This window comes from Streptomyces sp. NPDC001617 (assembly GCF_053596855.1).
Window position 1 is genome coordinate 55,439 of the sequence record NZ_JBSFHA010000001.1, and the last position, 54,899, is coordinate 110,337.

54 protein-coding genes (2 of these 54 running past the window's edge) are annotated in these 54,899 nt (G+C 73.1%); 30 read left to right on the forward strand and 24 right to left on the reverse strand.

Features of this window, described 5'->3' with window-relative positions; translation table 11 throughout:
• The 8 genes in view from ACWC09_RS00290 to hypE are tightly spaced (at most 1 nt apart) and all read left to right on the forward strand, a layout consistent with a single transcriptional unit that may run on beyond the window.
• Positions 1 to 347 carry the final stretch of a 4Fe-4S dicluster domain-containing protein gene (locus ACWC09_RS00290; protein WP_450846950.1) on the forward strand. 790 nt of this gene lie to the left of the window's left edge, so 347 of the gene's 1,137 nt are visible here — the last part of the coding sequence; its start codon lies off the left edge, out of view; it ends in the stop codon at positions 345 to 347.
• Positions 347 to 811, forward strand: coding sequence for a Crp/Fnr family transcriptional regulator (locus ACWC09_RS00295; RefSeq protein ID WP_450846952.1), 465 nt, complete (start codon positions 347 to 349; stop codon positions 809 to 811). Before ACWC09_RS00290 ends, ACWC09_RS00295 begins: the two co-directional genes overlap by 1 nt.
• The gene (locus tag ACWC09_RS00300; protein ID WP_450846953.1) at positions 808 to 1,614 is read left to right on the forward strand and encodes an FAD/NAD(P)-binding protein; all 807 of its coding nucleotides are present in this window, start codon (positions 808 to 810) and stop codon (positions 1,612 to 1,614) included. Before ACWC09_RS00295 ends, ACWC09_RS00300 begins: the two co-directional genes overlap by 4 nt.
• 1 nt (position 1,615) lies before the next feature.
• On the forward strand, positions 1,616 to 2,368 hold the full coding sequence (locus tag ACWC09_RS00305) for an NADH-quinone oxidoreductase subunit B family protein (RefSeq protein ID WP_450846955.1): 753 nt from the start codon (positions 1,616 to 1,618) through the stop codon (positions 2,366 to 2,368).
• Positions 2,365 to 3,726 (forward strand): Ni/Fe hydrogenase subunit alpha, encoded by a 1,362-nt coding sequence (locus ACWC09_RS00310; RefSeq protein WP_450846956.1) that lies wholly within the window; start codon positions 2,365 to 2,367, stop codon positions 3,724 to 3,726. The genes ACWC09_RS00305 and ACWC09_RS00310 overlap by 4 nt, the downstream gene beginning before the upstream one ends.
• Complete coding sequence (locus ACWC09_RS00315) at positions 3,719 to 4,339, forward strand: CBS domain-containing protein (RefSeq protein ID WP_450846958.1); 621 nt, start codon at positions 3,719 to 3,721, stop codon at positions 4,337 to 4,339. The genes ACWC09_RS00310 and ACWC09_RS00315 overlap by 8 nt, the downstream gene beginning before the upstream one ends.
• Entirely contained in the window at positions 4,336 to 5,445 is a 1,110-nt protein-coding gene (hypD, locus tag ACWC09_RS00320; RefSeq protein WP_450846960.1) for a hydrogenase formation protein HypD, read from the forward strand. Before ACWC09_RS00315 ends, hypD begins: the two co-directional genes overlap by 4 nt.
• Positions 5,442 to 6,476 carry a hydrogenase expression/formation protein HypE gene (gene hypE / locus ACWC09_RS00325; RefSeq protein WP_450846961.1) on the forward strand — a complete coding sequence of 345 codons (1,035 nt, stop codon included), beginning with the start codon at positions 5,442 to 5,444 and terminating at the stop codon, positions 6,474 to 6,476. Before hypD ends, hypE begins: the two co-directional genes overlap by 4 nt.
• A 64-nt stretch (positions 6,477 to 6,540) precedes the next feature.
• Here the strand turns inward: hypE and ACWC09_RS00330 are convergent, their stop codons facing one another.
• Positions 6,541 to 7,125 carry an Rv1733c family protein gene (locus tag ACWC09_RS00330; RefSeq protein ID WP_450846963.1) on the reverse strand — a complete coding sequence of 195 codons (585 nt, stop codon included), beginning with the start codon at positions 7,123 to 7,125 and terminating at the stop codon, positions 6,541 to 6,543.
• 11 nt (positions 7,126 to 7,136) lie between these two features.
• Positions 7,137 to 8,126 carry an Acg family FMN-binding oxidoreductase gene (locus ACWC09_RS00335; protein WP_450846965.1) on the reverse strand — a complete coding sequence of 330 codons (990 nt, stop codon included), beginning with the start codon at positions 8,124 to 8,126 and terminating at the stop codon, positions 7,137 to 7,139.
• Positions 8,127 to 8,409: 283 nt separating this feature from the next.
• On the opposite strand from ACWC09_RS00335, the gene ACWC09_RS00340 reads away from it, so the two are divergent.
• Positions 8,410 to 9,387 carry a GerMN domain-containing protein gene (locus ACWC09_RS00340; protein WP_450846967.1) on the forward strand — a complete coding sequence of 326 codons (978 nt, stop codon included), beginning with the start codon at positions 8,410 to 8,412 and terminating at the stop codon, positions 9,385 to 9,387.
• A 65-nt stretch (positions 9,388 to 9,452) separates the two neighbouring features.
• Here ACWC09_RS00340 and ACWC09_RS00345 read toward each other — a convergent pair whose 3' ends face one another.
• The 3 genes from ACWC09_RS00345 to ACWC09_RS00355 form a co-directional block, all read right to left on the reverse strand.
• Entirely contained in the window at positions 9,453 to 9,644 is a 192-nt protein-coding gene (locus ACWC09_RS00345) for a hypothetical protein (protein ID WP_450846969.1), read from the reverse strand.
• A gap of 61 nt (positions 9,645 to 9,705) precedes the next feature.
• Complete coding sequence (locus tag ACWC09_RS00350; RefSeq protein ID WP_450846971.1) at positions 9,706 to 10,437, reverse strand: CBS domain-containing protein; 732 nt, start codon at positions 10,435 to 10,437, stop codon at positions 9,706 to 9,708.
• A 12-nt stretch (positions 10,438 to 10,449) separates the two neighbouring features.
• Positions 10,450 to 13,143 (reverse strand): bifunctional acetate--CoA ligase family protein/GNAT family N-acetyltransferase, encoded by a 2,694-nt coding sequence (locus ACWC09_RS00355; RefSeq protein WP_450846973.1) that lies wholly within the window; start codon positions 13,141 to 13,143, stop codon positions 10,450 to 10,452.
• 651 nt (positions 13,144 to 13,794) lie between these two features.
• On the opposite strand from ACWC09_RS00355, the gene ACWC09_RS00360 reads away from it, so the two are divergent.
• Together ACWC09_RS00360 and ACWC09_RS00365 are read left to right on the forward strand one after the other, a co-directional pair.
• Positions 13,795 to 14,259, forward strand: coding sequence for a cyclic nucleotide-binding domain-containing protein (locus tag ACWC09_RS00360; RefSeq protein ID WP_450846975.1), 465 nt, complete (start codon positions 13,795 to 13,797; stop codon positions 14,257 to 14,259).
• Positions 14,260 to 14,303: 44 nt separating this feature from the next.
• A complete protein-coding gene (locus ACWC09_RS00365; protein WP_450847436.1) occupies positions 14,304 to 14,963 on the forward strand; it encodes a CBS domain-containing protein in 660 nt (219 codons plus the stop codon).
• 11 nt (positions 14,964 to 14,974) lie between these two features.
• On the opposite strand, the gene ACWC09_RS00370 is transcribed toward ACWC09_RS00365, so the two are convergent.
• Positions 14,975 to 15,562 (reverse strand): Rv1733c family protein, encoded by a 588-nt coding sequence (locus tag ACWC09_RS00370; protein ID WP_450846977.1) that lies wholly within the window; start codon positions 15,560 to 15,562, stop codon positions 14,975 to 14,977.
• Positions 15,563 to 15,786: 224 nt separating this feature from the next.
• Here ACWC09_RS00370 and ACWC09_RS00375 point away from each other — a divergent pair, with 224 nt between their 5' ends.
• The 6 genes from ACWC09_RS00375 (at position 15,787) to ACWC09_RS00400 (ending at position 21,913) form a co-directional block, all read left to right on the forward strand.
• Positions 15,787 to 16,488, forward strand: coding sequence for a response regulator (locus ACWC09_RS00375; RefSeq protein ID WP_450846979.1), 702 nt, complete (start codon positions 15,787 to 15,789; stop codon positions 16,486 to 16,488).
• 130 nt (positions 16,489 to 16,618) lie between these two features.
• Positions 16,619 to 17,614, forward strand: coding sequence for an Acg family FMN-binding oxidoreductase (locus ACWC09_RS00380; protein ID WP_450846981.1), 996 nt, complete (start codon positions 16,619 to 16,621; stop codon positions 17,612 to 17,614).
• A 744-nt stretch (positions 17,615 to 18,358) separates the two neighbouring features.
• Entirely contained in the window at positions 18,359 to 18,955 is a 597-nt protein-coding gene (locus ACWC09_RS00385; RefSeq protein ID WP_450846983.1) for a universal stress protein, read from the forward strand.
• A 196-nt stretch (positions 18,956 to 19,151) separates the two neighbouring features.
• Positions 19,152 to 20,318 carry an ABC transporter ATP-binding protein gene (locus ACWC09_RS00390; RefSeq protein WP_450846985.1) on the forward strand — a complete coding sequence of 389 codons (1,167 nt, stop codon included), beginning with the start codon at positions 19,152 to 19,154 and terminating at the stop codon, positions 20,316 to 20,318.
• 125 nt (positions 20,319 to 20,443) lie between these two features.
• A complete protein-coding gene (locus tag ACWC09_RS00395; protein ID WP_450846987.1) occupies positions 20,444 to 20,701 on the forward strand; it encodes a DUF1876 domain-containing protein in 258 nt (85 codons plus the stop codon).
• Positions 20,702 to 20,860: 159 nt separating this feature from the next.
• Positions 20,861 to 21,913: a class I fructose-bisphosphate aldolase gene (locus ACWC09_RS00400; RefSeq protein ID WP_450846988.1), complete on the forward strand. Its 1,053-nt coding sequence runs from the start codon at positions 20,861 to 20,863 to the stop codon at positions 21,911 to 21,913.
• Between the two features lie 131 nt (positions 21,914 to 22,044).
• Here ACWC09_RS00400 and ACWC09_RS00405 read toward each other — a convergent pair whose 3' ends face one another.
• A complete protein-coding gene (locus tag ACWC09_RS00405) occupies positions 22,045 to 22,749 on the reverse strand; it encodes a CBS domain-containing protein (protein ID WP_450846990.1) in 705 nt (234 codons plus the stop codon).
• Between the two features lie 35 nt (positions 22,750 to 22,784).
• Positions 22,785 to 23,384, reverse strand: a complete 600-nt coding sequence (locus tag ACWC09_RS00410) for a cysteine hydrolase family protein (RefSeq protein ID WP_450846992.1) — start codon at positions 23,382 to 23,384, stop codon at positions 22,785 to 22,787.
• Positions 23,385 to 23,460: 76 nt separating this feature from the next.
• On the opposite strand from ACWC09_RS00410, the gene ACWC09_RS00415 reads away from it, so the two are divergent.
• From ACWC09_RS00415 to ACWC09_RS00450, 8 genes are all read left to right on the forward strand, one after another.
• Complete coding sequence (locus tag ACWC09_RS00415) at positions 23,461 to 23,682, forward strand: hypothetical protein (protein WP_450846994.1); 222 nt, start codon at positions 23,461 to 23,463, stop codon at positions 23,680 to 23,682.
• Between the two features lie 149 nt (positions 23,683 to 23,831).
• On the forward strand, positions 23,832 to 24,542 hold the full coding sequence (locus ACWC09_RS00420) for a response regulator transcription factor (RefSeq protein ID WP_450846995.1): 711 nt from the start codon (positions 23,832 to 23,834) through the stop codon (positions 24,540 to 24,542).
• Positions 24,539 to 25,918 (forward strand): sensor histidine kinase, encoded by a 1,380-nt coding sequence (locus ACWC09_RS00425; RefSeq protein WP_450846997.1) that lies wholly within the window; start codon positions 24,539 to 24,541, stop codon positions 25,916 to 25,918. Before ACWC09_RS00420 ends, ACWC09_RS00425 begins: the two co-directional genes overlap by 4 nt.
• Positions 25,919 to 25,999: 81 nt before the next feature.
• Positions 26,000 to 26,386 carry a hypothetical protein gene (locus tag ACWC09_RS00430; RefSeq protein ID WP_450846999.1) on the forward strand — a complete coding sequence of 129 codons (387 nt, stop codon included), beginning with the start codon at positions 26,000 to 26,002 and terminating at the stop codon, positions 26,384 to 26,386.
• Positions 26,383 to 27,501 (forward strand): FAD:protein FMN transferase, encoded by a 1,119-nt coding sequence (locus ACWC09_RS00435; protein ID WP_450847001.1) that lies wholly within the window; start codon positions 26,383 to 26,385, stop codon positions 27,499 to 27,501. The genes ACWC09_RS00430 and ACWC09_RS00435 overlap by 4 nt, the downstream gene beginning before the upstream one ends.
• Positions 27,498 to 28,187, forward strand: a complete 690-nt coding sequence (locus tag ACWC09_RS00440) for a ferric reductase-like transmembrane domain-containing protein (protein ID WP_450847003.1) — start codon at positions 27,498 to 27,500, stop codon at positions 28,185 to 28,187. The genes ACWC09_RS00435 and ACWC09_RS00440 overlap by 4 nt, the downstream gene beginning before the upstream one ends.
• The gene (locus ACWC09_RS00445) at positions 28,184 to 29,497 is read left to right on the forward strand and encodes an NADH-ubiquinone oxidoreductase-F iron-sulfur binding region domain-containing protein (RefSeq protein ID WP_450847005.1); all 1,314 of its coding nucleotides are present in this window, start codon (positions 28,184 to 28,186) and stop codon (positions 29,495 to 29,497) included. Before ACWC09_RS00440 ends, ACWC09_RS00445 begins: the two co-directional genes overlap by 4 nt.
• Positions 29,494 to 29,763 carry a ferredoxin gene (locus ACWC09_RS00450; RefSeq protein ID WP_450847006.1) on the forward strand — a complete coding sequence of 90 codons (270 nt, stop codon included), beginning with the start codon at positions 29,494 to 29,496 and terminating at the stop codon, positions 29,761 to 29,763. Before ACWC09_RS00445 ends, ACWC09_RS00450 begins: the two co-directional genes overlap by 4 nt.
• Positions 29,764 to 29,786: 23 nt before the next feature.
• On the opposite strand, the gene ACWC09_RS00455 is transcribed toward ACWC09_RS00450, so the two are convergent.
• Positions 29,787 to 32,513 (reverse strand): cation-translocating P-type ATPase, encoded by a 2,727-nt coding sequence (locus ACWC09_RS00455; RefSeq protein WP_450847008.1) that lies wholly within the window; start codon positions 32,511 to 32,513, stop codon positions 29,787 to 29,789.
• A gap of 2 nt (positions 32,514 to 32,515) precedes the next feature.
• Entirely contained in the window at positions 32,516 to 33,397 is an 882-nt protein-coding gene (locus ACWC09_RS00460; protein WP_450847438.1) for a universal stress protein, read from the reverse strand.
• A gap of 376 nt (positions 33,398 to 33,773) precedes the next feature.
• On the opposite strand from ACWC09_RS00460, the gene ACWC09_RS00465 reads away from it, so the two are divergent.
• Positions 33,774 to 36,110 (forward strand): heavy metal translocating P-type ATPase, encoded by a 2,337-nt coding sequence (locus ACWC09_RS00465; protein ID WP_450847010.1) that lies wholly within the window; start codon positions 33,774 to 33,776, stop codon positions 36,108 to 36,110.
• 103 nt (positions 36,111 to 36,213) lie between these two features.
• On the opposite strand, the gene ACWC09_RS00470 is transcribed toward ACWC09_RS00465, so the two are convergent.
• The 3 genes from ACWC09_RS00470 to ACWC09_RS00480 all read right to left on the reverse strand — a co-directional run bounded on the left by ACWC09_RS00470 (position 36,214) and on the right by ACWC09_RS00480 (position 37,839).
• Positions 36,214 to 37,203 carry an Acg family FMN-binding oxidoreductase gene (locus ACWC09_RS00470; RefSeq protein ID WP_450847012.1) on the reverse strand — a complete coding sequence of 330 codons (990 nt, stop codon included), beginning with the start codon at positions 37,201 to 37,203 and terminating at the stop codon, positions 36,214 to 36,216.
• A 37-nt stretch (positions 37,204 to 37,240) separates the two neighbouring features.
• Complete coding sequence (locus tag ACWC09_RS00475) at positions 37,241 to 37,507, reverse strand: SHOCT domain-containing protein (RefSeq protein WP_450847014.1); 267 nt, start codon at positions 37,505 to 37,507, stop codon at positions 37,241 to 37,243.
• 122 nt (positions 37,508 to 37,629) lie between these two features.
• Positions 37,630 to 37,839 (reverse strand): hypothetical protein, encoded by a 210-nt coding sequence (locus tag ACWC09_RS00480; RefSeq protein WP_450847016.1) that lies wholly within the window; start codon positions 37,837 to 37,839, stop codon positions 37,630 to 37,632.
• A gap of 493 nt (positions 37,840 to 38,332) precedes the next feature.
• On the opposite strand from ACWC09_RS00480, the gene ACWC09_RS00485 reads away from it, so the two are divergent.
• The gene (locus ACWC09_RS00485) at positions 38,333 to 38,566 is read left to right on the forward strand and encodes a hypothetical protein (RefSeq protein ID WP_450847018.1); all 234 of its coding nucleotides are present in this window, start codon (positions 38,333 to 38,335) and stop codon (positions 38,564 to 38,566) included.
• A 122-nt stretch (positions 38,567 to 38,688) separates the two neighbouring features.
• Positions 38,689 to 39,198: a universal stress protein gene (locus tag ACWC09_RS00490; RefSeq protein ID WP_450847020.1), complete on the forward strand. Its 510-nt coding sequence runs from the start codon at positions 38,689 to 38,691 to the stop codon at positions 39,196 to 39,198.
• A 231-nt stretch (positions 39,199 to 39,429) separates the two neighbouring features.
• On the opposite strand, the gene ACWC09_RS00495 is transcribed toward ACWC09_RS00490, so the two are convergent.
• The 6 genes from ACWC09_RS00495 to ACWC09_RS00520 form a co-directional block, all read right to left on the reverse strand.
• Entirely contained in the window at positions 39,430 to 39,636 is a 207-nt protein-coding gene (locus ACWC09_RS00495; RefSeq protein ID WP_450847022.1) for a hypothetical protein, read from the reverse strand.
• 404 nt (positions 39,637 to 40,040) lie between these two features.
• Positions 40,041 to 41,471 carry an MBL fold metallo-hydrolase RNA specificity domain-containing protein gene (locus ACWC09_RS00500; RefSeq protein ID WP_450847023.1) on the reverse strand — a complete coding sequence of 477 codons (1,431 nt, stop codon included), beginning with the start codon at positions 41,469 to 41,471 and terminating at the stop codon, positions 40,041 to 40,043.
• Between the two features lie 132 nt (positions 41,472 to 41,603).
• A complete protein-coding gene (locus ACWC09_RS00505) occupies positions 41,604 to 42,143 on the reverse strand; it encodes a hydrogenase maturation protease (RefSeq protein WP_450847025.1) in 540 nt (179 codons plus the stop codon).
• Between the two features lie 194 nt (positions 42,144 to 42,337).
• Positions 42,338 to 42,760, reverse strand: a complete 423-nt coding sequence (locus ACWC09_RS00510) for an Hsp20/alpha crystallin family protein (RefSeq protein ID WP_450847026.1) — start codon at positions 42,758 to 42,760, stop codon at positions 42,338 to 42,340.
• A 97-nt stretch (positions 42,761 to 42,857) separates the two neighbouring features.
• A complete protein-coding gene (locus ACWC09_RS00515) occupies positions 42,858 to 43,457 on the reverse strand; it encodes an Rv1733c family protein (RefSeq protein WP_450847028.1) in 600 nt (199 codons plus the stop codon).
• A 99-nt stretch (positions 43,458 to 43,556) separates the two neighbouring features.
• Entirely contained in the window at positions 43,557 to 44,291 is a 735-nt protein-coding gene (locus tag ACWC09_RS00520; protein WP_450847030.1) for a CBS domain-containing protein, read from the reverse strand.
• Between the two features lie 248 nt (positions 44,292 to 44,539).
• On the opposite strand from ACWC09_RS00520, the gene ACWC09_RS00525 reads away from it, so the two are divergent.
• A complete protein-coding gene (locus ACWC09_RS00525; protein ID WP_450847032.1) occupies positions 44,540 to 46,492 on the forward strand; it encodes a PAS domain S-box protein in 1,953 nt (650 codons plus the stop codon).
• On the opposite strand, the gene ACWC09_RS00530 is transcribed toward ACWC09_RS00525, so the two are convergent.
• Genes ACWC09_RS00530 through ACWC09_RS00550 form a run of 5 tightly spaced genes read right to left on the reverse strand, consistent with a single transcriptional unit; the run spans position 46,476 to position 53,682 of the window.
• Positions 46,476 to 46,970, reverse strand: a complete 495-nt coding sequence (locus ACWC09_RS00530) for a hypothetical protein (protein WP_450847034.1) — start codon at positions 46,968 to 46,970, stop codon at positions 46,476 to 46,478. The two genes, ACWC09_RS00525 and ACWC09_RS00530, sit on opposite strands and share 17 nt — an antisense overlap.
• Positions 46,967 to 47,695 carry a respiratory nitrate reductase subunit gamma gene (narI, locus tag ACWC09_RS00535; RefSeq protein ID WP_450847036.1) on the reverse strand — a complete coding sequence of 243 codons (729 nt, stop codon included), beginning with the start codon at positions 47,693 to 47,695 and terminating at the stop codon, positions 46,967 to 46,969. Before narI ends, ACWC09_RS00530 begins: the two co-directional genes overlap by 4 nt.
• On the reverse strand, positions 47,692 to 48,465 hold the full coding sequence (gene narJ, locus ACWC09_RS00540; protein ID WP_450847038.1) for a nitrate reductase molybdenum cofactor assembly chaperone: 774 nt from the start codon (positions 48,463 to 48,465) through the stop codon (positions 47,692 to 47,694). Before narJ ends, narI begins: the two co-directional genes overlap by 4 nt.
• The gene (gene narH / locus ACWC09_RS00545) at positions 48,462 to 49,982 is read right to left on the reverse strand and encodes a nitrate reductase subunit beta (RefSeq protein ID WP_450847040.1); all 1,521 of its coding nucleotides are present in this window, start codon (positions 49,980 to 49,982) and stop codon (positions 48,462 to 48,464) included. Before narH ends, narJ begins: the two co-directional genes overlap by 4 nt.
• Before the next feature lies 1 nt (position 49,983).
• Complete coding sequence (locus tag ACWC09_RS00550) at positions 49,984 to 53,682, reverse strand: nitrate reductase subunit alpha (RefSeq protein ID WP_450847042.1); 3,699 nt, start codon at positions 53,680 to 53,682, stop codon at positions 49,984 to 49,986.
• A 161-nt stretch (positions 53,683 to 53,843) separates the two neighbouring features.
• Here ACWC09_RS00550 and ACWC09_RS00555 point away from each other — a divergent pair, with 161 nt between their 5' ends.
• On the forward strand, positions 53,844 to 54,899 hold the 5' portion of the coding sequence (locus ACWC09_RS00555) for a nitrate/nitrite transporter (protein WP_450847044.1). The gene runs 186 nt beyond the window's last position; 1,056 of the gene's 1,242 nt are visible here — the first part of the coding sequence; the start codon lies at positions 53,844 to 53,846; its stop codon lies beyond the right edge, outside the window.

The following is a 54,899-nucleotide window of genomic DNA, read 5'->3' on the forward strand; positions in this document are numbered from 1 at the left end:
CCGAGCGCTGTCTGACCTGCGGGAACTGCACGATGGTGTGCCCGACCTGCTTCTGCACCACCACGGAGGAGGTCACCGATCTGACCGGTGACCACACCGAGCGCTGGCAGCGCTGGGACTCCTGCTTCGACCTGGACTTCTCGTATCTGCACGGCGGCCCGGTGCGCCGCTCGCCGCGCAGCCGGTACCGGCAGTGGCTGACCCACAAGCTCTCCACCTGGTACGACCAGTTCGACACGAGCGGGTGTGTCGGCTGTGGGCGCTGTATCGCCTGGTGTCCGGCCGGTATCGACATCACCGAGGAAGTGGCCGCCCTGGAGGCCGAACGCGGAACGGAGACCAACTGATGCCCCCCTCGATCGCCCTGCGCATGAACCACGCCCTGCCGGTCGAGCACCGCGAACGGCTGCTGCGCCTCGGCCGCGAGGTCGCCTTCCCTCCGGGCGCCCGCCTGTTCGAGGAGGGCGGGCACGCCAACCGGTTCTGGATCATCCGCACCGGCACGGCCGCCCTCGACATGCATGTGCCCGGCCGCCGCCCACCGGTCGTCGAGACGCTCGGCATCGGCGACCTGGTCGGGTGGTCGTGGCTGTACGAGCCGTTCGTGTGGCAGCTCGGCGCGGCGGCCGTGACCCCTTTGCAGGCCTACGAGTTCGACGCGGTCGCCGTGCGTCTGATGTGCCTGGACGACCCCGAGTTCGGACGCGCCGTCGAGCACTGGGTGGGGCGTGTGCTGGCCCACCGGCTGAACGCGGCTCGTGCCCGGCTGGTCGACCTGTACGGCATCTACGAGACGAAGGAGGACCGATGACCGCCGTACCGGTCCCCCACCGTGTGGTCGCCCGACGCCCGGAGACCGCGGACACGGTCACCCTGCGGTTCGAGCCGGTCGGCCCCGCACTCCCCGACTTCCTGCCGGGGCAGTTCGCCATGGTGCACTCCTTCGGGCGCGGTGAGATCCCGGTCTCGGTGAGTTCCGTGCAGGCCACGGGCGGGCTGGCGCACACGGTCCGGTCGGTCGGCGCGGTCTCCGACGGGCTGTGCTCGGCGCGGGTCGGCGATGTCGTCGGCATCCGCGGCCCGTACGGCACGAGTTGGGAGCCGGAGCGGGCTCGCGGGCGGGACGTGGTGATCGTGGCAGGCGGCATCGGCTTCGCTCCGCTGCGGCCGCTGATCCTGGCCGCGCTGGCCGAACCGGCCGCGTACCGGCGCATCAACGTCCTGATCGGGGCACGCACCCCGAGCGATCTGATCGCCCGCGCGGAGGTGGCGAGCTGGGCCACGGCGTACACCGGGGTGACGGTGGACCAGCCCGAGCCGGACTGGCGCGGGGACGTCGGTGTGGTCACCCAGCTGCTGGGACGGGCGCACTTCGCCCCGGAGGCGACGACGGCGTTCGTGTGCGGACCCGAGCCGATGATCCGGGCGACGGCGCGCGAGCTCGCCCATCACGGTGTCCCCCGCGACCGCATCCAGGTCTCGCTGGAGCGGAACATGCGCTGCGCCACGGGGCACTGCGGGCACTGTCAGCTCGGCCGGCTGCTGGTCTGCCAGGCGGGCCCCGTCGTCGACTGGGAATGCGCCGAACCCCTGCTGTCCGTGAGGGAGTTGTGAGATGGCACCCAAACTCGCGGTGTTCAAGCTGGCCTCCTGCGACGGCTGTCAGCTCACCCTGCTGGACTGCGAGGACGAGCTCCTCGCGCTGGCGGGCGAGGTGGAGATCGCGCACTTCCTGGAGGCGACCAGCACGGTCGAGCCCGGACCGTACGACCTGTCGCTCGTCGAGGGCTCGATCACCACGGCCGCGGACGCCGAGCGCATCAGGCGGATCAGGGCCGAGTCCCGCCATCTGGTGACGATCGGCGCATGCGCGACCGCCGGCGGCATCCAGGCGCTGCGCAACTTCGCGGACGTCGACGAGTTCCGGCGCACGGTCTACGCGCACCCCGAGTACATCTCGACGCTCGCCACCTCGACCCCCGTGTCGGCCCATGTGGACGTCGACTTCGAGCTGCGCGGCTGCCCGATCGACCGGCGTCAGCTCATCGAGGTGATCACCGCGTTCCTCGCCGGCCGCAAGCCGGACGTACCGGACCACAGCGTGTGCTTCGAGTGCAAGCGGCGCGGCACGGTCTGCGTCACCGTCGCGCACGGCACGCCCTGCCTCGGCCCGGTCACGCATGCCGGATGCGGGGCGCTGTGTCCGGCGTACCACCGCGGCTGCTTCGGCTGTTTCGGGCCGTCCGGTTCGGTGAACCTGCCCGCGCTGATCCCGCTGCTGCGCCGTGACGGCCTCGACGACGACGCCGTGGAGCGCTTCCTGCACACCTTCAACGCCCCTGCCTTCGAAGAGGAGTTGGGAAAGTGACGCACCGCGGATCCCGTGTCCTGCACGTCGGCTCGCTGTCCCGGGTCGAGGGCGAGGGCGCGCTGCGCCTGCACGTCCACGACGGTACGGTCACCGAGGCGCGGCTGGAGATCTACGAACCCCCGCGCTTCTTCGAGGCGTTCCTGCGCGGCCGCTCTTACACCGAGCCGCCGGACATCACGGCGCGGGTCTGCGGCATCTGCCCGGTGGCGTACCAGATGAGCGCCTGCGCGGCCATCGAGGACGCCTGCGGGGTGGAGGTCGACCCGGCGATCCGTGACCTGCGCCGGCTGCTGTACTGCGGCGAGTGGATCGAGAGCCAGACCCTGCACATCTATCTGCTGCACGCCCCGGACTTCCTGGGCCGGCCGAGCGCCATCGAACTGGCCCGGACCCATCGGGCCGAGGTCGAGCGGGGGCTCAGGCTGAAGAAGGCCGGCAACAACGTGATGGAGCTGGTCGGCGGGCGGGCCGTCCATCCGATCAACGTGCGGCTGGGAGGCTTCCACCGGGCTCCTGCACGTGCCGAACTGCGGCCGCTGGAAGAGGAGTTGAAACGGGCCCTCGACGATGCCTGGGAGACCGTGCGCTGGGTGGCCGGCTTCGACTTCCCGGACGCGCGGACCGACGCGGACCTGCTGGCGCTGGCCGACCCGCACACGTACGCGATCGAGGGCGGCACACCGACCGTGCTGCGCGCCGACGGGAGCCGAAGCTCCTTCCCGGTGCGGGAGTTCACCGAGCACGTCACCGAGACCCATGTGGCCCACTCCACCGCGTTGCACTCCCGGCTCGACGGGCGGCTGCATCTCACGGGCTCGCTCGCCCGGTTCGCGATCAGCGGCTCGCTGCTGTCGCCGGTGGCACTGCAGGCCTGCGTCGAGGCAGGACTCGGCGATCCGCGCGAGGGTGCCGTGTGCCGCAATCCCTTCCGGTCCATCCTGGTGCGGGCGGTGGAGACCCTGTACGCCGTCGAGGAAGCGCTGCGGATCATCGGGGGCTACGAGCCGCCCGCGCGCCCGTATGCCGAGGTCCCGCCGGTCGCGGGCGTCGGGCACGGCGCCACGGAGGCCCCGCGCGGAGTGCTCTACCACCGGTACGAGATCGATGCCGACGGGCTCGTCGCCGACGCGACCATGGTGCCGCCCACCGCGCAGAACCAGGCCGCGATCGAGGACGACCTGCGGCGCCTGGCCCAGGCCGCCATCGGTGAACACGACCCGGACGACGACGAGTTGACGGCTCTGTGCGAGCGGGCGATCCGTAACCACGACCCGTGCATCTCGTGCTCCACCCACTTCCTCGACCTGACAGTCGTCCGTACCTCGGGCCCGACCGCGGGAGGCCACCATGCCTGAATCTCCGTACACCGTGAGCGATGTGATGACGCACACCGTCGTCGCCGTCGGCCGCGAGGCGCCCTTCAAGGAGGTCGTCGAGCTGCTCGACCAGTGGAAGGTCAGCGCCCTGCCGGTGCTGGCCGGCGAGGGGCGGGTCGTCGGGGTGGTCTCCGAGGCGGACCTGCTGGCCAAGGAGGAGTTCCGGGACACCGAGGAGGGTGATCCCGCCGAGCGGGCCAAGGCGGGCGCGCTGACCGCGGGCGAGCTGATGAGCACCCCGGCCGTGACCGTGCACGCGCACGCCTCCGTCGCCGAGGCCGCCCGCATCATGGCCCGCCGGCACGTCAAGCGGCTGCCCGTCGTGGACGAAGTCGGACTGCTGCAGGGCGTGGTCAGCCGCAGCGACCTGCTCAAGGTCTTCCTGCGCGACGATCACGAGATCGCGGCGGAGATCCGGCACAGTGTGCTGACCCAGATGCCGGTGACCCGCCCGTTGACGGTCGAGGTGGCCGAGGGTGTGGTCACCCTGGGCGGGGTGCTGCCCGACCGGATGCTCGTGCCCGTGATCGCGCGGGCGGTGCGGGCCGTGGAGGGGGTCGTGGACGTCCGGCTCGACCTCTCGCACCGATGAAGTACCTCGACGAGTACCGCGACCCCGTACTCGCCCGGCAGCTGCTGGACGAGCTGCGGCGCACGGCCACCCGGCCCTGGCGGATCATGGAGGTGTGCGGCGGCCAGACCCACACCCTCGTCCGCCAGGGCATCGACGAACTGCTGCCCGCCGGGATGCGGATGATCCACGGCCCGGGCTGCCCCGTGTGCGTCACCCCGTTGGAGACCCTCGACCGGGCCATGGCCATCGCCGCCCGCCCCGGGGTGATCCTCACCAGCTTCGGCGACATGCTGCGCGTGCCCGGCACGGACACCGACCTGCTGTCGCTACGGGCCCGGGGCGCCGACGTACGCGTGGTGTACGCGCCCATGGACGCCGTCCGTCTGGCCGCCGCCCATCCCGACCGGGAGGTCGTCTTCCTCGCGGTCGGCTTCGAGACGACCGCGCCCGCCAACGCGACGGCCGTGCTGCACGCCGCCCGGCTGGGTCTGAGGAACTTCTCGATGCTGGTCAGCCATGTCCTCGTGCCGCCCGCCATGACCGCGCTGCTCGACGACCCGGACTGCGAGGTGCAGGCGTTCCTGGCGGCCGGGCATGTGTGCGCGGTGATGGGCTGGCGGGAGTACGAGCCGATCGCCGCCCGCTACCGGGTGCCGATCGTGGTGACCGGCTTCGAGCCGCTGGACCTGCTGGAGGGCGTCCTGATGGCCGTACGGCAGCTGGAGTCCGGCCGGTCCGAGGTGGAGAACCAGTACGTACGGGCCGTACGCCGCTCGGGCAACACCGACGCCCAGGAGGCCGTACGGACGGTCTTCCGGGTCGCCGACCGGGCCTGGCGGGGCATCGGGGCGCTGCCCGACAGCGGTCTCGAACTCGCCGAGGAGTACGCGGAGTTCGATGCGGCCGACCGGTTCGACGTGGGTGGGCTGTGCCCCGTGGAGGATCCCGAGTGCATCGCGGGCGCGATCCTGACCGGGGCCAAGCTGCCCACCGACTGCCCCGCGTACGGCACCCGCTGCACGCCCCGTCATCCCCTGGGCGCGCCCATGGTGTCGTCCGAGGGCACCTGTGCCGCCTTCCACGCGGCCGGACGTACCGCCGCTTCGGTGAGGAGCTCGGCATGAACATCGAATGTCCCGCCCCCCGGCACGAGGACGAGGTCGTGCTGCTGGGCCACGGAGCCGGCGGCCGCCTCACCGAGGAGCTGCTCGAAAGCGTGGTCCTGCCGGCGGTCGGCGAGACCGAGGGACCGCTGGAGGACGCGGCACTGCTGCCGGGCCGTCCCGACCTGGTGATGAGCACCGACAGCTTCGTGGTCAGCCCGCTGTTCTTCCCCGGCGGGGACATCGGGTCCCTCGCCGTCCACGGCACGGTCAACGACCTCGCCATGCGCGGCGCGTGGCCGCTCGCGCTGTCGGTGTCCCTGATCGTCGAGGAGGGGCTGCCGATCTCCGAACTCCGGGCGGTCATGGCCTCGCTGGGGAAGGCGGCGCAGGAGGCGGGCGTGCCGGTGATCACCGGTGACACCAAGGTCGTGGGCCGTGGCGCGGCCGACCGGCTGTTCATCAACACCACCGGGGTCGGACGGCGCCACGCCCCGCTGTGCCCGTCGGCGGCGAACGCCCGTCCCGGCGACGCGGTCCTGCTGTCCGGGCCGATCGGACTGCACGGCACGACCGTGCTCAGCACCCGGGAGGGTCTCGGCTTCGAGAGCGCCATCGCCTCGGACAGCCGTCCTCTCCACCGCCTCGTGCGCGCGCTCGCGCCACTCGGTGCCGCCGTGCACGTGCTGCGCGACCCGACGCGCGGCGGGCTCGCCGCCTCGCTGAACGAGATCGCCCGTGACTCGTCGGTCGCCGTCGAGATCGAGGAGAGCGCGGTTCCGGTGCCGGAGGCGGTCGCCTCCGCATGCGACCTGCTCGGCCTCGATCCGCTGGTCGTCGCCAACGAGGGCTGCATGGTCGCGTTCGTCGACGCGGAGGCGGCTCAGGACGCGCTGACGGCGATGCGGTCGGTGCCGGAGGGCTCTCAGGCCGTGCGGATCGGCGAGGTCGTGTCCGAGGGAGCACAAGGGCGGGTGACGCTGCGGACGCTGGTGGGCGCGCGCCGCATCGTGGAGATGCCGCTCGGGGAGCAACTGCCCAGGATCTGCTGAGACTCGGGACCACTCGGGACCGCTCGGGGCCTGGGGTCGACCCGCCGTTCACCGGGGACCCGCGTCAGCCCTTCTTCCCGCCCCACTGCCGGTCGACTCGAGCCCACTCCACGTCCCACCGGGCCAGCCGCCCGCGGTCGAGTTGGGCACACAGGCCCCAGCCGGCCAGCAGCACCAGGCCGCCGACGGTCACGGCGGCCACCGCGCCCAGCACCGCGCCCTGGAGGTCCGCCTGATCGGCAGTGGCGGGCGCGGGCACCAGACGGTTCTTGGCGTCGAGCCAGACCCGGGTGGTGCTGCCGGCCCTGCTGTCGGCCGCGACCCGTATGACGCCCGTGTGTGTCGTCCCGTCCGCCGCAGTCCAGCGCACGGTGGCCCACGCCTGTGCGGTGCCGTCGCCGTCGACCGAGTACGTGGTGCGCACGGCGTTCTCGGTCAGCACCGCCTGCGCGGTGTGCCGCTCGGCCCGCAGCGTGTCGACATCTCGCTCGACGACACCGGCGATGTGGACGCCCCCGGCGACGGCCGCCACCAGGGCCAGGGTCCAGGTGGCCAGCAGCAGCCACGCCTCCACGACGTAGCTGCGGCGCCGCAGCGGATTGCGCCGCAGTCGCCACCAGCGCGTCCTCGCCGGTCGTCCGTGCTGCACGGCGGCCATCGTCACCACCGGGCCAACGCGCCGTCGCGGACGAGGACTTGGGAGGGCGGCCGGCGCTCGGTACTCCAGACCTGTGCCGGCACGCCCAGCCGCAGCACCATCTGCGGGAAGTTCCCGGCGAGCAGACGCCGCCGCAACTCCGCGCGAGTCTCCGGCAGTTCGAGGGGCTGGGTGTGGAAGGCCGCCATGACGTGGCGCGCGGCGGCGGACAGCAGCACCCGCTGCAGGGCCTGCCCCGCTCGCATCCAGTCCAGGCGGCCGTCGTGCGGGGTGGACAGCACCGCGACCGTGCCCGTTCCGAGGCCACGCCTGCGGGCGGGGACGATGAACCGGCGGGCCAGGTCGAGGTAGTCGCGGCCGGCGAGGAGCGTGGCGTCCGGGTGGAAGCGGCAGGCCTCGGCGGGCACTCCGCCGGGTCCGACGTTGCGCCGCACCTCCCACGTGTGCCCCGGGTCCGCGCGGTGCGTGTCCTCGGCGGTGCGTACCAGCCGCGCGATCAGGTCCAGTTCCTCGGGCTCTTCCAGCACCTGGAGGACGGCGCCCTCGGCCTGGGCGTGTTCGCGCAGATCGTCGAGCAGGCCGCCCGGCAACGCCAGGGAGGCGAACGGGCCGCGGTGTGTGTGGCGGCGCGGCATGGCCTCGACCAGGTCCGCCTCCGCCGGAGAGACAGGCGCGTGAGCGGCGAAGCCCACCCGGGCCAGGAAGGCGGAGTTGCCGGGCTGCGGCAACAGGTCGACGGCGGGCCGGAAGCCGAGGTGACGTACGGCCATCCGTACGTTGAAGAGCGCCGCTCCGCAGGCGATGACCACCTCCCGGCCGCCGGGGTCGGTGAGGATCATGCGCCGTCCGTCGTCGGCGTGCACCTCGAAGCCGTGGTCATGACCCTCCTCCACGAAGGACCAGGGCTGACTGTTGTGCGGTGAGGGCGCGAGGGAGGCGGCACGCGTCAGGTGCACCGCCGCGTGGCCGGGCTTCTCGTACGACACGGTCATGGTGGATCCCGCCTTTCGCGAACCGTCCACCTTTGGTGAACCATCCGGCTTCCAGCGTCCCTGCCGGGGGCCCCGCGGTGCAGGGGCCGAGGGTCCCGGCACCCGGCCTGGGCGGCCCTCTTCCGCTCCGGCACCGCCTCGTCCTGCCGCTCGCACGCCCGTCGGTCACGTGCGAGCCGAACGGCCCGCGGTAGCCCACCCGTTCGGCCCGTGGATCGGAGCCGGACGGCACTGGGGCACGCCCGCGGTGAGCGGTTCGCTGGAAGTGTCGGAGGAGGCTGCCATGTTCACCGAATCACCGTCCGGCCACCGCGCCCGCCGCCATCGTTCCACCCTGGTCACGGCGACGCCGGCGCTCCTTCTGCTCACGCTCGCCGCCTGCGGCACGAGCACCGGTGCCGGCGCCGGACACTCCTCGTCGTCCCCCACGGACACGGGAACGTCCGGCGGCACCTCGGGTGCCCCCGCGCCGTCCACACCCCCGAAGACCACGGCACCGAAGCCGTCGACCGGCGGCACCGGCACTTCGGCCGGCACCTCGGCGCCGAAGAAGGTCCGTACGGCGGTCTACTTCCTGCATGGCGAGAAGGTCTCGGCCGTCTCCCGGACCGTGTCGACTCCGGCGACCGCCACCGCGGCGGTACGGGCCCTGCTGTCCGGTCCGAGCCGCTCCGAGAGCCACTACGCCCGCACCACCGCCATCCCGTCCGGCACCGAGCTGCGCTCGGTGGTCGTCCGGGACCATGTCGCGACGGTCGACCTGTCCGACCGCTACGACGACGGCGGCGGCAGCCTGTCGATGCGGGCCCGGCTGGCCCAGGTCGTGTTCACGCTGACCCGGTTCCCGACAGTGCACAAAGTGGCCTTCGAGATCGAGGGCAAGCCGGTGAAGTACTTCGGACCCGAGGGCATCGTCCTGAACGGGCCGGTCGGGCGGGCCGACTTCGAGGACGTGTCGCCGGCCGTCCTGGTCGAGTCGCCGCTGATCGGTGACACGGTGCACAGCCCGCTGCGGGTGTGGGGCACCGCGAACACCTTCGAGGCGGAGTTCCGGCTGAAGGTGACCGACGCCTCCGGGCACAGGGCCGCCGACGTCCTGGTCCGGGCCACCTCGGGCACCGGCACCCGGGGCACCTTCGACGTCACCTTCCCCTACCGGGCCGTCCGCACCGGGGCGGGCCTGCTCACGGCGTACTTCGTGTCGCCGGCGGACGGCCGCCCGGTGACCGTGGACACCGTGCCGTTGACCGTGAACCGGTGACACCGGTCCGCGGCACGCGAGAACCCCGGCGCGAGGATTCGCGCCGGGGTCGTCAATGTCGCCGCTCAGGCGACCGGGTGCCGGTGGCTCAGCCGCCGGGCCATCAGGACCAGCGCGACGACGGCCGGCACCACCAGCGGGACCAGCGGCAGGCCCACGACCGAGGCGACCAGGCCGAGACACAGGATCGACAGGATCCCGGCGACCAGGTACAGCACCGCCTCGGCGGTTACCACGGGAATCCAACGGGCATTCATGATGCGCCTCCTCCCCGGAGGATCTGTCCTCATCAGGTCGGCTGTCCGCTCCCCTCTCGCGTCACAGCCTGCGCAGCCAGTCGTCGGCGACACCGTGCATCGCCGGTCCCTCGGGCCGGACGTGCGAGTCGTCCAGCCGGAAGGTGAGCTTGTCGACGACGGCGACCACGCCGTCGATCTGGCGGGTCATGGAGACGGCGATCTCCGTCTCGCTCTTGCGTTCCATGTGACCGGAGAGCGTGACCACGCCCTCCACGACCGCGACGTCGATGCTGCGCGGGGCCAGCCACAGGGCGCGGACGATCACCTCGTCGATCACTTCTTTGTGGATCTCGGTGTCGGGCCGCAGGAAGACCTGCAGCAGGTCGCGGCGCGTGACGATGCCCACGAGCCGCTGCTCCTCGTCGAGGACGGGCAGTCGTTCCACATGGCGCAGGGCCATGGTGCGGGCGGCCTCGACGATGGTGTCGTCGGCGTGCACCGTGACGGGCGGCTCGGTCATCAGCTGACCGGCGGTGCGGGCGCGGGCCTTGGCCTTGCGCGTCCGGCTCTCACGGGTCAGGGCGTCGAGCGGGTGACGCCGCTCCGGCTCGTACGGGTCCGGGGCGTCGGCCTGCCGGATCATCAGGTCCGTCTCGGAGATGACCCCGATGACCTTCTCGTCCTCGTCGATCACCGGCAGCCCGCTGATGCGGTTCTCGCCGAGCAGCCGGACCACTTCCTTGAAGGGCGTCCCGTACTCGGCACGGACGACCTCCGTCGTCATCACGGAGCCGACCTTGTTGTGCTTCATGACTGTTCCTCCTCAGCGGAGCCGGCGCAGATAGGGGTCCTGGGGCCGGCGGGGCAGCAGGCGTACGCGGGCATCGAGCACGGTGACTCCGCCCGGTGTCGCCAGTACGGGGTTGAAGTCGGCCTCGGCCAGCTGCGGCAGGTCGCTCGCCATCCGGGACAGTCGCAGCAGCAGCTGTTCGAGCGCCTCCAGGTCGGCGGGCCGTTCGCCGCCCGCCCCGAACAGGAGCGGTGCGCAGCGCGGGGCGGTGATCAGGTCGTGTACGTCGTGGTCGGTCAGCGGGGCGAGACGGGCGGCGTGGTCGGCGAGGATCTCGGTGGCGGTGCCGCCGAGTCCGAACAGGACCAGCGGTCCGAAGACCTCGTCCTGGACGACACCCGCGAACAGTTCGGTGCCGCGGGCGGCCAGGGGCTGCAGGACCACACCGGTCAGCCGGCCGGCGAACCGGGTCTCCAAGTCGCGGAAGGCGGCACGGACCTGGGAGTCGCCGCGGAGATCGAGGTGGACGGCGTGTTCGACGGTCTTGTGCAGCAGTCCCGGCCAGTGCGCCTTCATGACCACCCGGCCGTCCGCGCCGCGCAGCCGGTCGGCGGCGAGTACGGCGTCGTCCTCGGTCTCGGCCCAGGCCCACGGGGACTGCGGGATGCCGTAGCAGCCGAGGAGTTCGGCGCAGACGCGCGGGTCGAGCCAGCCGCCGTCGGGGTGGGTGTCGAGGTAGGTGTCGACCACCGCGTGGGCGCGGGCCGTGTCGACGTCGTCCAGGGCGGGAACGGTTCCGGAGGGGCGGCCCAGCCAGGCCGCACGGCGTGCCGCGTGGGCCAACGCCCGTGCGGCGGCCTGCGGTTCGGCGTACGACGGGATGGTGCCGCCGTCGGAGGCGGTCAACAGCTCGACGGGCAGGGCCTGTTCGAGCCGTACCGCGACGATCGGCTTGGCCTGTCGGCCGGGGGCACGGGTGAGGGCCCGGACCAGGTCGTCGCCGGTCGCCTCGGCGACGGCCGTGGGGACCAGGGCGACGAGGACGGCGTCGACTCCGCCGTACCGCATGATCCGGTCCACACAGTCCATGAGCTGGTCCTCACCGACGGCGGCGGTGGCGTCGACGGGGTTGCCGACGGCGGCGCCCTCGGGCAGGACGCCGAGCAGGTCGTCGATGAGTTGCGGGGTCGGTGCGGGCAGTGTCAGCCCGGCCTCCGCACAGGCGTCGGCCGCGAGCACACCGGCGCCACCCGCGTTGGTGACGATGGCGACGCGGGGTCCTGTGGGCAGCGGCTGGGCGTGCAACAGGGCGGCGGCTTCGAGGAGTTCGCCGACCGAGCGGGTGGCGGTGATGCCGGCCTGGGTGAACAGCGCGCCGCGGGTCATGGTGCGGGTGGCGGCGGCCGCGGTGTGCGAGGCGGCGGCGCGACGGCCCGCGTCGGTGCGGCCGGCGTCGACGGTCAGCACGGGCATACGGCGGGTCACGCGCCGGGCGGTGCGGGAGAAGGCACGTGGGTTGCCGAAGGACTCCAGGTGGAGCAGGGCGAGGTCGGTACGGCCGTCGCTCTCCCACCACTGGAGCAGGTCGTTGCCGCTGACGTCGTACTTGTCACCGAGGGAGGCGAAGGACGAGACGCCGATGCCGAGCCGGGACAGCCCGTCGAGCAGGGCGATGCCCACTCCGCCGGACTGCACGGCGACGCCCGCGGTGCCGGGGCGGGGGTGGCCGGCGGCGAAGGTGGCGTCCAGGCTCAGGGCCGCGTCGGTGTTGGAGACACCGAGGCAGTTGGGGCCGACGAGCCGCATGCCGTAGGTGCGGCAGGACGTCAGCAGCGCGCTCGCCTGATCGGCGTCGAGGCCGGCGGTGACGACGAGGAGGGCGCGTACGCCCGCCTTGCCGCACTCCTCCGCGGTCTCGGGGACCGCGGTGGCGGGAACGGCGACGACCACGAGGTCGGGTGTCCTGGGCAGGGCGGCGACCGAGGGGTACGAGGGGACGCCGAGGATCGAGGTGACGGCGGGGTTCACGGCGAACAGACGCCGGGTGAAGCCGCCGGAGCGCAGATGGTGCAGGACGGCCCGGCCCACCGAGCCCGGCTTGCGTCCGGCACCGACGACGGCCACCGCGTCCGGTCGCAGCAGGGGCTGGAGACTCGCCACGTCGGCGGCCCGGCCCCGCTCCTCCACGGCCGAGAGGTAACTCTCGCTCTCGTCGAGTTCGATGGTGCAGCGCACCTCGGGGCCCTCGAAGCGGCGGGTGGTGCGCAGGCCGAGGTCGGCGAAGAGCCGTAGGATCTCGTGGTTCTCGCTGAGCGCGTCCGCCTTGAACGCCGTGATGCCCTCGGTCCGGGCGGCGGAGACCAGGTGCTCGGCGAGCAGGGTCCCGACGCCCCGGTGGTGCAGGGTGTCGGCGACCGCGAGGGAGATCTCGGCCTCCTGACCGGCGCCGGAGGTGTCGTACTCGGCGAGCCCGACGATCCGGCCCTGGGTCTCGGCGACGAGGGCACGGTAGCCGGGGCGCGGCGAGGTGCAGGCGCGGTCGGCGGCCATCTCGGCGGAGCGCCGGCTGATCGCGAAGAAGCGGAGCCGCAGGTTCTCCGGGGACATCTCCTCGTAGAAACCGCGTAGTTGCTCGTGGTCGTCCCGCCGCACCTCCCGGATGCACACGGTGGTGCCGTCCGCGAGCAGGGCGTGGACGGAGTGCCTGCTGAGAGCGTCGTGCGACATCGCGCATCCCTTCCAGGTCGGTTGACACTTGGAGCGTCCAGCGGAAGGGGCCGCGCTCCCATGGGCTGTCCGGGGGCGGATCGAGGGCCGGTCGGCCCCGATCCTGGCCGGTCTCGGGAGTTCCGGCCCCAGTCGGCGCCTTCGGGCAGGCCGGTGCCGTGTTCGCGGATCCGGGCCTGGTGGCGAGCAGGGGCGTCGGCCGGCTGCCGGCGTACGGCGGCGGCGCGCATGGCGAGGCCGGGGACGCGGTCGATGACGTGCCTGACCGGGCGCCAGCGGTCCCGTTCGCGCCGGCAGCGGTACGACGGCGACCGGGCAGGCGGAGCGGTGCAGCGCCGCGCGACCGAACCGGAGACGCCAGGCGGCGGTCGTACCGGGTGTCCTGCTGTTCCTGAACCCGCCGCTGACCCGCACCCCGTCGGCGGCGGGAGCTGCTGCCGACGCCGGGCTGTCCGACCGGGTCGGTCTTCGGTGCGTGCCGGCCAGATCGGGCACCAGCCCCTCCACGGCGTCCTGCGGGGCGAGCAACACCTCCTGGGCGGTGAGCCGCCGGTCGGCCCGCGTCATGGGGCCGGGTGGCCCATGGTCCGGGGCGTCGCTCGCGCACACGCTGGGGGGTGGCAGTTCCGTACGCCTTGCTGGAGGCACACCATGAACGCTCCCGCGCACACGAGCCTGCCGCAGGCGCTCCCGGCCGAGTACCGGCAGCGGCTGATGGGAATGGCTCGCGAGGTGTCGTACCCCCAGGGCACCCGTCTCTTCGAGGAAGGCGGCCACGCCGACCGGTTCTGGATCATCCGCACCGGCACGGTCGACCTCGACATGCGTGTGCCGGGCCGCCGGGCGGCCGTCATCGACTCCCTGGGACACAACGAACTGGTCGGCTGGTCCTGGCTGTACCCGCCGCACACCTGGCACCTGGGCGCCGAGGCGGTCACTCCGCTGCGGGCGTACGAGTTCGACGCCGCGGACGTGAAGGCGGCCTCCCGGCAGGACCCGGAGTTCGGCCGCACCGTCGCCGAGTGGGTGGGCCGGATCGTGGCGCACCGGCTGCAGGCGGCCCGGACCCGACTGCTGGACCTGTACGGCCCGCACGGCAGCGGAGGGCTGCGATGACCGGGGGTCAGGACCAGGACGACCGGACCGGCCGCAGAGCGCACGTGCACGGATCACCACACGTCGTGAGTGACGTGATGACTGGCGACGTCGCCGTCGTGGAGAGCGATGCGGCGTTCAAGGACATCGTGCGGACGATGCAGGAGCGCAGGGTGAGCGCGCTGCCCGTCGTGGACGACGCCGGACAGGTTGTGGGAGTCGTCTCCGAGGCGGACCTGCTGCCCAAGGAGGAGTTCCGCGACAGCGACCCCGACCGGTACACCCAGTTGCGGCGGCTGTCCGATGTCCTCAAGGCCGGCTCGGTCACGGCCGGCGAGCTGATGACCTCCCCCGCCCTCACCGTGGCGCCCGGCGCGACACTCGCGCAGGCCGCGCGGGAGATGGCGCGGGCCCGGGTCAAGAGGCTGCCGGTCGTCGACGAGACGGGCCGGCTGCTGGGCATCGTCAGCCGGGCCGACCTGCTGAAGGTGTTCCTGCGCGGCGACGACGAGATCGCGGAGGAGGTACGCCGCGAAGTGGTGGGGTACCTCTTCCACGCTCCCGACTCGACGGTCCGTGTGGAGGTGCGGGACGGGGTGGTGACGCTCGGCGGCCGGATCCGTGACACGTCCCTGGTGCCGCTGGCCGCGCGGCTGGTGCGCGGGGTCGAGGGGGTCGTGGACATACGGTTCGACCTCGACGGGCGGGACACGTCCGCAGGTTGACGCCTGGTGGCTCAGCCGGTCGTGTGCCCCGGGCCGCGATCGGCCCGCTCCCATGCGTCGCCCCATCGCTCGGTGGCGCGTCGCTGCACCCGCAGCCGGGCCAGGTGTCCCCCGGCGAGGACCGTCAGGCCCGCGGTCAGGGCGGCACCGGTGCCGGCCACGACCGCGCGTGTCCTCGCCTCGGCGGCCCCGGCCGGGGCGGAGACCAGGTGACCGTGTCCGTCCGTCCAGGCCGCAACGGTGCTGCCGGCCTTGAGCGCGGGCTTCACCTCCGTCGTGCCGGACCGGACGACCCCCGCTTCGTCCCACCACCGTACGGTCGCCACCACCCGGTCACGGCGGGCGCCGGTGGCCACGTCCCGCGCGCCGCCGGGTACGACCCTGACCAGCACCGCGGACACGGGTACCCGGTCCGCCCGGTCCCGCTGCGCCGCCCGTTCGGCCAACTGGGCGCCGACGACACCGGCGAGAGCCGCCACGACGGTCGCGACCGTCCAGGCAGCCAGCACGATCCACGCCTCCAGCACATCACTGCGCCGCCGCAGCGGATTACCGCGCCCGCGCCACCTCAGAACCTTCCCGCGTCCCACATTCCGCATCGGTCTCACCCCCTCAGGGCGGCAACGGGACGGACACACCCCAAAGGTCTCACCGGACGATCGCCGATGGGAGAGGATTACGACCGCGCGTCGAGGGGAGTCTTCACAGTGCACCACGGGCCGAGTAGGGCCGGTCGGCCCTATCGCGCCCGGCCCCGGCAAGCCATGATCGTCAGCACAGGCGGCCCGCAGTCCGTCTCACACCCTGAGAACGAGGGGTCGACATGACCGAGCCACGCGCCTTCACGGCGGAGGATCCGATCCGCGTCTTCCTGCTGGACGACCACGAGGTCGTGCGACGCGGTCTGTCGGACCTGCTGAACGCCGAGCCGGACATCAGCGTGGTCGGCGACGCCGAGAACGTCGCGCACGCCCTCGTGCGCGCTCCCGCGGTGCGGCCGCACGTGGCCGTCCTGGACGTACGGCTCCCGGACGGCGACGGCATCACCGTCTGCCGCGAACTGCGCAGCCGGATGCCGGAGTTGGCGGTGCTGATGCTGACCTCGTTCGACGACGAGGACGCCCTGCTCGACGCGATCATGGCCGGGGCGAGCGGGTATGTGCTCAAGCAGATCAAGGGCTCCGACCTCGTCTCGGCGGTACGCACGGTCGCCTCGGGGCAGTCGATGCTCGACCCGGCGACCACGGCCCGGCTGATGCGCTCCCTGCGCACCGAGCCCGCGGAGGCCCCGGAGGTCTCCCCCGAGCTGGCCAGCCTGTCGCCGCGCGAGCGGGAGATCCTCGCGCTGATCGGGGACGGCCTGACCAACCGGGAGATCGGCAAGCAGCTCTACCTGTCGGAGAAGACCGTCAAGAACCACATCTCCCGGCTGCTGGCCAAGCTGGGCGTACAGCGACGCGTGCAGGCCGCGGTGCTCGCCTCCCAGCTGGACCGGCCCGAGCAGGGGGCCCCGCACGCGCGGTGAGCGACCGGGGCCCTACGGCGGGATTCGAGGCCGTACGGCCCCTGCCCCGCAGGGGCGGCCGGCACCACGCTGGACAGGGTCATCGACCGGTTCCACCGCCCCTGGGTGACAGGGCGGGGAGGAGGCCCCCATGTCCACCACTGTGCTTGACGTGGCGACGCTGGAGAAACTGATCTCGGCAGCCGTGGCCGCCCCCTCCGTCCACAACACCCAGCCCTGGCGGTTCCGGCTCGACCCGGACACGCTCACCCTGGAGATCCGGGCCGCCCAGGACCGCGGCCTGCGCCACGCCGACCCGTCGGGCCGTGCCCTGCACCTCTCGGTCGGCTGCGCGCTGTTCAACCTGAAGCTGGCGGTGGCGCACTTCGGCTGGGCCCCGGTGACCCGCCTGCTGCCCAGGCCCGACGAACCGGAGCTGCTGGCGGCCGTACGGCTCGGCGGCCCCGCACGTTTCTCGCCGGCTCCCGAGCTCTACGACGCCCTGTGGCGCCGGCACAGCAGCCGCTTCCCGTTCTCCGACCGGCCGCTGCCCACCGCACTGCGGACCGAGCTCGCGGAGGCCGCGCTCGCGGAGGGTGCCCTGCTGAGCAGCCCGGAGAGCGCGGAGACCGACCGGCTGCTGCGGGTGACTCTGGAGGCGGAGCGCCGCAACCGCGCCGACGCCGAGCGAGCCGCGGAGAGCCGCCGGTGGATCCGGGAGCCGGACGAGACGGCGCTCGGGATACCGCCGACCGCCGTCGGACCGCAGGACTACCGGGACCGGGTCCCGATGCGGGACTTCGGGGCACACCGTCACCCCTCCACGCTTGCCGCCCGTGCCTTCGAGAACCACCCGGCCCTCGCCGTGCTGTCCACCCCGCACGACCGACGGGCGGACTGGCTGCGGGCCGGTCAGGCCCTCCAGCACGTCCTGCTGGTGGCCACCCTCCATGGGGTGCGCGCCTCGCTGCTGCACCAGGCCATGGAATGGCCCGACCTGCGCGAACAGCTGGTGCGGGGCCCGGAGGACGGGCGTATGCACGCCCAGATGGTGATCCGCCTCGGGTACGGTCCGGAAGGGCCGGTCTCGCCCCGTCGCACGGTGGCGCGGACCCTGGATCAGGACACGTTCACGGGATCGACGTGATGGTCCGATGGAGCACGTCATGACAAGGGCTTCACCGGCGGTTGCGGGTCCGCGACCGGTCCGCGACCGGTCCATGATCGGGACACCGGGCCGGCCAGGACAGGACGCGTGCCGCAGGACCGCTGAGCCGACCGAGCCCGACAGCACGTCCGCGGCACCTGCGTGCGCACGCTGACATCGGAGTACTTCCGTCGCGGCTCGGAAAGCGCACCGGCGCATGCGCACGCGGCCGCGGCACGGGCGGACGGTGAGGCATCGGCGGTGCGGACGACGGGGCCGCTGCGGTTCGTGCGGCCGCGTGCGACGAGCACCGGGCGGCGTCCGAACGCGGTCACGCGTCCGGCGACCGAGCCGCGTGCCAGTCCGCCGAACCGGACCTGGCGACGGCCGTCCACCGCTGTGAGCGACGCGGCGCGCGACTCGCTCTCCAGCACGGTGCCAGGCTCGCCGGCGCCGCCTCGCGGCGCGGTACCGTCCGGGTCCCGGTGGTACGCCGGGTGCCACGAGGTCGGACGGCCAGGTTACGGCGTGCGCCGACTGGAGGTCCGCCCCGCGGCGGTCGGCTTCCCTCAGGCGCGGTCCCCACCGCGTCCACTCCCGCCACGCCCGGTCCCTTCATGACGCCTCTCTCCCCTCGGAGTTCCGGCCCGTTCGGCGCTCTCGACGGGGCCGCTCGGCCCACGTCCCGGCCGTCGCCGCCCCGGGACACTGTGGGCCGAGGGGTATCCGGCGAGGGAGGCTGTCATGACAGAACGTGCCGTCGGCAAGAACATCGTGGTGGGGGTCGACGGGTCCGAGGCCTCGGCGGCGGCGCTGCGCTGGGCCGCCCGCCAGGCGCACGCCCTGGGCGCGAGCGTCGTGGCCGTGCACGCCTGGCAGGCGCACGGCCCCGGGCTCGCCCCTTACGCCCCCGCCGTGGCGCGACCGACGGCCGCTCAACAACGCGCCCGGGCAGTCCGGTTGCTCACCACCACGCTCCACGAGGCGCTCGGGCCCGGCGGCGACAGTGCCGTGCGTGCCGTCGTCGCAGAGGGGTCACCCGCACGCGTACTGGTGCGGCAGGCGCACGGCGCCGTTTTGCTGGCGCTCGGGCGCACGCCCCGTGGTGCACACGGCGAGCCCGCGGCGGGGGCTGTCGTCCGCGACTGCCTGCAGCACGCGACGGTCCCGGTCGTGACGGTGCCGACGGTCCGTCGCACCGTCCGGTCGGCCGTCGCCGTCGAGCAGCTTTCTCTCCCCGCCGACTCCCCCACGCGGCAAGCGGACGATTCAGCGGTGTCCGCACCTGAGTTCCCACCGCATGGTGCTCGCTGGACATGCACCATCGCCGACTCGACGTGAGACGCGAGACGCAGGAGGCCCTCCGACGAGCGAAGCCGGCGTCGGCAGCCGTCGTACGGGCACGTCGATCGAAGCAGTGCGTGCGCTGCGTGGGGCGAAGGGGCCGACCGTCCCGGGAAGGGGACGGTCGGATCATGGGCCCGGGCCGACGCCCGTCCCAGGCTGAGGGTGGAGAGATTCCCGGGAGGGGGAGATCATGGCATCAGTCACCTTCGAGAAGGCGACCCGCCGCTTCGCGGGCATGGACCGGCCGGCGGTCTGCGACCTCGATCTGGACATCGCCGACGGCGAGTTCATGGTGCTGGTGGGTCCGTCCGGCTGCGGCAAGTCGACCAGCCTGCGCATGCTCGCGGGGCTCGAGGACGTCGACTCCGGAAGGATCCGCATCGGCGACCGGGACATCACCCATCTGCCGCCCAAGGATCGCGACATCGCGATGGTGTTCCAGAACTACGCCCTGTACCCGCACATGACGACGGCCGACAACATGGGCTTCGCCCTGAAGATCGCGCATGTGCCCAAACCCCGTGTACAGCAGCGGGTTCAGGAGGCCGCCGCCCTCCTCGACCTGCACGACTATCTCGACCGCAAGCCCAAGTCCCTCTCCGGCGGCCAGCGGCAGCGCGTCGCCATGGGGCGGGCACTGGTGCGGGAGCCACAGGTGTTCCTGATGGACGAACCACTGTCCAACCTGGACGCCAAGCTGCGCGTGCAGACCCGCACCCAGATCGCCGTGCTGCAGCGCCGTCTGGGCACCACCACGGTGTACGTCACCCACGACCAGGTCGAGGCGATGACCATGGGCAACCGGCTGGCGGTGCTCAAGGACGGGGTGCTGCAGCAGGTGGGTACGCCGAAGGAGGTGTTCGAGCAGCCTGCCAACACCTTCGTCGGCGGCTTCATCGGCTCGCCCGCGATGAACCTGTTCCGGCTGCCACTGACCTCGGACGGGGTCCGGCTGGACGGGCTCAGCGTGCCGCTGTCCCATGACGTCCTGCGGTCGGCCGCCGCCGAGGGCGCCCGGGAGATCACGCTCGGTGTGCGGCCCGAGCAGTTCCGGATCCTTTCACCGGAGGACGAGAAGGCACCCGCGCTGGATCTCGTGGTCGACGCGGTCGAGGACACCGGCGCCGTCGCCTACCTCCACGCGACCGCGCGGCTCGGCGGGGTCGGCACCCCGGTGGTCGTCCGGCTGCCGGGACGCGCCACGCAGGGCAAGGGGGCGCGGGTCCGGGTGGCGGTACGCCCGGATGCCGTCCACACCTTCTCGGCCGCCACGGGACTGCGGTTCAACGGCGACCCGGGATCGGTCCCGACGGAGGTGAGCGCCGCCGACGCCGCTGTGCCGGCCACGTCCGCATGACGTCCGGTCGGCGGGCCGTTCGGCCCTGGTGGGGTGCCCGGAGAGGGGCGCAGGCTGAGAGTTGGGCCGAGGAGCCGGTCCGTCCGGCAACTGCGCCTCATCCCCTCCGCCCGGGAGTGATCACGATGGAAGCCAAGCAGTGGACCGTACAGATCTTCATCAGTGAGGACGGCGACGAGACCCATGCCCGGGCCGTGCTCACCACTCAGGACACGTCGACGGTCACCGGCCGGGGCGTGGCCCGCAAGAACCCCGTCGACCGCTCCATCCCCGAGATCGGCGACGAGCTCGCCGCCAGCCGTGCGCTGGAGGACCTGGCCATCCGGCTCCACGACGTCGCCTCCGACGACATCGTCCAGCTGGCAGGGCCTGCGCAACGGTGAGGACCGGCCACGGGTACCACTCGATGCGGTCCGCGGTCCGCGTGCTCTCCCTGGCGTCAGCCGCGGCGATCTGCTCCGGGTCCTCCTGCGCCGGGACGAGGCCATGCGCGACGAGTTCGCAGAGTGCATCCACACGGCAGTGACAGGAGAGGCGGAACGATGACCGACATCCAAGGCCTGCTGGGCGACGACGCCAAGGATCTGCTGACCCACACCGCCCATGGCATTGCCAGGGAGGACCTGGTGCTGCCGGGGCCCGACTTCGTCGACCGGGTGGTGGCCGCGACCGACCGCTCGCCCCGGGTGCTGCGCAATCTGCAGTCCCTCTTCGACCACGGCCGTCTGGGCGGCACCGGGTATGTGTCGATCCTGCCGGTCGACCAGGGCATCGAACACTCCGCGGCATCGGCGTTCGCCGCCAACCCGCGCTACCTGGACCCCGCGAACATCGTCGAACTCGCCGTCGAGGGCGGCTGCAACGCGGTCGCCAGCACGCTCGGGGTGCTCGGCGCGGTGTCGCGGCGTTACGCGCACCGGATCCCCTTCATCGTGAAGCTCAACCACAACGAACTGCTGACCTACCCGAACCACTACGACCAGATCCTGTTCGGCAACGTCCAGCAGTGCTTCGACCTCGGCGCGGCCGGCGTCGGCGCCACGGTCTACTTCGGCTCACAGCAGTCGGACCGTCAACTCCAGGAGATCAGCGAGGTCTTCGCCCGGGCCCACGAGCTGGGCATGTTCACCGTGCTGTGGTGCTACCTGCGCAACTCCGCGTTCAAGAAGGACGGCGTGGACTACGCGGCGTCGGCCGACCTCACCGGCCAGGCCAACCACCTCGGCGTGACCATCGAGGCCGACATCGTCAAGCAGAAGCAGCCGGAGAACAACGGCGGCTACCGCGCCCTCGAGTTCGGCAGGACCGACCCCCTGGTGTACGACAGGCTCACCACCGACCACCCGATCGACCTCACCCGCTGGCAGGTCGCCAACTGCTACATGGGCCGCGTCGGGCTGATCAACAGCGGTGGCGCCTCGGCCGGCCAGGGCGACCTCGCCCAGGCCGTCCGCACGGCAGTGATCAACAAACGCGCCGGCGGTACCGGCCTCATCACCGGCCGCAAAGCCTTCCAACGGCCCACCGCCGAAGGCGTCGAACTCCTCCATGCCGTCCAGGACGTCTACCTCGACGACACCGTCACCATCGCCTGACACAAGCGCCTCCGGACACCCCACGCGGCCCCCGTCGCCGATGCGGCCGGGGCCGCGTTCCCGCTTGCCAGATGAGGCGATGAGGCGTAGGTGCCCCTGATGCCGCCGGTCGCTTCGTCGACGCGTTGGCCTCACATGTGGCTGTGAGTCCCGCTCACGGTGCGCGGCCGAGCACCCACCGGGCGGTGGGTGAGGCGGTCCCTGATCGCCACGACACCATCCACATGACCGGCGATCTGCGCCGCCAGTTCCGCGTCGTGCCGCCGCTCCAGGTGTCCCCGCAGCGTCACCACGCCCGCGTCGACGGTGACGTCCACCAGGTGGCGGGGAATGCCGATCCCTCCGGTCACCTGCTCCATCACGTCGCGGCGGACGTCCTCGTCCGGGCGCAGGAAGACCCGCAGCAGGTCCCCTCGGGTGACGATGCCGATCAGATGTTCCTTGTCGTCCACCACGGGCAGCCGCTCCACGTGGTGCTCGCGCATGATCCGCGCCGCCTCCGTGACGTACTGCTCCGGGTCGGCCGTGACCGCGGGCCGGGTCATGAGGTGCTCCGCGTTCCCGGCACGGGACTTGGCCGCGGCCGTACGGGCCGAACGGGTCACCTTCGGAAGACGACGGTCGTGCCCGCGTCCGTATCCCCCCTTCTGATGTGCCTGATGCTGCAGCAGGTCGGTCTCGGAGACCACTCCGACGACCCTGTCCTCGCTGTCGACGACGGGCAGTCCGCTGATGCGGTGCTCCGACAGCAGCCGAGCGATCTGCTTGAACGTCGTGTCGGAGCCGGTACGCACGACCTCGTGGGTCATGACGTCCTTGATCCTGCAGTACCTCATCGCCGCTCCTCCTTTCCTGCGGGCGGGAGCGCGTCTCAGTCGGGGATGTCGTCGGGCTTGCCGACGACCACGGCGAAGAGGTCGGCGACGCCGGCGAGGGACGCCTCCTGGAGCTCCGCGGCCGACACCGTCGTGCCGCCCGTTCCGGCCAGCGCCCGGGTTGCCGTGGCGGAGGCCACGATCGTGGGGCGGTAGCCCAGGTTGAAAGCGTCACGGGCGGTCGAGTTCACGCACATGTGGGTCATGAACCCGGCCAGGACGAGGTCGCTGTACCCCGTCGACCGCAGGTGCTCCTCCAGATCGGTCCGGAAGAACGCACTGGGGAAGTGCTTGACGACGACGGGTTCCCCGGGCCGGGGTGCGACCTCGTCGCTGATCCGGCCGACGGGGGCGGTGATGTCGTACGGAGATCCCTTGCCCGCGTCGTGCATGACGTGGACGACCGGGATGCCCACCGCCCGCGCGCGGGCCAGCAGACGGGCCGCCTCGGCGAGCGCGCCCTCGACACCCTCCAGGCGCATGACGCCCTGCCGGTAGGTGTTCTGACAGTCGATCATGACCAGTACGGAGTCCTTGAGCGCGGCCGGCCGGTCGTTCAGGCCGAGCACGCCGCGCAGGGTGACGGATGAGGACATGGTTCTCAGCTCCCTTGGCTGACGACGAGACGGGGAGGCACAGCGCTGCGGTCCGGCTGCACGTCCGGTGCGCGGGGTGCCCCTCATCACGCTTCAACTCTCCGTCTCGCACGGGCGCGTCGGGACGGCCACCAGGGCATTCCCCGGGACCTTCGGTACCTCCCCCACCCCCGGCCTACTGCTCCGGTCGATCATCGAGGCACCGGTCCACGGCTGGACGTCGGGCATCGTGCTCGGCCCGGGCGGGGCGGGAATGGCCTTCGCGGCCGGCGCCCCGGTGGACCCGCCCGGTGGCTGATCGCTCCGGGAGGCGTCCGTGAACGAGGCCGTCGTACGGAGGACCCGGGAAGTCGGGGGTCGAACGGCCCCTTTCGTCAGGCTCGGTGGCACCGCAGGCTGAAGTGTGGGGACGGGTGGCGGATCACTGGGCCGGAGGCGGTCGTAGGCATGAACGGGCAGGTCAACGGCGTGTCGGAGACACGGGTGCTGGTCGTGGAGGACGATCGGGGCATCGCGGACTCCCTGGTGCGCGGGCTGCGCCAGGCGGGATACGCGGTCGAGGGCGTCCGGACCGGCCGGGCGGCCCTGGCGGCGCCGTCTCCCGATGTCGTCCTGCTCGATCTCGGGCTGCCGGACATCGACGGCGTCGAGGTGTGCCGCAGGCTGCGGGCACGATCGGACGCCGCGATCATCGCGGTCACCGCCCGCGGTGAGGAGGCGGACCGGGTCGTGGCCCTGGACGAGGGGGCCGACGACTACCTGGTGAAGCCGTTCGGGCTGGCCGAGCTGATGGCGCGCATCCGTGCCGTGCTGCGCCGCCGGCGCCCCAGCGGGCCGGAGATCCTGCGCCACGGGCCGCTGGCGGTCGATCTGCGCACCCGGCAGGTGTCGGTGGAGGGGCGGACGGTCGCGCTGACCCCGAAGGAGTTCGGGATCCTGGAGTGCCTGTCCGCCGATCCGGGGCGGACGGTGAGCCGGCAGGAGATCCTCGAGCGGGCCTGGGACGCCCACTGGTACGGCCCCACCAAGGTGCTGGACGTGCACATCGCGGCCCTGCGCCGCAAGCTCGGCGTGCCCGGGCTGATCGAGACCGTCTACGGGCACGGCTTCCGGCTCGGGGCGATCGCTGCCGGCCCGGGGTCCCAGGAGCCGCCGTGAGCCGCCGGATCACCCTGACCTTCCTCGCCCTGACCACCGTCCTGCTGGTGCTGGCGGTGGTGCCGCTCGGGGTACTGATGACGGCCCGGGAACGGGTGTCCTTCCGCGACGACCAGCGGTCGGCCACCCGAGTGATCGCCGCCGCGTCCGAGGAGTATCTCTCCGACCACCGCTCTGCCGCCGCGATGCGCAAGGAGCTGGCCGCCGCGGCCGAGGCGGGGGACTGCGCCGCCGTGTACGACGACGAGGCGCGCCTGGTCGCGAGTACGCCCTGTGCTGCGGCCCGGGGCGGCGAGTCCGACGAACTGGTGGAGCGGGTGCTCGCCGGGCACGAGCCCGAGCCGCCGGAGAACGAGGGACGGCTGCTGGCCGCGGAGCCGGCGGGCGATGTCCGGGAGCCCGCCGGAGCCGTCGTGCTGGCCCGTTCCGCGGGGCCGCTCAACGCCCGTGTCGCCGCGATCTGGGGCTGGTCCGCCGGGATCGGCGCGCTGGGGCTCGCCGCGTGCGTGCTGCTGTCCGTCCGCCTGGCCCGCTGGGTGAGCCGGCCCCTGTCGACGCTGGACGCGGCCGCTCAACGGTTGGGCGAGGGCGAACTCGGGGAGCGGACGGCCGTCGACGGCGGGCCGCCGGAGGTACGGCGGCTGGCGGCCACGTTCAACACGATGGCGGGCCGTACGGAGGCGCTGGTGCACGGCCACCGGGCCGTGATCGCCGATGTCTCGCACCAGCTGCGCACCCCGCTCGCCGCGTTGCGGCTGCGCCTCGACGTGCTGGCCGCCGGCGCCGAGGGCGACACCGCGGCGGAGCTGGCCGCCGCCCAGGTGGAGATCGCCCGGCTGTCCCGGCTGGTCGACGGGCTGCTGGCGGTGGCGCGCGCCGAACAGACGACGCCCCGACGGGTCGCCGTACGGGTCGACGAGGTGGTGGAGGAGCGGGTGGCCGCCTGGTCGCCGGTGGCCGAGGAGCGGGGCGTACGGCTGACGGCGTCGACGGGGTCCACGCTGACCGCGGCGGTGGGTGTCGGCCATCTGGAGCAGGTCCTCGACAATCTCGTGGCGAACGCGCTGGACGCCGTGGACGACGGGGGGAGCGTGACGGTCGGGCTGCGGTCGGCGGGGCCTTCGGCCGAGGTACGGGTGCGGGACGACGGGCCGGGTATGGGGGCGGAGGCGAAGGCGGTGGCGTTCCACCGGTTCGGCAATCCGGAGGCCAGGGGCACCGGGCTGGGGCTGGCCATCGTGCATCGGCTCGTCACCGCCAACGGAGGTGTCGTACGGCTGGAGGACACTCCCGGGGGCGGGCTGACCGTCGTACTGGAACTGCCGCTGTGGACTTCGGCGGGGCCGAGATCTTTACCGGTTCTGAAGGAGACGTGAGCGGATTCCGGGGTGGCGGCCGCACAGGCTGGAAGTGCAAGCAGCCGAACCCGGGCCGCCGATCCTCCAGGAGCCGCTGCCATGTCGTATCCGCCTCACGAGTTCGACCAGTCTCCCGTCCCGCCCGCCGGCGCGGCGCGCGCACGTGATCGCGGCCTGACGCGGATCCGCGGCCTGACCGTGTGGATCGCGGGCGCCGCCGTCGCCGGAGCGGCCGCCCTGGGCACCGTCTACACCCATGTGCTGCCCGGGAGTTCGGCCTCGCCCGCCCCCGCCGGCCCGGCCGCGCACAACCCGGCGGTGCCCTCCCCGTCCGCTGCCACCCACGCCTCGGGCGGAGACGATCAGGGCGAGGACGGCGGCGAGGAGGGCGACGACGGAGGAGCGGCCCAGCCCGGCCTGCAGTCCCCCGCACAAGCGCCCGCACCCACCCCGCAACCACCCCAGACCACGACAGGGGCATCATGACGACCCCGGCCGACGCGAGGGCCTCGACTGCCGCAGCGCGTCCCACCACCCCGGCCTCCACCCCCACGGCGGATCCCGCCAGCGCGATCCCTCCCGCCGAAGTGGCGTTCCCCGCCCTCGGCACCACGGCAGTCCTCCTCGTCACAGACCCGGCCGCCCTGCCCGCCGCCGAGGCGGTCCTGCGGGCCGAACTCGCGGCCGTCGACCTGACGTGCAGCCGCTTCCGGCCGGACTCCGAGCTCACCCGCGTGAACCTGGCGGCCGGCTCCCCCGTGACGGTCGGCGTGCGCTTCGCCGAGGCGCTGGAGGCCGCACTGCGGGCGGCCGAGCTCACCGACGGCGCCGTCGATCCCACCGTCGGCCGTGCGGTGATCGCACTCGGCTACGACCGTACGTTCGCCTCCGTCCGACCCGAGGACGCCCGCCCCCTGCCGGTGTTCCGGCCCGCTCCCGGATGGCGTCGGATCGCCTGGGACCCGCGGACCAGAACGCTGCGCCTGCCCCCGCACACGTCCCTCGACCTGGGCGCCACCGCCAAGGCCCTCACCGCCGACCGGGCCGCGCGCCGAGCCGCCGCCGTCGCCGGCTGCGGTGTCCTGGTCAACCTGGGCGGTGACCTGGCGGCGGCCGGATCCGCGCCGGACGGCGGCTGGCGGATCGCTCTCGCCGACGACCATTCCCGGCCGGTGCCGGACGGCTGCCCGGCCGTCACCGTGACCGTCGGCGCGCTGGCGACCTCGGGCACCCGGGTGCGCACCTGGCGGCGGGGCGGACGCGCCGTGCACCACATCGTCGACCCGTCCACCGGCGAACCCGCCGCTCCGGTCTGGCGCACCGTCACCGTCGCGGCAGCGACCTGCGTGGACGCCAACACCGCGAGCACGGCGGCGATCGTACGAGGTCATGCGGCCGTCGACTGGCTGCGCGGCACCGGGCTGCCCGCCCGGCTGGTCGCGACGGACGGACACGTCGTACACCTCGGCGGCTGGCCACCGGACAACGCCGCGCACGAGCCACCGGCCGCCGAAACCCCAGTCCGCCGCACACCCACGCCCGAACCCCCCGCCCTGCGCACCCCCGCCCCCGAAGAACCGGCTTCCGGAGGACCGCGATGACGACCCTGGCCCTCGTGGGCAGCCCGCTCTGGTACGCCAGTCGCGTCGGCGGCACCCTGGCGCTGCTGCTGCTCACCGCCACCGTGGTGGTGGGCGTCGCCTCCGGCGGACGTGCCGCACCCCGCACGATCGGCCGCTTCGAGATCGGCCTGCTGCACCGCAACCTGTCCCTGCTCACCCTGGTGTTCCTCGTCCTGCACGTGGTCACCGCGGTGCTCGATCCGTATGTGCACCTGGGGTGGGCGGTGACGGTGATGCCGTTCGGCGCGTCCTACCGGCCGCTGTGGCTCGGGCTCGGCACGGTCGCGTTCGATCTGCTGCTGGCCGTGCTGGTGACCAGCGCGGTACGGCTGCGGATGGGGGTGCGGCGCTGGAAGGCGGTGCACTGGCTGGCGTACGCGGCCTGGCCGTTCGCGCTCTTCCACGGCGTCGGAACGGGCAGCGACACCCGGCTCTCCCTCCAACTGTGGCTCTACGCCGGATGCCTGGCCTCGGTGGTCGGGGCCGTGTGGTGGCGGCTGGCGAAAGCCGGTCCTGGGCGGGTTGTCGGGCGTCTCGTCGCCGCGGTCGGCGCAGGGGCCGTACCCGTCGTGCTCACCGCGTTCCTGGCCACCGGACCACTGCAGCCCGGCTGGGCCCACCGTGCGGCCACCGCGACGGCACTGCACCTCGGAGGCGGCCGGTGAACCTCTCCGCTCCCACCACCGGTACGGCCACCGACACCCGTCTCCTGTCCGGCTGGTACGCCACCGGACGGCCCGCCGATCTGACCGACCACCTGCGCCGCTACGGCTCGCCGCCGATCACCGCGGTGCGCGGCAACCGCCATTCCGCGCCGCTGATCAGGGCGCTGGAGGCGGCCGGCCTCACCGGGCGCGGCGGCGCCGGGTTCCCGACCGCCGAGAAGCTGCGCGCGGTGGCGCGGGGGCGGGGGCGTCCCGTGGTCGTCGTCAACGCCATGGAGAGCGAACCGGCAAGCCGCAAGGACCAGTTCCTGCTCGCCATCGCGCCGCACCTCGTTCTCGACGGGGCCGTCCTGGCGGCGGAGGCGGTCGGCGCCGACACCGTGCACGTGTGCGTGCCGCGTGTCCGCTCGGCCCAGTACTGGCAGCTGAGCCGGGCCATGGACGAGCGCCGGGACGCCTGTCTCGACGAGGTCGCCCTGTATCTGCACGCGCTTCCGCACGCGTACGTCTCCAGCGAGTCGACGTCGCTGGTGCGCTGGCTCAACGGGGGCGAGGCCCGCCCGCTGAGCACCCCGCCGCGCAGCCACGAACGCGGTGTCGGACGGCGCCCCACGCTCGTCCACAACGCCGAGACCCTCGCCCATCTCGCCCTCGTCGCCCACTACGGCCCGGGCTGGTTCCGGCAGGCCGGGACGCCGGACGAACCCGGCACCACGCTGGTCACCGTCTCCGGTGCGGTCGCCGCTCCCGGTGTCCTGGAGGTCGGTCTCGGCACCCCGCTCACCACGGTCCTCGACCGCGCCGGCGGGGCCACCGAACCGTTGCGGGCACTGCTGCTCGGCGGCTTCGGCGGCACCTGGCTCCCGGCGGAGCACCTGGGCACGCCCTTCACCCGGCACGACCTGGCCCCGCTCGGTGCCGGGCCCGGCGCGGGCGTGGTCGTCGCACTTCCCCGCGCCGCCTGCGGGCTCACCGAGACGGCCCGGATCCTCGCCCACCTGGCCGCGCAGAGCGCCCGGCAGTGCGGCCCCTGCCGCTTCGGACTGCCCGCGGTCGCCGAGGACTTCGCCGTCCTGGCCGCCGGACAGGCCGACACGGTGCTCCTGTCCCGGCTGCGCCGGCGTACCGGCCTGCTGCCCGACCGGGGTGCCTGCCGCCATCCCGACGGCGCCGCCCGCCTCGCCGCCTCCGCCCTGGACTGCTTCGCGGACGACGTCGACCACCACCTCACCCACGGCACCTGCCCCGCCGCTCAGCGGCCGCCCCGGCTCCCCGTCCCCCCGGCCACTCCCCCGGAGACATGGCGATGACCCGCACCCGGACCCTGCGCATCGACCGCACCGCCTGCACCGGACAGGGCCTGTGCGCCGAACTCCTCCCCGAACTCATCGGCCTCGACGAATGGGGCTACCCGGTCCTCGAGCAGACGACCGTTCCCTCCCGCCTGCACGCCCACGCCCGCCGCGCCGTGGCCGCATGTCCCGTGCTGGCCCTCCGCACGGACCGTACGGACGACGACCGGGACCGGCGCCGTGACGACACCGTGCCCCAGCCCGGCAACCGAGGTAGGCGGTGAGCACCTCGCCGAGCGGGGCTTCGTCATACTGACCGAGATCGACAGCGCTCCGGCGACGACCTGACCGAGCGCGCGGCGCGCACGGCGAGTTCGGCGAGCAGCACGGTGGACGCCGTTCCCAGGCAGAGCCCCCATTGGGCCGCGGTCAGCGGCACCGTGCCGAAGACGGTGCGGGCCCAGGCCAGGTGGACGGCGCCGATCTGCACGGCGAGCATGCCCGCCAGGCACAGCCACAGCGTCCGGTTGCGGAGCTGGTGGCGGCCCAGCAGCGGCCCGTCGTCCGCGCGGGCGCACAGGGAGTTGAACAGTTGGAACACCACGAACGCGGTGAACGCCATGGTCAGTGCGGTGTCCGTGCCGTAGGCCCGACGGGCGGCGGCCAGGAGCAGTACCGTGCCCAGGGCCATCACCGCGCCGGCCCGGCCGATGGCGGTGAGCCTGCGGGCGTCCAGGATGCGCTCACCCGGGTCGCGCGGCGGGTGCCGCATCACGTCGTCGCGGGGCGGGTCGACGGCCAGCGCCATCGCGGGCGGACCGTCCATGATGATGTTGATCCACAGCAGTTGGACCGCCGTCAGCGGGGCCGGCAGTCCGGCCAGGGAGGCGCCCAGCAGGGCCAGGACGGCACCGATGTTGGTGGCCAGCTGGAAGCGGACGAACTTGACGATGTTGTCATAGATGGCCCGTCCCTCGCGCACGGCCCGCACGATGGTGGAGAAGTCGTCGTCGGTGAGGACCATGTCGGCGGCCTCCTTGGCCACGTCCGTGCCCGTGACTCCCATGGCGACGCCGATGTGCGCGGCGTGCAGCGCGGCGGCGTCGTTGACCCCGTCGCCGGTCATGGCGACGATGTGGCCCCGGGCCGACAGCGCCCGCACGATCGCCACCTTGTGTTCGGGCGCGACGCGCGCGAAGACGCCGATGTCGTCGACGCGGGCGGCGAGCTGCTCCGGTGTCATCCGGTCGAGGTCGGCTCCGATCACGACCTCGCCGCCGATGCCCAGCTCGCGGGCGACAGCCGCCGCGGTGTCCGCGTGGTCGCCGGTGATCATCTTGACGGCGACGCCTGCCGAGCGGCACAGCTCCATCGCGTCCCGTGCCAGGGGGCGTGGCGGGTCGGCGATGCCCGCGACCGACATCAGCGTCAGCCCGGGCAGGGCGAACGGGTGGCCCGTGGCGGGCTGTGTCACGGCGGTGGCCGCGCCCAGGACCCGCAGCCCGGCCCCGCCCAACCGCGCGGTCACGGCGAGGATCTCGGCCCTGCGCAGGTGGCCCAGCGGGTGGACACCGGTCTCGGTGAGGACGTGGGTGCACAGGTCCAGCAGGACGTCCACCGCTCCCTTGACGTGGACACGGGTGCGGCCGTCCGGTTCGGTGTGCCAGGTGGCCATGTACTTGGTGGCCGCGTCGAAGGGCATCTCGCCCGTACGCGGCAGCAGGGCCCGCACTCCGTCGGCGTCCACGCCGGCCTTGGCCGCGAGGACCACCAGGGCGGCCTCCGTGGGATCACCGACGAAGCCCTCGTCGGTCAGGTGCGCGTCGTTGCAGAGGGCGAACGGCAGTACCGCCTCGAGCAGGTCGGCGGCGGGCTCGCGGGTGCCGGGGACGACGACGGCGCCCGCCGTGTCGTAACCCCCGCCCGTCACCTCGTAGAGCCGGCCGGCCGTCCAGAAGGCCCGTACGGTCATCTCGTTCAGAGTGAGCGTGCCGGTCTTGTCGCTGCACACGACCGTCGCCGCGCCCAGCGACTCGACCGACGCGAGCCGTTTGACGACGGCTCCGTGCCGGGCCATGCGGTACACGCCCAGGGCCAGGGTCAGGGCCAGGACGGCGGGCAGGCCCTCGGGGATCGCGGCGACCGCCAGGGCGACGGCGCGCAGGGCGAGGTCCGTCAGCGCCTCGCCGCGGACCAGCGCGGTCAGGGCGTACAGGGCGACCGCGACGCCGCTGAGCAGCGCGAGCCGCTTGCCGAGGCTGTCCAGCTGGATCCGGAGCGGGGTGGCCGGCTCGGTGCCGGTGCGCAACGCCTCGGCGACGGAGCCGAGTTCGGTGCGCATGCCGGTCGCCGTGACGATCATCTCGGCGCGGCCCCGGGTCAGCGCGGTGTTCATGAACAGCGCGGTGGTGCGGTCGGCGACGGGCGCGGAGTACGTCCGGTCGACCGCCGTCACGGCCTTGGCGACGGGCTGGGACTCGCCGGTCAGGACGGCTTCCGCCACCTCCACCGACTCCGCGACGCCGAGGCGGCCGTCTGCCGGCACGCGGTCGCCGGCCTCCAGCAGGACCACGTCACCGGGGACCAGTGCCTCCGCCGCGACCACCCCTTCCACGCCGTCGCGGCGCACCCGGGCGGTGGGCACCAGCATCCGGCGCAGTGCCTCCAGGCTGTGTTCCGCGCGTCGTTCCTGCAGATACCCGAGGACGGCGTTGATCTGCACGACGACCGTGATCACCACGGCGTCCCCGAGGTCGCCGATGGCCGCCGCAACCACGGCGGCGCCCAGCAGGATGCCGAAGAGCCAGTTGCGGAACTGGCCTAGGAACCTCCGCCATTCCGGGCGCCGGGCGGGCTCGGCCAGCCGGTTCGGCCCGCAGACGTCCCTGCGCCCGGCGGCCTCCTGCGCGCTCAGTCCCTTCTCCGGGTCGACACCGAGCCGGTCCGCCACCTCCGCGGGGGCCAGCCGGTAGGCGTCCGGCACCTCGAAGGGCTCGGTCGCGTGTAAGTCCTCCGTGGTCGCGTGTCCGACCACGGTCACTCCCTCCCGGAGTGGATCACGGCGACAGGGCAGTGCGCGTGATGCAGCAGGGCCTGACCGACGGAGCCCAGCAGCAGCCCCGTGAAGCCGCCATGACCCCGGGCCCCGACCACGGCGAGCTGCGCCTCGGCACTCGCCTCGACGAGCGCGCCGCGCACATGGCCCCGGACCAGGCGCCGCTCCACGGCGACGTCCGGGTACTTCTCCTGAAGTCCCGAGACCGCCTCGGCCAGCAGTCGCTCCTCCTCGTCGCGCAGGCGGTCCTCGTCGTACGTCACGAAAGGCGGGTCGGCGGGGCCGTCGTACACCCGCTCGGTGGCCGTGTTCCACACGTGCTGCGCCACCAGGGGGGCAGCACGCAACTCCGCCTCGGCGAAGGCGAACTCGACGGCCGGGCGGGACGCCGGGGAACCGTCGACGGCGAGCAGCACGGGGCCGGACGGATCCGGCCTGCCGCGCACCACCAGCAGCGGACAGCGGCCGTGGGCGGCCAGATGGCCCGCGGTGGAGCCGAGCAGCAGGCTGCCGAACCGGCTCAGTCCGCGACTGCCGACCACGAGGAGGGATGCGGTGCGCGACTCGGTCTCCAGCACCATGACCGGCTCGCCGACCACGCTGTCGGTGACGATCCGCACATGCGGTGCGGCTCTCTGGGCCCGCCGCTCGGCCCTGGTCAGCGTCCGGTCCGCCAACTCGCGGACCCGGGCCGTGCTCGGGCCCCACGCCGTCCCGCCGGGCGGCAGCGGAAGCGACGGCCACCCGAAGGCGTGCACCAGGCGCAGGCCGACGCCGCGCAGAGCGGCTTCCCGCGCCGCCGTCTCCACGGCGGCCAGGCTCGACGGCGAACCGTCCACTCCGACGACCACGGGGCCGTTCATCACACAACTCCCCTTCTCCGCCTGCGGTCCGCGGACGTGGGTGGCGATCTCGGCGCGGGCCGCGGCGACAGCGTCGTACGGCGGGGCGGCGCCCTGACGGGCGGCCGCACTCGCCTCCACGTCTTCAGCGTGACCCGGCGGGCCGGCCTCCCCCAGGGCCGGACGGGTCCCAACGCCGGCCGTCCGGCCCTCCCGCGCCGACGGTCCGTGGGAGACGCTGGAAGAAACGGAGTGGGGCCATACGCGTGGTGCCGCGGCCCGAGCCACCTCACCTGGAAGCTCGGGCCCGTCGCGCGCGCCGTGCTGCCACGCGCCGTGCCCCGTCGCGGTCGTCCCGTACGACTGAGACGCTCCAGGACGTCCGAGCGAGGCTCCCATGGACCGATTCCTTCCGAAGAAGTCACCGCGCCGCCTCCTCGCGGCGCTCCTGCGGCATGTCACGCCCGAGTCGGCCCTTCTGGTCGTGACGGCCGCCGCATTGGCGGCCGGTGGGGTGTTCCGGCTGGCGGGCAGCCCGGGCCCGGCCGATCTGTGCTGGGCTCTTGGCACTGTCGTGGCGCTCGTGCCCGCCATGGGCTGGGTGCTGGAGGCGCTACGACACGGTCGTACGGGTGTGGACCTGATCGCGGTCCTGGCGCTCGCCGGCACACTGGTGGTCGGCGAGTTCCTCGCCGGGGCGCTGATCGGGCTGATGCTCGCCAGCGGCCGCACGCTGGAGGCCGCCGCCCAGCGCAGGGCCTCGCACGATCTGCGCGCCCTCCTGGAACACGCGCCGCGCACGGCTCGTCTGCGCACCGGCTCCGAGGTGAGCAGTGTGCCGCTCGCCGAGGTCGCCGTCGGCGATCTGCTCGTCGTCGGCCCGGGCGAGGTCGTCCCCGTCGACGGCCAGGTGGTCGGCTGCCCGGCCGTCCTCGACGAGTCGGTGCTGACCGGGGAGCCGGGGACGGTGGAGCGCCCGCCGGGCGAGCCGGTGCGCAGCGGGGTGGTCAACGCGGGGAACGCCTTCGAGCTGCGGGCCTCGGCGACCGAGCAGGACAGCACGTACGCGGAGATCGTGCGGCTGGCCCGCGAGGCGGGGGCGGAGTCCGCTCCCGTGGTCCGCCTGGCCGACCGGTACGCGGCCTGGTTCCTGCCGCTGACCGTGACGGTGGCCGGGCTGGCCTGGCTGGTCAGCGGCTCCGCGGTACGGGCCGTCGCGGTCCTCGTGGTGGCGACGCCGTGTCCGCTGCTGCTCGCGGCGCCGGTGGCGATCGTCTCCGGGCTGTCGCGGGCCTCGCGGCTCGGTGTGGTCATCCGGGACGGTGGCGCGCTGGAGGGGCTCGGTCGGGCCCGCACCCTGCTCCTCGACAAGACCGGCACCCTCACCGGCGGGCGTCCGCGGGTCCTCGCCGTGAGCGCCGCGCCAGGATGGCAGCCCGCCGAAGTACTGCGGCTGGCCGCCTCGCTCGACCAGTACTCCCCCCACGTCCTGGCCCGGGCCGTCGTCCGGGCCGCGCGCGAGCGCGGGCTGCCGCTGGCGGTGCCGACCGGGGTGTCCGAGGAAGCGGGCAGGGGCGCCACCGGCACCGTCGAGGGCAGGCGGATGGCCGTCGGGCGTCCGGCCCCCGGCGTCGAACAGGCCGCCTCCTGGGCGCGCTCGGTCGACAACCGCGCGCTGCTGGACGGAGCGGCGGTCGCCTGGCTCAGTGTCGACGGGGTTCCCGTCGGCGCCGTCCTGCTGCGCGACCCGTTGCGCCACGACGCCCCCAGGACGCTGCGCCGGCTGCGCGCGGCGGGCATCGAGCGGCTGGTGATGCTCACCGGCGACCGGCCCGAGCCCGCCCGCGAGGTCGCCGCGGTCCTCGGCCTCGACGACGTGCGCGCCGACCTCAGCCCGGCCGACAAGGTCGCCGCCGTGCGCGCCGAGTGCGAGCGCGCCGTGACGGTGATGGTGGGCGACGGCGTCAACGACGCGCCGGCGCTGGCCGCCGCGGACATCGGCGTCGCCATGGGCGCACGGGGCTCCACCGCCTCCTCCGAGGCTGCCGACATCGTCCTGACCACGGACCGCGTGGACCGGCTGGCCGACGCCGTCGCCCTCGCCGCCCGCGCCCGGCGCATCGCCGTGCAGAGCGCGCTCGGCGGCATGCTGCTGTCCCTCGCCGCCATGGCCGCGGCCGCCCTGGGCCTGCTCCCGCCCGCCGCCGGCGCACTGCTTCAGGAGGGCATCGACGTCGCGGTGATCCTCAACGCGCTGCGTGCCCTGCGCGTCGACCGGACCGTACGACCGCCCCTCCCGCCCGCCACCGAGGCCCTCATCCACCGCTTCGCGGCCGAGCACGACGATCTGCAGGACGTCCTCGAAGCCGTACGCGGCGCCGCCGACCGCCTCGCGGACAGCAGCGGTCCCCAAGCCCTGAAGGCGGTGGGCGACGCGCACCGGATGCTGACGGAGCGGCTGCTGCCGCACGAGTACGCCGAGGAGCACGAGCTCTACCCGGCACTCGCCCCCACCCTCGGCAGCCCCGAGGCGACCGCCACGATGAGCCGCGCCCACGCCGAGATCGAACGGCTCTCCCGGCGCATCGCCACCCACCTCGCCCTCGCCGGCCCCGCCGCGGACCTGCCGCCGGACCAGCTCGACGACCTGCGCGCCTGCCTGTACGGGCTGCACACGGTGCTGCGCCTGCACTTCGTCCAGGAGGAGGAGAACTACTTCGCGCTCGCTCCCTGACCGCCGCCCCCGGCCCGCGGGGTTGAGGAGCACCGTACCGTTCCGGCCGCGGCAGGAGTGTGGGCTGCCGCCGCTCATCACCGGGACGGTGTGCTGCTCCGTGTCAGACGATCTCCAGGACCTGTTCCACGGGCCGTCGCGGACTCGCGGCGCCCGCGGGGCCGTATCCCAGGCGCAGCACCATCTGGACGAACCCCATGGCCGAGGCCGGGTCGCGGGCCAGTTCGCGCAGGTCCTGGCGTTCGAGGCTGTGCGAGGTCAGGGACGTGGCCAGTCCGTGGAGGGTGGCCAGCAGCAGGACCCGTTCCATCGCCTCTCCGGCTCGTAGCCAGTCGGCGGAACGGTCCTGGGTGGTGCCGAGCAGGGCGAGGTTCGGGGCGGTCTCGAAGACGGCGGTGGGGCGGCCGGGGACAGGTCGCCGGCCCGCGAAGTCCCGCACCGGTGCCCGGCCTCCCCTCCTGCTGGGCCCGAAGGCGTAGTCGGGGATCCCGTCCCTCGCCGCCTCCGTCTCCTTCGCCCCGACCCGGGTCCAGGCCCTCAGCTCCTCCAGGTACGCGGCGTCGGCGCTGTCGCGCCCCTCGGCGTCACGGACATGGTCCAGCAGTGACTCGGTGTGCCAGCGGTCGGGGAACACCAGCTGGGCGCCCTCCCGTTCGGCCGCGTCGCGCAGCGCCTCCCGCACGACGGCCGGGATCACCCTGTCCTCGAACGGATGGCGACTGGTGTGCCGGCGGCTGATCGCGGGGGACAGACGGGCCAGATCACGGTCGGCGCGGTGGACGTCCAGGACGCGGACGATGGCCAGCAACCGCGGGTCGGCCGGGTCGGGCAGCATGTCGACGTCCGCGTGCCGTCCGCCGTCGGCCACCGCGACGCGCAGGTTGAACAGGGCCGCACCGCAGCCCAGGTGCAGGCCGCGCAGGTCGGGGTCCGCCTTCGGCATCGCCCGGTCGAGGTCGGCCCGCAGTTCGAGCGTGCGGCTGCCGGAGACATGACGGAATCGCCAGGGCTGCGCGTTGTGCAGGGACGGGGCGGCCGTGGCGGCGGCCACCAGGGCCGTGACCGTCGTGGTGTCGAGTGGTGGTGCCGACATGGCGCACCTCCCATCGGAAGCGGTAGGACGGCCGCGGTCAGTGCTTGGTGAGGGTGGGGCCGTCGCCGCGCAGCACGGCCAGTCGGCGGCGGTACTCCTCCTCGTCCACCTCGCCCCGGGCGAACCGTTCGGCGAGCAGCTGCTCCGGCGAGCGGCGAGCGGTGGTGTCCCGGGGCTCGGAGGTGCGGTTGAGGCTGCGGTAGAGCAGGACGGCGACGCCGATGAGCAGGGCCCACATCAGGACCATGCCGACCGATGTCGCGAACCAGTCCCAGCCCGTCATGTCATGGTGGTTCCAGTACATGTCAATCCCTTCCCGCTCACTCGGACTGCTTCACGAGACAAGCCTCGTCCAGCCGGTCGACCGGGGGTATGGGCCATCAGGTCTCCGCTCCGGCCCATCAGGCCCAGACCCGGTCCCGGCCGTCAGTCGACCAGCGGCAGCCGACCGCTCTCCTCCGGCCGCAGGCTCACCGCCCGGTCCGCCAGCCGCACGTCGATCGCCGACGCCTCGGAGCGGGGCGAAGCCGTACGACGAGGCTCCGGCAACGGCACCGGATCGAGCCACAGGGCTCCGGACCGGGTCTCCGGGCCGGTGTGGTGCCGCCGTAAAGGGTCGGCGACGTCGCCGCGCACGACGATGGCGGGGCAGTGGGCGCGGGCCGCGACGGTCGGACCGGCCGAACCCGGCAGCAGTCCCGCCGGCTCGCTGCGGCCGCGGCAGCCCGTGACGGGGCGTGTGGCCCGCGCGCAGGAGCGCGTCCGCCGCGCCCTCGCGGACCACCTCGCCTGCCACCTTCGGCGCGGGTGCGCCGCGACGGGCGGGCGAGGCCCGTGGAGGGCACGGCGCGCTCGCGAGGCCCCCGCAGGAGCCCGCGGCGGCGCAGGGGGACGTTCGGCCCGAACGGGCGGTGCGGGAGAGCGCGAGCGCGACAGGCGAGCTCCTCTGCATCGGGGGATTCTCGCAGGTGAGGGGCCATTTGGGCACGGCCCGTGCCCGTTCAGCCCCTGGGATACGGCCGCCACGGCACCGATGCTGGAGGTGAGCCGCGGGGGAGGCCGTCGGCGTCCCGGTCCGGCTCATCGGCATCGAGTCCGTCCGAAGACGGGCGACCGAAGGAAGGCAGTCATGTTTCTTCCGCTCTTCCTGGTGGGCGCGGCCATCGTGGGCGCCTGCATGGTGTTCGGCTACAGCCAGTTCATCGTCGGCTTCGCGCTGATGACGGTAGGCGTTCTCGGCCTCCTGATGTTCCTGTCCACGGCGGGCATGGTGAAGCGCCCGGGTGAGAAGGGGACGGTCATCGAGGAGCGCCACTACATGGGCACGGGCGAGCACGACGATCGCCGTCACCACCACCTGTGATCCAGGCTCGTGACACCCGGTCCGGAAGGGACCGTTCGGCACCGGTACACGGCCGTCCGACCCACGCCCCGGCCTTCCGGGCCGGGGCACGGTGGATCCAGAGGTCGACCGGGGAGGCAGTCATGAACGAACGAGCCGTCGCCGACGGCATCGTGGTGGGCGTCGACGGGTCCGAGGCGTCCGTGGCCGCACTGCGCTGGGCCGGGGAGCAGGCCCGCGCCCTCGGCACCGGCGTCGTCGCCGTGCACGCCTGGGAGCCGGCCACCGCCCGGTTCGCGCCCTACGCTCCGTCGTCCGGCCGACCGACGCAGGACGAGCAGCGCCAGGCGGCCGCCGAGCTTCTCGCATCGGCCGTGCGCAAGGCGTTCGGTGCCCGGATCGGCCCCGGTGTGCGGGCCGTTGTGGTCGAGGGACCACCCGCGCGGATGCTCCTGCGGCAGGCCCGTGGCACGGTGCTGCTGGCGCTCGGACGCAGGGCCGGGGGTCAGTGGGACATGCCCTCGCTCGGTGCGGTGGGGCGCGAGTGCCTGCGGCACGCCCGGGTGCCGGTGGTGATGGTGCCGGCTCCGGATCGGGTGGTCGCCCCGCCGGCCGGTGTACTGAAGGCGCTCCCTCGCAGCGGTGCCGCGTGACGCGCGAGCAGCTGTGAGCCGCGGCCGCGGGATTCCTTCGGGAACCGCGGTCGCGTTCATGTTCGGCCGAGATTCATGTACCGACGAGGTTCATGTACGGACGAGTCGGGTCGGTGTCGCTCGCGGACGGGACGGCCGGGTCCGGCGACGGCGGGCCGCCGCGGTGTGGAACGGTGCGGATCCACGGCGGCGCATCGGTCGGCGTACGGCGGCTGCTGCCGCGTCACCGGTTCAGCTGCGGACGGGCGTACGGTGGTCCGCGGCCGGGGGCCGGTGCGGGGCCCGCGCGGGCGGCATCGGCGGCCGGTGCCCGCGGCGGTTCGTCAGCCGCACGACGAGCGTGTCGAACAGTGCGGTGAGGACGAAGGTCACGGCCATCGCCGCGACCAGCAGGATGGCGAACCGCTCCCAGAACTCCGCTGTCAGGGTCGTACCCACTGTCCTCCCCCCTCTCGGGTCGGTGTCGTTCGGGTGTGTTCCTTCACTTACAGCCAACTCCCTTGCGGGCTGCGGCACATGAGCCTTCCGGCCCGGACAGGGGTCTGGATCGGCCCTTGTGCCCGGGCTCCGGATGCCGGGGCCGTGTGGGCCGGTCGGCCCCGGGGCCGGGAGTGCGGGAAGGCCCATCGCACGGGGCGGGTCGCCTCATGGTCGTGCGGTGCGTGGCGGACGACGCTGGGGGTCACACGCGGCGCCGGGACTGCCGACGCGGACGACGACACGGGAGGCGACGGCCATGAGGCGAATACAGGAGACCAGGCGTCCCCGCACACCGCGTCGGCCCGAGCCCCAGGACCTGCGCACGCCCTCCGGGCGACGCCTGCCCTACTGAGCGGCCGGCCTCAGCGGACCAGCACGTGCTCGCCCGAACGCGGCACCACGGCGGTCCAGCCCAGAGCGTGGTCGATACGGTCGCGCAGCGCCTCGGCGGCCTCCTGCTCACCGTGGACCACATAGGTGACGTGCGGGGCGGGCGCGCCGCGCAGCCACTCCACGATGTGCGCGGCATCGGCGTGGGCCGAGAAGTGCGGCACATCGGCGACCTGGGCCCGCACGGGGACGTACTCGCCGAACATCTTCAGCGCCGTGGCTCCGTCGACGAGGTCCCGGGCCCGTGTCCCCCGCGCGGCGAAGCCGACCACGACGACGGCGTTGCGCGGGTCGGGCAGCAGGCGCCGCAGATGGTGCAGGACACGTCCGCCGGTGGCCATGCCGGACGCCGAGACGATGACCGCCGGTCCGCCCCTGCGGCCGAGTTCCAGGGATTCCTCCAGCGACCGCACGGCCCGGAACGGCTCGGGGCTCAGGGCCGCCGTCCCGGTGGCGGTGACGTCCGGCCTCAGGCCGGGGGCGCGGGTGAGGAGGGCGTCCCGGTAGACGTCGAGGGCGGTCAGGGCCATCGGGCTGTCGACGTACACCGGTACGGAGGCCGGAAGCCGGCCGTCGCGGCGCAGTTCCGCGAGCTCGTGCAGGACGACCTCGGTGCGGTCGAGGGCGAACGCCGGGATGACGACGGTGCCGCCGCGGGCCAGGGTGCGGGTGATGACGTCGGCGAAGTGGGTCCGGCCTTCTCGCTCGTCGTGGCGCCGGTTGCCGTAGGTCGACTCCACCAGCAGGACGTCCGCGCCGGAGAAGGGTTCCGCGGGGCTCAGCAGCGGGTGGCCGGGGCGGCCCAGGTCGCCGCTGACGGCGAGGGTGTGGCCGTCTTCAAGGGTGAGCCGGGCCCAGGCGGACCCCAGGATGTGACCGGCGGGGTACAGGGCGAGCCGGGTCCCTGTGGCGATGTCGACGGGCGCGTCGTACGGCACGGCCTCCACGAGCTTCATCGTGCGGTCCACGTCGGAGTCGTCGTACAACGGCTGCGCGACACGGTGTTTGGACCAGCCGTGCTCGTTGGCGTGCCGGGCCGTCTCCAGCTGCAGTTTCGCGCTGTCGCGCAGCACGATCTCCATCAGGCGTGCGGTGTACTGCGTGGTCACGATGCGCCCGCGGAAGCCGTGGCGCACCAGCCGGGGCAGATACCCGCAGTGGTCGAGATGGGCGTGGGTGACCACGACGGCCTCGATGTCGGTGGCGTCGCACGGCAGTTCGCGCCAGTTGCGCCGGCGCAGGTCGGCGACGCCCTGGAAGAGCCCGCAGTCGACGAGCACTCGGGCACGGTCGCTCTCGACCAGGAACTTGCTGCCGGTGACCGTCCCCACGCCGCCCAGGAAGGTCAGCAGTGCGGGCCGGCCGCGCGGCCGTTCGTCGGGGCGTATCGGCACAGTGGTCATGGCCTGTGGGTCTCCTTCGCGCATGAGGGCCGGTCGGCCCTGGTGCCCGCCCGGCGGGCGTGGTGTGCTGGATGTGGCGGGAAGGACCTGACGAAGACGCGGAGCAGCGGTCTCGAGCCGCGCACCGCGCAATCAGGATCCGCGAGAAGCGGATGGGTCCTTCCCGCCCTGTCGCGCGGTGTCGCGCGTGGCCGCCGTGCGGTGCCGGACGATCTCGTCCTCGACCCGGCCGGTGAGGAGGGCGACGGTTCCGGCGACGGGCGGGGACAGCCCGCCCCCCTGTGAGATGTCGTCCGCCTCGACGGCGTACGCCACCAGGTGTTCGGGCAACCGGTCCAGTTCGCCGGCGAGTTCGACGGCCGCGCCGAGCCCGTGCGGCTCCATGGCGTCCGGGCGCCCCAGCTCGGCGGCGTCCAGGTCCAGCCGGTGGACGCGACCGGGGTGGCCGGTGCGGACATGCGCGGACTCCAGCACCACGGCGAGTTCCGCGTCCTCCCACAGTCCCATGAGGTGTCCCGGTTCGCCGTCGCACTCGGCGAGCGTCGTGCCCGGGGGCAGGGGGCGTGCGGCGGCTCGCTCCCGCAGCCGGGCGAGTACCGCCGCGCCGATGCCGTCGTCGTGCCGGAGCCGGTCACCGACGGCGATGACCGCGATGCGGGTGGAGACAGCCATGGTTCCTCTCCCTCCACTGCGTGTTCCTCCAGCGTGCGGGGGTCCGGGGGCCCTGGCATGGGCCGAAGGGCCCGGTCCGGGGACCGGGTGGCCCGTGACGGGTCGCTCCCGCTGTCCCGCATGCCCGCACGGACGTGTGCGCGACCGGGCGTTCCCGGTCGCGCACACGGGGTGCGACGCGGCGAGCCCTGCTCTCAGCCGTGGCGCACGGGGATGGTCCTCGTGCCCGCCTTCTTCTCCGGCACCGGGACCTTGATGGTCAGTACGCCGTCCTTGTACTCCGCCGTGGCGTCGTCGCCCGCGGCGCCGGCCGGCAGCCGCACGGAGCGGGTGAAGGTGCCGTAACGGAACTCCGTGTGGTGCTTGACCGTCGTCTCCTCGGAGCGCTCCGCCCGCAGGGTCAGCAGGCCTTCCGTGACGGTGATCTCGACGTCCTTGGCGGGGTCGATGCCCGGGAGCTCGGCCCGCAGCACGTACGTCCCTTCCTCCAGGCGCTCCTCGATACGGATGCCGTGCGTCCCGGGAACGGTGTGCGCCGCCGGGAGCCCGCCCTCGACCCAGCCGAACAGGTCGGGGAACGCGGGCCAGCCGGGCAGCCGTTCGATCATGCCGCTCATGTCACCCTCCTCTTCGTTCTCCCACTCACAGCGTCCCGCTTCACGGGCCGCCGCCGCGTGAGCCGTCCGGCCCCGCTCGCGGCCCGAACGGACCCTGTCAGCCGCTCGTCCGCCGCCTCCACTTGGGGCCGACCTGCTCCCACTCCGCCGCCCACTCCGCCAGGCGGCGCCGGTCCAGACGGGCACGTGCCAGCCGTCCGCCGACCAGCACGACTCCCCCGGCACCCAGCCCGGCCACCCCGGCCGCCAACGCCGTCTGGATGCCCGCCTCGGTGACGGAGGAGGGCCTCGCGACCAGCTTTCCGCTGCCGTCGGTCCACGCCGTGACCTGTGTGCCCGCCGCACTACCGGGCTCGACCCGGGTGCGGCCGGTGTGCGCACTGCCGTCGGCGCCGGTCCAGCGCACCGAGGCCCACACCGTTTCATGGTCGCTGCCGTACATCGTCACGACCGGCATCCTGGCCGCGTCCTCCATGAGCACGGCCGGGACGGGACGGACCTCCGCGCGCCGGGCGGTCAGACCGTGCTGCACCTGTGTGCCGACGGCCATCCCCGCGAGCAACCCCACGGCCAGCGCGAGGATCCAGCCGGCGAGCACGATCCAGGCCTCCACACGGTCGCTGGGGCGCCTCAACGGGTTGTGCCGCCACCGCCACAACGGCACATTCCTCACTCGGGTTCGTCGTGTCGTCGCCATCGGTCGGTGTCCCTTCACGCGTGTCCCGCACGGCCTGGTTCCTCGTCCCGCAAACGTCGCAGGTGCGGCGACCGCGGAAGAGGGGCCGTCCGGGGGCGATCAGCGGGCCGAGCGGGCCTGTCGGGGGTCCGTCCGGTCCCCGGTGCCGTCGGCGGCGTCGGGCAGGTCGGGGTCGAGGTCCGGGCGGCGGGGCGGTCCGGCGAGCCTGCAGTCGACGTCCACGACGCCCTCGACGGCCCGCGTCAGACGGATGGCGACCGGCACGAACGCGGTGTCCCGGACCCGGCCGGTGAGCCGTACGACTCCGTCGCGCACCCGCACCTCGATCGGCTCGAACGGGTCGGGGAAGAACGGGGCGACGATCTCGCGGCGGACCTCCTGCGCGATGTCCGCGTCCTCGCGCAGAAACACCTGCAGCAGGTCGGAGCGGCTGACGATGCCCTGCAGCACCCCGGACTCGTCGACGACCGGCAGCTGCTTGACGCCGTACCGCGCCATGGTGCGGGCCGCCTGCGCGAGCGTGGCGTCGGCCCGGACGGTGAGCGCGGGGGCTGTCATCAGCTCGCCCGCCGTGCGCGCGCCGGCCTTGGCGAGGTCGGTGGCACGGGTGAGTCGGGTGTGCCGGTCGGGGGAGCTGTCCCGGAACTCCTCCTTGGGCAGCAGGTCGGCCGCGGAGACGACGCCGACGACCCGCCGGTCCTCGTCGAGCACGGGCAGGGCGCCGACCTGCCACTGGCGTATCGCCTTGACGATGTCCTTGAACGGTGCGCCGCTCGCCAGGGCGACGACGGTGCGGCTCATCACATCGCTCACGGTGCGCGGGGTGCCGTACATGGTGTCCTCCGGCGGGTTCGGGCGCGGGGTCCCCCTGACTTCAGGCTGGGTCACCGGCGCGCGCAGGACATGGGCCGAACGGCACAAGTGCCTGAGCCGTGCGGGCACTTCCGCCACGGCCCGGCCATCCGGCAGCGCGACAGCGGACAGGATCGGCCAGTGTACGGACAGTAAGCGACAACGCAGTGTGGCGGCGGGGCGGAGGCGGTGTGATGTCCGGATCGTCGCTGGGTGGAGGTGAGCCGGAGATGACCGACGTCGTCGAGACGGGGCAGGTGCCTGCCGCCGTCGGAGGGCCGGAGCGGTGCAGGTGCGCGGCCGCGGTCTGCGAGAGCGGGCCCGGAGGTGCCGAAGAACGGTTCCGGGGGTTGCTGGAGGCGGCGCCGGACGCCATGGTCATCGTCGACGACACCGGAGTCATCAAGCTGGTCAACGCCCAGACCGAGGCCCTCTTCGGCTACGGCCGCGAGGAACTGCTCGGCCGTCAGGTGGAGTTGCTCATGCCGCACCGCTTCCGGGGCCAGCACACCCTGCACCGGGGCGGTTACGCCGCCAACCGTCAGGTACGCCCCATGGGCGCCGGATTCGATCTGCACGGGCTGCGCAAGGACGGCACCGAGTTCCCCGTGGAGATCAGTCTCAGCCCGCTGGAGACCTCGGACGGGCTGCTGGTGTCCGCCGCCGTCCGGGACGTCAGCGACCGCAAGGCCGCCGAGGCCCGCATCAACGAACTCGCCGCGCTGGTCGAGTCCTCGCAGGACGCGATCCTCGCCAAGACGCTCGACGGCTACATCACCTACTGGAACGCGGCCGCGCAGGAGCTCTACGGCTACACGGCCGAGGAGGCCATCGGCCGGCACGTGTCCCTGCTCGCCCCGACCGACCTGCAGGACGACATCGGCTGCCTGTTGGAGCGGTTGCGGGGCGGCGAGAAGGTCGAGCACTTCGAGACGCTGCGGGTCACCAAGACCGCGGACCTGCTGGACGTCGACGTCACGCTGTGGCCGACCCGAGACACCGGCGGCACCGTGGTGGGCGCGTGCGCCATCGTGCGGGACATCAGCGACCGCAAGAAGGCGGAGGCCGAACTCACCGCCCTGTACGAGCAGCAGCGGCACATCGCCCTCACCCTGCAGCGCAGTCTGATGGGCACCCCGCCCTCACTGCCGGGCCTGGCCACGGCGAGCCGCTACCGGCCGGCCACGCAGGGCGCGGGTGTGGGCGGCGACTGGTTCGACCTGATCCCGCTGGGCGCGGACCGGGTGGGGGTGCTGATCGGTGACGTCATGGGCCGTGGCCTGGAGGCCGCCGCCGTCATGGGGCAGCTGCGCTCGGCGGCGCACGCGCTCGCCAAGACCGGTATGCAGCCCCGCCAGTTGATGCAGGCCCTGGACATCTGCGTGGCCGACCTGGACGTGCCGGACCAGCTCGTCACCTGCTGCTACGTCATCATCGCGCCGGACGCCGGGACGGTGACGGTGTGCTCGGCCGGACATCTGCCGATCCTCGTCGCGGGCACGGACGACGGGGTTCACCGTCTGCCCTCCCCCGTCAACGCACCGCTGGGCGTGGGTGGCGTCCTGTACGAACAGTCCTGTACGGCGATCCAGCCGGGCGCGACCCTCGTGCTCTACACCGACGGCCTGATCGAGACGCCGGGGAGTGACATCGAGGAGCGGGTCGGCGAACTCACCGTCGTGCTGGACGAGTTCTTCGCCGGCACGCCGGCTCTGGAGACCGCGGCCGACCACGTGCTGGCGAGCCTGCTGCCCGGTGCGGACAGTCATGACGACGATGTGACGCTGCTCCTGGCCCAGTTGCCGGCCGCGCCGCTGGCGGCGATCGGCATCGACCTGCCGGCCGTCCCGTCATCCGTGCCGGAGGGACGGGCGTTCCTCCACAAGGCGCTCACCTCGTGGAACTGCGCCCCGAGCGCCGACGACGCCCTGCTGCTGCTCTCGGAGACGCTGACCAACGCGGTGCAGCACGCCGAGGGTCCGGTCGGCCTTCATCTGCACCGCACGGACACCGATCTCACCGTGGAGGTCAGCGACCGCAGCCCGCATCTGCCCCAGCCGCGCCTCGCCGCGGAGGACGAGGAGTCCGGGCGGGGCCTGATCCTGGTACGCGCCCTCGCCGACACCTGGGGCGTACGGCCCACCGACGAGGGCAAGACGACGTGGTTCACGCTCCGGCTGTGAGCCGCTCCGTCCGGGCCGCCCCCTCGGGCCAGACGACCTCCACCGGAATGCCGCGGGCGCGCGCGTAGGCGACCAGATGGGCGGTGGCGTCCCTGCCGTCGGAGGGCGAGCCGTCCCACACCGCGAGGACGGCGCTGCTCGCACGGACGAGGCCCTCGTCGGCACCGATGCGGGCGTCGCGGTCGGCCGGGTCGAACGCCGCCAGCCGCACCTCCTCGGCGAGCAGCAGCAGTTCGCGCGCCCCCTCCCGGTCCGGCCCGGGAAGTACCGCGGGCACGGAGTGCTGCGTCGGAAGCAGTACCACGAGCCTTCCGCCCGCCGCGCGCACCGCCCGCCCGAAGGCCACCGGCAGTCCCGCCCCGGCCCGCACCAGCCCTGCGACGCCGTCGTCGAGGCGTTCCAGGCGGTCCCGCAGTTCGACCTCCACGAGCTTCGACGTGGCGTCGGTCAGATCACCGTGCCCCACCGCGACGATCACCGGACCTCCTCGGGTATGGGCCTGCCGCCCCGCACCACCTCGGTCCGTCGCCGGTACACCAGATACGGCCGGGTCAGATAGCCGACCGGCACGCTCCACACGTGCACGAGCCGGGTGAACGGCCAGGCGGCGAAGAGCAGGCAGGCGGTGAGGGCGTGGAGCCGGAAGAGCAGCGGGACGCCGGTCATCGCCTCCGGCCTCGGCCGGAGGGTGAAGACGCCGCGGAACCAGAGGGAGACGGTCTCCCGGTAGTCGTAGCCGCCGCCGAAGACGTTGTGCGTGGCGGTCGCGGCGATGCCGAGCAGGACGGTGGCGGCCAGCAGCGGGAAGAGCAGTTTGTCGCTGCGGTCGGTGGTGAGCCGGATCCGGCGGGTCAGCAGCCGTCGGGCGCAGAGCATGCCCAGGCCGGTGACCATGGCGACGCCCGCGACGGAGCCCAGCGCGACGGCCGTGGTGTGGTAGGCGTGCTCGGAGACGCCGGCGGCCTCGGTCCAGGAGGCGGGCACGGCGAGGCCGACCACGTGTCCGGCGATCACCGCGAAGGCTCCCAGGTGGAACAGCGGGCTGCCCCAGCGCAGCCAGCGGTGTTCCAGGAGCTGGCTGGTGTGGGTGGTCCAGCCGAACTGGTCCTGGCGGTAGCGCCAGACGTGCCCGACCACGAACACGGCGAGGCAGACGTAGGGAAAGGCGACCCACAGGAGCAGGTCGGCGGCGGAGGCGTTCATCGGCTGTCGTCCTGACGTGCGGCCGGGACCCGGGTGGGCGGGGCCTGCCCGGGCGGGGTGAAGGTGCCGGGCGGGGCGAACTCGCCGTTGCCGTACGGGTCCAGGCCCACGTCCTCGGCGGGCGGGCCCTCGGCAGCCAGTTGCGCCACCGCGGCCAGGTCCGCGTCGGTGGGCGGCGGCAGCAGTGTGCGCAGAGCGGCGAGGAGGTGCCGGTAGGGCGAGTCGGCGTCCGTCAGGGCCTGATGGATGAGCTCCAGGCCGCGCCGGTGCTGCCGCAGGGGCGCCTCGCCGCGGCCGGGGCCGGCCAGCGCGGCGAACTCGAGCACGACCGGCAGGTGGTCGGGCAGTTCGCCGCCGTCGATGTCCCAGCCGGCGGCCTTGTAGCGCTGGGCGAGCGTGAGCAGGGCCATGCCGCGGCGACGGGTGTCGCCGTGCAGGTAGTAGGTGAGGTAGAGGCTGCTCTTGCGGCGCAGGTCGAACATCTCGACGTAGTGCCGCTCCAGTGCCTCGGGCTCCTCGCCGGTGAACCAGTCCATGAAGGCGGCGAGTTCGGCGGCGGCCGGGGACGGCGGCAGAGCGGTCACGGCGGCCGCCAACCGGGGCCTGCCACCGGTCAGTTCGGGGTCCGGATACTGCAGGAGCAGGGAGAGCAGCCGCAGCAGCAGGACGCGACGTTCGGCCTCGTCGGGGGTCGGCACGGTGTGGCGGCGGGCGGCCGCGCGGATGCGGGTGCGGACGATGGCCGGGATGGTGGCGGGCAGCGGGGTCATGCGTGGCCTCCGTCGGTGGAGCGGCGCAGGGTGGGGATGCCGAGCATGACCCGGCGTTCGGACGGTTCGGCGGAGTCCACGGGGCAGCGGCTGTCCATCGCGTTGAGCGCGGCCGCGTCCTCCTTGTGGGCGGCCGGGACGACGTATCGGTCCTGGTACTTGGCGACGGCGAGCAGCCGGTGCAGGTCCTCGGCCTCGCGTGCGGTGAGGCCGACCGCCGTGAGCGCCGACTCGTCGGGCTCCTCGCCGAGCGTGCGGGCGCGCATGTGGGAGCGGAGTGCGGTGAGTTTCATCAGGACGCCGGCCACCACGTCGGTGTCGCCCGCGGTGAACAGCTCCGCGAGGTACTCCAGCGGGATGCGCAGCCGGGTGACGGCGGCGAAGACGTGGTCGGGGTCGTCCTGGTTGCCGCCCGCGCCGGTGACGGCGTCCAGGACCGGGGAGAGCGGCGGGACGTACCAGACCATCGGCATCGTCCGGTACTCCGGGTGCAGCGGCAGGGCCACCTTGTAGCGCATGACCAGGTCGTACACCGGGGAGCGGCGGGCCGCCTCCAGCCAGTCCTCCGGGATGCCCGACTCCCGTGCAGCCTCGATCACGTCGGGGTCGTGCGGGTCGAGGAAGACTCCGCGCTGGGCGTCCAGCAGGTCCTGCTCGTCGGGGGTGGCGGCAGCCTCTCCGACGCGGTCGGCGTCGTAGAGCAGCAGCCCGAGGTAGCGCAGCCGGCCGACGCAGGTCTCGGAGCAGACGGTGGGCTGGCCGGCCTCGATGCGCGGGAAGCAGAAGGTGCACTTCTCGGCCTTGCCGGTGGCGTGGTTGACGTACACCTTCTTGTACGGGCACGCCGTCACGCACATCCGCCAGCCGCGGCAGCGGTTCTGGTCGACCAGGACGATGCCGTCCTCGACGCGCTTGTACAGGGCGCCGGACGGGCAGGCGGAGACGCAGGCGGGGTTGAGGCAGTGCTCGCACAGGCGGGGCAGGTGGAAGAGGAAGGTCTGCTCGAACTCGAACTTCACCTTCTCGGCCCATTCCCCGGTCAGATTGGGGTCGCCGCCGGCGTTTTCGGGGGCGCCGCCGAGCCCGTCCTCCCAGTTGGCGCCCCAGGTGATCGCCGTCGGGCGGCCGGTGAGGACGGATCGGGGGCGGGCGACCGGGATGTCCTGGCCGGCCGGGGCGCTGACCAGGTTGTCGTAGTCGTAGGTGACCGGCTCGTAGTAGTCCTCGATCGCCGGCAGGTCGGGGTTGGAGAAGATCGACAGGAGCCGCTTGATCCTCCCGCCGGAGCGCAGGACGAGACGCCCGCGCTTGTCGAGCATCCAGCCGCCCTTCCACTGCTGCTGGTCCTCGTAGCGGCGCGGGTAGCCGACGCCGGGCTTGGTCTCGACGTTGTTGAACCAGGCGTACTCGACGCCGGGCCGGTTGGTCCACGTCTGCTTGCAGGTGACCGAGCAGGTGTGGCAGCCGATGCACTTGTCGAGGTTCATCACCATCGCGATCTGGGCCATCACACGCATGTCAGTACTCCACTTGCTGGCTGCGGCGGCGGATGACGGTGACCTCGTCGCGCTGGTTGCCGGTCGGGCCGTAGTAGTTGAAGGCGTACGTGAACTGCGCGTAGCCGCCCGCGAGATGGGTGGGCTTGAGCAGCAGCCGGGTCAGCGAGTTGTGGATGCCGCCCCGTTTGCCGCTGACCTCGGTCTTCGGCACGTTCACGGTGCGGTCCTGGGCGTGGTACATGTACACCGTGCCCTCCGGCATGCGGTGCGTGACCACGGCGCGGGCGGCGACGACGCCGTTGCGGTTGTACGCCTCGATCCACTCGTTGTCCGTCACGCCGATCTTCTCGGCGTCGGCGGTGGACATCCAGATGACCGGGCCGCCACGGGACAGGTCGAGCATGTACTTGTTGTCCTGGTAGTTCGAGTGGATGGACCACTTGGAGTGCGGAGTCAGGTAACGGACCGTCACCTCGGCGTTGCCGTCGTGCAGCTGCTCGTCGCCGTAGTGCCGGGGCGTGTTCAAGGGCGGCCGGTAGACGGGGAGTTGTTCGCCGAGTTCGGTCATCCAGTCGTGCTGGACGAAGAAGTGCTGGCGGCCGGTGAGGGTGTGCCAGGGCTTCTTGTGCTCGGTGTTGATGACGAACGGCGAGTAGCGGCGCCCGCCGGTCTCGGAGCCGGACCACTCGTACGAGGTGATCACCGCGCGGGGCTGGGTGCGGGTGTCGGCGAAGGTGATCCGCTCGGCCTCGCGCTCGGCGGCGAGCTCCACCAGCCCCTCGCTGCCGGTCTGTTCCTGCAGTTCCCGGAAGCCCTCGGTGGCCAGGCGCCCGTTGGTGGTGCCGGACAGGGCGAGGATCGCCTCGCACATGTGGGTGGCGGTGGCAAGGGACGGGCGGCCGGCGGCCACTCCGTCACGGACGGTGCCGTTACGGTGCCGGAGGTCGTCCAGCTCCTGGTTCGGGTGGACGGTGACGCCCTTGGTGGTGGTGCCCAGCGTGTCGAGGAGCGGGCCGACGGCACGCATCTTCTCCGCCACGGCGCCGTAGTCCCGCTCGATGACGACCAGCTTCGGCATGGTCCGCCCGGGGACCGGTTCGCACTCGCCGGCCTTCCAGTCCCGGACGACGCCGCCGGGCTGGGCGAGTTCGTCGGGGGTGTCGTGCAGCAGCGGCACCGCGAGGACGTCGGTGCGGGTGCCCAGGTGTTCGCCGGCCAGCTCGCTGAACCGGTCGGCGAGCGTCAGGAACGTGTCGTAGTCGGTGCGGGCCTGCCAGGGCGGAGCGATGGCCGGGGTGAAGGCATGCACGAAGGGGTGCATGTCCGTGCTGGACAGGTCGTCCTTCTCGTACCAGGTCGCGGCCGGCAGCACCACGTCGGCCAGCAGCCCGGTGGAGGTCATCCGGAAGTCCATGCAGACCAGCAGGTCCAGCTTGCCCTCGGGTGCCTCCTCCCGCCACACCACCTCCTCGGGACGGGCCTCGGGCGGCGTCTCCTGGGAGCGGACCGCCGCGTCGGTGCCCAGCAGGTGCCGCAGGAAGTACTCGTTGCCCTTGCCGGAGGAGCCGAGCAGGTTGGCCCGCCACACGGTGAGCACGCGCGGGAAGTTGGCCGGATCGTCCGGGTCCTCGGCGGCGAACCTCAGCCGCCCGGCCTTCAGCTCGTCGACGATGTGCCCGGCAACCGGCCGGCCCTCGGCGGCGGCCTCGTCCGCCAGGTCCAGCGGGTTGCGGTTGAAGCCGGGATGGCCGGGCGTCCAGCCGAGACGGACGGCCTGGGCGAGGGTGTCCGCGAAGGCCTTGCCCTTGAAGCGGCCCTCACCCAGCGGCGACGCCAACTCGTCGGGCCCGAACGCCTCGTAACGCCACTGGTCGGTATTCAGGTACCAGTAGGAGGTGCCCGCCATGTGCCTCGTGGGCCGCTGCCAGTCGAAGGCGAAGGCCAGGTGCTGGAGGCCGGTGAGGGGGCGGATCTTCTCCTGGCCGACGTAGTGGGCCCAGCCGCCGCCGTTGACGCCCTGGCAGCCGGTCATCGTCGTCAGGGCGAGAAAGGCGCGGTAGATGGTGTCGGAGTGGAACCAGTGGTTGGTGCCGGCGCCCATCGCGATCATCGAACGGCCCTGGGTGCGCTCGGCGTTGCGTGCGAACTCGCGGGCGATCCGGGCCGCCTGCTCGGCCGGGACCGAGGTGATGGTCTCCTGCCAGGCCGGGGTGTAGGGCTGCGAGGCGTCCTCGTACGACGTCGGCCAGCTGCCCGGCAGACCCGGGCGGTGCACCCCGTACTGGGCCAGCATCAGGTCGAAGACCGTGGTGACCAGGCGCCCGCCGATCCTGCGGACCGGGACGCCCCGGACCATCGTCGAGCCGCCCTCGGTGGCGCCCTCGTCGAACCGGGGCAGGGCGATCTCGACCATGTCCTCTGCCCGCTCCAGCAGGCTCAACTCGGGGACCGTGTCACCGAGTTCGAGGTTCCAGCGGCCTCGCCCGGCTTCCCCCCACCGGAAGCCGAGCGAGCCGCCCGGGACCACCGGTTCACCGGTGGCCCGGTCCAGGAGGACGGTCTTGGACTCGGCGTGCTCCTCATCGTCCCGGCCGAGATCGGCCGCGGTGAGGAATCCGTCGGGGACCAGTCCTTGTGCGTGTTCGCGCAGCGTCACCAGGAACGGTGCGTCCGTGTACGTCCTCAAGTACTGCTGGAAGTACGGCACTTCACGTTCGACCAGGAACTCGCGCAGGATCACGTGCCCCATCGCCATCGCCAGCGCCCCGTCCGTGCCGGGGTGCGGGGCCAGCCACTCGTCGGCGTGCTTGACGCTGTCCGCGTAGTCGGGGCTGACGGCGACGACCTTGGTCCCGTTGTAGCGGGTCTCGGTGAGGAAGTGAGCGTCAGGGGTACGGGTGACGGGGATGTTGGAACCCCACATCACCAGGTAGCCGGCGTTCCACCAGTCCGCCGCCTCCGGCACGTCGGTCTGGTCGCCGAAGACCTGCGGGGAGGCGATCGGCAGGTCGGCGTACCAGTCGTAGAAGGAGAGCAGGGTGGCGCCGATCAGCGACAGGAAACGGGCGCCGGCCGCGAAGGAGGCCATCGACATCGCCGGGATCGGGGAGAAGCCGGCGACGCGGTCCGGACCGTACCTCTTGATCGTGTGCACATGGGCCGCGGCGACCAGCTCGGTGACCTCGTCCCAACTCGCCCGCACCAGGCCGCCCTTGCCGCGGGCCCGCTTGTACGCCCGGGCCTTCGCCGGATCACCGGTGATCTCGGCCCACGCCGCCACCGGGTCACCGAGCCGCTTGCGCGCCTCGCGCCACAACTTCAGCAACTCGCCGCGCACGTACGGGTAGCGGACGCGGCTGGGCGAGTAGGTGTACCAGGAGAAGGAGGCGCCGCGGGGGCAGCCCCGCGGCTCGTACTCGGGGCAGTCCGCGCCGATCGACGGATAGTCCGTGGCCTGGTGCTCCCAGGTGATGATGCCGTCCTTGACGTACACCATCCACGAGCAGGAACCGGTGCAGTTGACGCCGTGCGTGGAGCGCACCACCTTGTCGTGCGCCCAGCGGTCCCGGTAGAAGCCCTCCCAGGCCGGGTCGCCCGTGCCGAACACGGCCCGCCCGTCGGCCGACACCTCACGGCGCGTCAGCAGCCGGCGGGCGGCGAGTGGCCAGCCCTCTGTGGCGCGGCGCTGTGCGGGGCGCGCGCTCTTGTGGTTCTCCATGGACCGGGACGCTATGCGGGGCACCGGCCGCCCCACCCTGGGCCGAACGGCCCCGGGTGGGTCCCGACCGGCCGTATGTCGAGGTCCTTCGGCCCACGCCGTCCAGTGAGGTGATCCAGAAGTCTGGCGGCAGTCACCCACCCGCAGAAGGGACCTGTGCCATGCGCCAGCCATCGAGGAACCCGCGACAGGAACAGACACCTCCGGTGTCGTCTCGTGCCTGGCTGATGCTGGCCCTGGCCACCGTCGGATTCGCCGTCAACTTCTGGGCGTGGGCGCTGATCAGCCCGCTCGGCCCGCGGTTCAAGGACTCACTCGGGCTCTCCTCCTTCCAGCAGTCGCTGCTGGTGGCGGTGCCGGTCGTGGTCGGCTCACTGGGCCGGATCCCGGTGGGGGCGCTGACGGACCGGTTCGGCGGCCGGGTGATGTTCCCGCTCGTGTCCGCGGCCACCGTCGTTCCCGTGCTGTACCTGGGACTTGCCGGACACTCCTCTCTGACCGCGCTGTTGGTCGGAGGCTTCTTCCTCGGCATCGGCGGAACAGCCTTCGCCGTCGGAGTGCCGTTCGTGAACGCCTGGTTCCCGCCCGAGCGGCGGGGCCTCGCCATCGGCCTGTTCGGCATGGGCATGGGCGGTACGGCGATCAGTGCGCTGAGCACGGTCAAGCTGGTCAAGGCACACAGCGTCCAGACCCCGTTCCTGATCACCGCCGCGGTCCTGGTCGTGTACGCCGTCGTGGCGGCGCTGGTGCTCCGGGACGCCCCGGACCGTACGGTGCCGACGGAGCCGCTGAGCACCCGGCTGGCCGCCACGCTGCGGCTCGGGATCACCTGGCAGGCGTCGGCGCTGTACGCGGTGGCCTTCGGCGGTTACGTCGCCTTCTCCGTGTACCTGCCCACCTACCTCAAGAACGGCTACGGACTCACCCAGGCCGACGCGGCGAACCGCATGGCCGGGTTCGTGCTGCTCGCGGTGGCGATGCGGCCGGTCGGCGGCTGGCTGTCGGACCGCGTCGGCCCGGTGCGCGTGCTGACCGGCTCGCTGGCGCTGATCGCCACCGGCGCCCTGATGCAGTCCGCGACACCCGCGCTGGCTCCCATGGGCACGGTCGCCTTCCTCGCCATGGCGGCCGCGCTGGGTGCGGGCAGCGGTGCGACCTTCGCCTTCGTGGCCCTGCTCGCCCCGCAGAACCGCACCGGCTCGGTCACCGGCGTCGTC

Excerpts from the sequence above, each read along its gene's own strand:
- ACWC09_RS00295 (WP_450846952.1), top strand. The coding sequence starts at position 347 with ATGCCCCCCTCGATCGCCCTGCGCATGAACCACGCCCTGCCGGTCGAG.
- ACWC09_RS00300 (WP_450846953.1), top strand. The coding sequence starts at position 808 with ATGACCGCCGTACCGGTCCCCCACCGTGTGGTCGCCCGACGCCCGGAG.
- ACWC09_RS00305 (WP_450846955.1), top strand. The coding sequence starts at position 1,616 with ATGGCACCCAAACTCGCGGTGTTCAAGCTGGCCTCCTGCGACGGCTGT.
- ACWC09_RS00315 (WP_450846958.1), top strand. The coding sequence starts at position 3,719 with ATGCCTGAATCTCCGTACACCGTGAGCGATGTGATGACGCACACCGTC.
- hypD (WP_450846960.1), top strand. The coding sequence starts at position 4,336 with ATGAAGTACCTCGACGAGTACCGCGACCCCGTACTCGCCCGGCAGCTG.
- hypE (WP_450846961.1), top strand. The coding sequence starts at position 5,442 with ATGAACATCGAATGTCCCGCCCCCCGGCACGAGGACGAGGTCGTGCTG.
- ACWC09_RS00335 (WP_450846965.1), bottom strand. The coding sequence starts at position 8,126 with ATGACCGTGTCGTACGAGAAGCCCGGCCACGCGGCGGTGCACCTGACG.
- ACWC09_RS00340 (WP_450846967.1), top strand. The coding sequence starts at position 8,410 with ATGTTCACCGAATCACCGTCCGGCCACCGCGCCCGCCGCCATCGTTCC.
- ACWC09_RS00345 (WP_450846969.1), bottom strand. The coding sequence starts at position 9,644 with ATGAATGCCCGTTGGATTCCCGTGGTAACCGCCGAGGCGGTGCTGTAC.
- ACWC09_RS00350 (WP_450846971.1), bottom strand. The coding sequence starts at position 10,437 with ATGAAGCACAACAAGGTCGGCTCCGTGATGACGACGGAGGTCGTCCGT.
- ACWC09_RS00355 (WP_450846973.1), bottom strand. The coding sequence starts at position 13,143 with ATGTCGCACGACGCTCTCAGCAGGCACTCCGTCCACGCCCTGCTCGCG.
- ACWC09_RS00360 (WP_450846975.1), top strand. The coding sequence starts at position 13,795 with ATGAACGCTCCCGCGCACACGAGCCTGCCGCAGGCGCTCCCGGCCGAG.
- ACWC09_RS00370 (WP_450846977.1), bottom strand. The coding sequence starts at position 15,562 with ATGCGGAATGTGGGACGCGGGAAGGTTCTGAGGTGGCGCGGGCGCGGT.
- ACWC09_RS00375 (WP_450846979.1), top strand. The coding sequence starts at position 15,787 with ATGACCGAGCCACGCGCCTTCACGGCGGAGGATCCGATCCGCGTCTTC.
- ACWC09_RS00380 (WP_450846981.1), top strand. The coding sequence starts at position 16,619 with ATGTCCACCACTGTGCTTGACGTGGCGACGCTGGAGAAACTGATCTCG.
- ACWC09_RS00385 (WP_450846983.1), top strand. The coding sequence starts at position 18,359 with ATGACAGAACGTGCCGTCGGCAAGAACATCGTGGTGGGGGTCGACGGG.
- ACWC09_RS00390 (WP_450846985.1), top strand. The coding sequence starts at position 19,152 with ATGGCATCAGTCACCTTCGAGAAGGCGACCCGCCGCTTCGCGGGCATG.
- ACWC09_RS00395 (WP_450846987.1), top strand. The coding sequence starts at position 20,444 with ATGGAAGCCAAGCAGTGGACCGTACAGATCTTCATCAGTGAGGACGGC.
- ACWC09_RS00400 (WP_450846988.1), top strand. The coding sequence starts at position 20,861 with ATGACCGACATCCAAGGCCTGCTGGGCGACGACGCCAAGGATCTGCTG.
- ACWC09_RS00405 (WP_450846990.1), bottom strand. The coding sequence starts at position 22,749 with ATGAGGTACTGCAGGATCAAGGACGTCATGACCCACGAGGTCGTGCGT.
- ACWC09_RS00410 (WP_450846992.1), bottom strand. The coding sequence starts at position 23,384 with ATGTCCTCATCCGTCACCCTGCGCGGCGTGCTCGGCCTGAACGACCGG.
- ACWC09_RS00420 (WP_450846995.1), top strand. The coding sequence starts at position 23,832 with ATGAACGGGCAGGTCAACGGCGTGTCGGAGACACGGGTGCTGGTCGTG.
- ACWC09_RS00430 (WP_450846999.1), top strand. The coding sequence starts at position 26,000 with ATGTCGTATCCGCCTCACGAGTTCGACCAGTCTCCCGTCCCGCCCGCC.
- ACWC09_RS00435 (WP_450847001.1), top strand. The coding sequence starts at position 26,383 with ATGACGACCCCGGCCGACGCGAGGGCCTCGACTGCCGCAGCGCGTCCC.
- ACWC09_RS00440 (WP_450847003.1), top strand. The coding sequence starts at position 27,498 with ATGACGACCCTGGCCCTCGTGGGCAGCCCGCTCTGGTACGCCAGTCGC.
- ACWC09_RS00450 (WP_450847006.1), top strand. The coding sequence starts at position 29,494 with ATGACCCGCACCCGGACCCTGCGCATCGACCGCACCGCCTGCACCGGA.
- ACWC09_RS00460 (WP_450847438.1), bottom strand. The coding sequence starts at position 33,397 with ATGAACGGCCCCGTGGTCGTCGGAGTGGACGGTTCGCCGTCGAGCCTG.
- ACWC09_RS00465 (WP_450847010.1), top strand. The coding sequence starts at position 33,774 with ATGGACCGATTCCTTCCGAAGAAGTCACCGCGCCGCCTCCTCGCGGCG.
- ACWC09_RS00470 (WP_450847012.1), bottom strand. The coding sequence starts at position 37,203 with ATGTCGGCACCACCACTCGACACCACGACGGTCACGGCCCTGGTGGCC.
- ACWC09_RS00475 (WP_450847014.1), bottom strand. The coding sequence starts at position 37,507 with ATGTACTGGAACCACCATGACATGACGGGCTGGGACTGGTTCGCGACA.
- ACWC09_RS00485 (WP_450847018.1), top strand. The coding sequence starts at position 38,333 with ATGTTTCTTCCGCTCTTCCTGGTGGGCGCGGCCATCGTGGGCGCCTGC.
- ACWC09_RS00490 (WP_450847020.1), top strand. The coding sequence starts at position 38,689 with ATGAACGAACGAGCCGTCGCCGACGGCATCGTGGTGGGCGTCGACGGG.
- ACWC09_RS00500 (WP_450847023.1), bottom strand. The coding sequence starts at position 41,471 with ATGACCACTGTGCCGATACGCCCCGACGAACGGCCGCGCGGCCGGCCC.
- ACWC09_RS00505 (WP_450847025.1), bottom strand. The coding sequence starts at position 42,143 with ATGGCTGTCTCCACCCGCATCGCGGTCATCGCCGTCGGTGACCGGCTC.
- ACWC09_RS00510 (WP_450847026.1), bottom strand. The coding sequence starts at position 42,760 with ATGAGCGGCATGATCGAACGGCTGCCCGGCTGGCCCGCGTTCCCCGAC.
- ACWC09_RS00515 (WP_450847028.1), bottom strand. The coding sequence starts at position 43,457 with ATGGCGACGACACGACGAACCCGAGTGAGGAATGTGCCGTTGTGGCGG.
- ACWC09_RS00520 (WP_450847030.1), bottom strand. The coding sequence starts at position 44,291 with ATGTACGGCACCCCGCGCACCGTGAGCGATGTGATGAGCCGCACCGTC.
- ACWC09_RS00525 (WP_450847032.1), top strand. The coding sequence starts at position 44,540 with ATGACCGACGTCGTCGAGACGGGGCAGGTGCCTGCCGCCGTCGGAGGG.
- narI (WP_450847036.1), bottom strand. The coding sequence starts at position 47,695 with ATGAACGCCTCCGCCGCCGACCTGCTCCTGTGGGTCGCCTTTCCCTAC.
- narJ (WP_450847038.1), bottom strand. The coding sequence starts at position 48,465 with ATGACCCCGCTGCCCGCCACCATCCCGGCCATCGTCCGCACCCGCATC.
- narH (WP_450847040.1), bottom strand. The coding sequence starts at position 49,982 with ATGCGTGTGATGGCCCAGATCGCGATGGTGATGAACCTCGACAAGTGC.
- ACWC09_RS00550 (WP_450847042.1), bottom strand. The coding sequence starts at position 53,682 with ATGGAGAACCACAAGAGCGCGCGCCCCGCACAGCGCCGCGCCACAGAG.